Genomic DNA, 57,671 nt, shown 5'->3' with positions numbered 1-57,671 from the left:
CGCGGTATAGGGTCTATTAATGTTAGGTCTTTAGGACAATACTCTTCAGGTGACGGTCTAGAATTGAAACTATCGATAAATAGCTGTGTCCATGGATCACTACTATCCAGTTCAATTGCTGTATTGGGTAGAAATACCCGTTCCCTTAGCAGGGGGTGAAGAACATCATGTTGACCCCAAAAAGCAGTTAATGGAATCTCCGCACGATACGAACTGTCATCAAAAAAAAGGATTAGTTTGCCTTCTTGACAGGTCATCATAACTTCGTTGGGTACGTTTTCCCCGTCAAGAACTATGTGGTAAGGGTGGTCTGGCAAACGTAATTCGCCATTTTGCAGTCTCAAAATGAGGGATAAGGGTTCTACACATTCCCTTAGGCAAGGAACAACCAAGAAACGGCTGAAATGTGGTACCCATGTTTCGACCCCTACCCGATTCTTGTGACGATAGTGGACAGTCAACTTGTGCCACCAATACACAAAATATGGATGTGAGATAATCTTGGCTCGTTCGGTTATTGGGAGAGCCTGAAAAAGCATTATCTGCTGTGACAAGGAAGCATATAGCTGGGGGGCAATCTTTCCCTCTAGACTCTTCAAAACATCAGGAACACCTTGATCTAATCGACTAATATAATTGTCTTGAGCAAGATCAGAATCCACTGAAGCTAAAAGGAGATTCCTTAGGGAGGAAAGTTCATGTGTCTTACTAATCAATATAATCTCCACTCAACCCTAATTGATCCGAGATGATAGGTAGCTTTCGAATATGTATAGTAGGCGACCCAAAATCCGTCTCAAAACATAAATTTGGCTGGTAATCTGGCATGCTGCCAATACACCGCCTAGAAAATCCGATCAAGTCTCCTCTACTATGAAAGGTATGTGACCATAATAATAGCGTTGGGGGCATTTTGTCAATACAAAGTCCAGGGTTTTTCAGTAGTCGTATCAAAGGTAGATTTTCTCGAAGTTGCGGTGATTTGCCACAAGAGTGAGAAGCAAGCGCGATTCACTCAAATCCGCTCTTGCATAGCAGATCTCCGGACTACTGAAAAACCCTGCCTTACCCAAAGGCACAGCTTTGGGCTTGTGTAATGTGGTAAGTGCGCTCTTTAGTGGCTGTCCGCAATTGAATTAGCGGAAATGTGCGGACAGCTTGTCAGTAACCGCCCGTACAAAGTGTGAAGTTGTTTTTGGGCGGATACTTATTAATGGCTATTTCATCGAATCAGGCAGCGGCGTCATGCCAGCGGTAGACCACTATTTGCAGGCTGCTATCCCTGAAGAAAAAGAACGTGCCGCCAGAAGCCATCGGGCGGCGAAAGCGGTCACGTACGGTCAATATAATTCAAACGATACCACCGCGCACATCAAGCAAAGGGCCAGCCCCAAGTTGCCATCAAGCCGCCATTGTTCTACCTTTGGCTCGCCAGCACGGCGACAAGCTCTTGGCCGCCTCAGAACCAGACCAAACAAGTACAGTCGTCGATGAGGCGGAAACGAGATAGAAGTTGTTATCTGGCACAAGATCTACTTTCTGGAACGGCATTTAGGCCGTGTCGAAACACCGACACTCAAGCGAAAGTTGAGAATCATGCCCTTACAAGTTGTGGTCATTCATCATCCTGATTTCAAAGACCCTTTGGTCTTGGGCACGCCACTGCTGGCGTTGGAAGCACACGCTATGCCAGCTCCAGCAGCCTGTCGAGAAACTCTTTGGATTTACGGACCTGGCGCAGGGTGGGGGACGGTATAGGCGACAGTGAGAGGGGCAGCGGGGGCGTCAGCGCGGACAGTGACGGGAAGCAGCAGGCGCACCTGTTCGATCAGGCACAGCTGCTCCGTTGCCGCTGTGCAATAGTAGACGACAATGTCCGCGGTGAGGGTGGTTTCGCCCGGCTGGAATGTGGCCGGCAAAGAGAGGGGGAAATCGGGGTGGACGATGCGCTGATCAGACGCGGCGGCGGCGAAGGTGACGGCGGCGTCCGCGCTGCGCCAGGACATGGAAAAGGGGGCCAGATCGTTGAGTTTGTAGCCGGCGGGGAGGGTCACGTCCAACTGCACCACGCCCGCGCCTGGGGCGACGGTTTGTTCGTCCAGAGCAACGATCTTTCCGGTGGGTGCATCCGTTGTGGCGGCGCGCGTCAGCAGCCCGTCGTTATCCACCAACACCAGCGTGGAGACTGTTTTCTCCTTCAGGTTGGCGACGCGAATGACGTGGTTGTTCGTGTCGGCGATGTAGAGGAGATTGCCGGCAACGCTAATCCCCCCCGGCTCGTCAAAAAGAGGCTGCGCCCCATCCCGCCAGCCCCCACCCTCCCCGCCAAAGAGGGTGAGGCTTTCCCGCTTTTTCGGATTGATCACCTTGATTTTGCTGTTGTAGGTGTCCGCCACGTAGAGGCGATCATCCTGGAAGGCCACGCCTAAGGGATGCTGCAAGCGCACCTTGTCCCCCACGCCGTCCACGTCGCCAAAGTCGAACAGCCCCACGCCCACCACAGTTCCCAGGCGACCGTCGGCGGTGAGGCCAGCGGTGCGGATGGCGCTGGCTTCACTATCGGCGATGTACAGGTTGAGGCCGTCGGAGGCCAGGCCGCTGGGCTGGTTAAGGCCGCCCGTCAGCCGCGGACCATCTTTGAGTTCTTCGCGCCCCGTGCCGGCATAACGGAACACCTCCTCCGCCCCTGGATCATACACCCACACCTGATGCTGCCCCGCCATGGCAATGTACAGGCGGTCGCGCGCGTACAGGACATCCCAGGGCGAATTGAGCGCCGTGCCGAGAGCAGGTCCGCGCTCCATCGTCATGTAAGTCTGCTCGCCCGTGCCGGCAACCGTCCGTACCAACCCCGTCCCCAAATCCACCCGCCGGATCGCGTGATTCTCCGTATCCGCCACGTACAGCGTGTTTTCGTCCGCCAGCGCCAACCCTTGCGGGCGGAAGAAACGGGCCGTGCGATAATCCCCATCCCGCAACCCCGCCACGCCGCCGCCAATCACCGCCAGCACCGTGCCCGTCAGGTCCGTGACCACAATGCGGTTATGGTTGGAATCGGCAATAAAGAGGCGATTGCCCGCCGCGTCCGCCAGCACCTTGCCGGGAAAGCGCAGCGGCGAATCCGCCTGGTTTTCCCGCTCCAGGATCAGCGGTAGCGGCGTGCGGTCCAGCAGGCCGCGCGCGTCAAACGCCGCCACCACGCTACCGATCACTTCGTCGAACAGGTCAAAAACCCCCTCCCCCGCGTGGCTGCCGATGACTTTGCCTTCGGGGTCAATGAGGACGAGCGTAGGCCAGGCAGTGGCCCCGTACAACTGCCAGACGGCAAACTCGTCGTCGTTGACCACCGGATGCGCCAGTTCGTAACGCAGGATGACACGGCGGATGTTGTCCGTTTCCGCTTCGTTGCTAAATTTGGCGGAATGGACACCGATGACGACCAGTTCGTTGGCGTATTTGGCTTCCAGTTTTTTCAGGTCGGGGATGATGTGCATACAGTTGACGCAGCCGTAGGTCCAGAAGTCCAGCAGCACGACTTTGCCTTTCAACTGCGCCAGGGTGAGGGGGCGACCGGTGTTCAGCCAGTCGAGATTAGGGGGGAATTCGGGGGCGGGGATTTTGCCGGCATACGAGCGCGTGGGCACAGTGTCTTCCTCCTCAGGGAGCGGGCTGGACGTCGCCGCGGCAGTCGCATCGGTCGCCACCTCCGTCGGCAGCGGCGAGGGAGAGCGGGCGCAGCCAGTCAGGACAATCAGCAACAAGATGAGGCACAAAATCAATCGAGTACGCATGAGCAGCATCTCACCAAAAGCGTCGGGGAACAAAATTAACGTTGGAATCGTATCACAAACTTCTTACAAACCCGTAACGGCTAAAGAACGGAAATTTAAGACGACAACGAAGTTGTTTCCTTACCGTTCCGGCAAACTGACGATGCAATTCCGTACTTTATTTCATCGTCAGTCCTTAACTCCGCCGTTGACCATTCTCGCGGAGACAGGTACAGTGGAGATTGTGGCCGCGAATGGCGGCCATTGGCTCGTCAAGCAAAGGTGCAATGTGCCTGGCGCAACAATCCGCGCCTGGCCGGGTAAGGGTACGATGAAGACGTGGACACCATTTCTCCTTCTCCTCGGGGCGATGCTCTGGCTCGTGGGCTGCCGCGGCGATCTGCCGCTCATCCAGGATGCCTACGAGATTGTGACGTTGACGCCACTGCCGACGGCCACGGTTTTGGCCCCAACGCCGGACCCGGGCGAGGCCAGCCAGACGGGATTGACGTTTTTTAAGACGTGGGAGGCGGGAGATTATGCCGGCATGTACACCCTCCTCTCCCCCCAAAGCCAGGCCCTCGTAGACCGCCAGGCCTTCATCGACCGCTACACCAGCGCCGAACAGACCGCCGTCGTCCAGGCCGTGCGCACCCAACCCCTCGCCGCGCGCCAGGAAGGGCTGGAAGCGGAATTCCGCGTCCGCGTCACCTGGGAAAGCCCCATCCTGGGCAACATCGTGCGCGACCACGCGGCCCGCCTCGTCTACGACGACAACCGTTGGGGCATCGTCTGGGACGAAGGGCTGATCCTGCCCGAACTCGCGGGCGGCAATCGCCTGCAATTGAATCTGCGCGTGCCTTCCCGCGCCAACATCTACGACAGCGACGGCGGCGCCCTCGCCTACCAGGGCACGGCCATCACCCTCGGCGTCGTACCCGGTCAGATCAGCGACGAAGCGGGCCTGCTCAACGCCATCAGCCCGCTGCTGGGCAAAACGCCCGCCGAACTGCAAGAGATGTACGTCGCCGCCCAGCCCGACTGGTACGTGCCCCTGGGGGACATCACCGGCGAGGCGATGCAGGAACACATCCTGGAATTGCAGCCCTTCCTCAGCGCGGGGCTGACGGCCAACGACCGCCGTAGCCGCCTCTATCCCGAAAATGGCGTCGCGCCGCACCTCGTCGGTTTCACCGGCCCCATTCCGGCGGAGCAGTTGGACGACTACCTGGCGCAGGGGTATGAAGTGGATGACAAGGTGGGACTTGCCGGCATTGAAGCGTGGGGCGAACGGTATCTCAGCGGTGGGCGCGGCGGCACGCTGCGGCTGGTCGGCCCCAGCGGCGAAGATTTGGGCGTGGTGCAGGAAACGGAGCCACGGCAGGCGCGCAGCATCTACACCACCATCCGCAAAGATTTCCAACTGGGCGTGGAACAGGCCCTGGCGGACGCGGTGCAAACCTACCCCGGCGGCACGGCAGGCGCGGTGGTGGTGCTGGACGTGAACACGGGTGCGGTGCTGGCAGCGGCCAGCTACCCTACCTACAACCCGGCCATCTTCGACGCTGTGCGCCTTGATGCCGGCACTTCACTCACCCAAGTCCTCAACGACCCCGGCCAACCACTGCTCAATCGCGCCATGCAGGGGCAATATCCCCTCGGCTCCGTCTTCAAGCTGGTGACCATGTCCGCCGGGCTGCTCAGCGGCAGCTACACGTTTGAGAGCCGCTACACCAGCACCGGCACCTGGACGCGCCTGGGTGACGAGTACACCAAAGCGGACTTGAAAACGGGCGGCCACGGCAACATCAGCTACCGCACGGCCATCATCCAGTCCTGCAACTCCTGCTTCTACGACATGGGGTACGAACTGGACGGCATCGACCCCAATTTGCTGCCGAACACGGCCATGCAATTTGGCCTGGGCGCGGCCACGGGCATTGAGGGACTGACTCCCGGCGGCGAAGCGCCCGGCCTCATCCCCAGCCCGGCGTGGAAGCTGGCGACATTGGGGGATGGATGGGCCACGGGGGACGCGGTGAATATGGCGATTGGGCAGGGGTTTGTGCTGGTGACGCCGCTGCAAACGGCCACGATGATGGCGGCCATCGCTAATGGCGGCACGTTGTATCAGCCGACGCTGATCAGCCGCATTGGCGCGGGGGGCGGTGCGCCGGAAGAGACGTGGGCGGCGCGGACGCTGGGGCAACTGCCGCTGTCGCCGCAGCAGTTGGCGGGGCTGCAAGAGGCGCTGCGGGCGGTGACAACGGCCCCGGATGGAACGGCGACGCATCGATTTGCGGGGTTGGGGGTGCCGGTTGCCGGCAAAACGGGAACCGCCGAAGCCCCGCCAGGAAATGCACACGCCTGGTTTGTGGGCTACGCTCCCGCCGCCCCCTACACACTGGCGGATGGGAGCGTCATCGCCGCGCCGCAAATTGCCGTGGCCGTGATCATGGAACACGCCGGCGAAGGCTCCGTCGTCTCCGCGCCCATCTTCCGCCGCGTTATCGAACTGTATTACAACATCACGCCGCCGGCGCCCTACCCGTGGTAGACGAGTTCGGCGTTGGAAGCTGGTGGTTGATAGATGAAAGTTGGAAGCTGTTTATGCCAAAAGGGAATAATAATAGTAGCAAGGTCACCAAGTCGTGGCGCAAAATTGTCAAGTCCGCCATGCGCAGCGCCGCCCGGCAGGAGGCGCTGCGTAAGTACAAAACGGCCAATCCCCCTTTCAATTATCGTTGGGAACACGTGAAGGCTGTCGTGAAGACGGCGGTGCGGCTGGCGGAGATGACGGGGGCGGATGTGGAGGTGGTGGAAGCCGCCGCCTGGCTCCACGACATTGCCAAAATGGAAGGGGGGAAGCATCCGCGCATTGGCGCGCGCATGGCGCGGCAGATTTTACCGCGCACGGATTTCCCCGCGGAGAAGATTGAACGGGTGGCGCGGGCCATTGAAGACCACCAGGGATTGTGGCGGCACGAGCCACTCACGAACCTGGAATCCATGGTGCTGTGGGATGCGGATAAGTTGACGAAGATCGGGCTGACGAGCGTGTTTCACGTCACGGGCATGTTCATGATGTCTGGGCGCAAGAGCAACATCAAGAGCCTGATCAGGCGGGGGCGCGCGCCGGATTGGGTGCATAAGACGGTTGCCAGTATGCACACGGAACCGGCGCGGCGGGCGGCGGAACGCCGTTTTGCCGCCGCGCGACAGTTGTGGGATGAGTTGGAGCGGGAGCTGCACGGGGAGGATTTGTAGAATAAATGACAGACCTTCCCGGAAGGTCGCTTTCGGGAACATTGGCGTTTGGGCAGCTTCCGGGAAGGGGGGCGTGCATCAATAGATCTTCCCGGAAGCGCGCTTTCGGGGACATTGGCGTTTGGGCAGCTTCCGGGAAGATGGTTTACCTGTCAGGCGTTATGCCGGCACAAACTGCGCTTCTTCCGTGGAGCCGGCCAACGCCGTCGTCGAGGATTCGCCGCCGGAGATAATTTCCTGCACCTCGTCGAAGTAACCCGCGCCGACAAAGCTCTGGTGCTTGATGGCGCTATAGCCATAATCCTTTTGCATCTCGAACTCCTGCTCCTGCAAGCGGGAGTAGGCGGCCATGCCTTCGTGGCTGTATTGACGCGCCAGGTCGAACATGCCCATGTTCAGAGCGTGGAAGCCGGCCAGGGTGACGAACTGGAATTTGTACCCCATTTCGCCTAGCTGCTCCTGGAAGGTGCGGATGGTGGCGGGGTCGAGATGTCGCCGCCAGTTGAAGCTGGGGGAGCAGTTGTAGGCCAGCAATTTGCCCGGATATTCGGCGTGGATGGCCTGCGCAAATTCGCGCGCTTCGCCCAGGTCGGGGGTGGAGGTCTCGCACCAGATCATGTCTGCGTAGGGGGCGTAGGCCAGGCCGCGGGCAATGGCGATTTCCAGGCCACCGTTGATGCGATGGTATCCTTCGAAGGTACGCTCACCGACGATGAAGGGTTGGTCAATGTCGTCTATGTCGCTGCGCAGAAGTTGGGCGGAGTTGGCGTCGGTGCGGGCAACGATGATGGTGGGCACGTCCAGGACGTCGGCGGCCAGGCGCGCGGCGACGAGTTTGCGGATGAATTCAGATGCCGGCACAATCACCTTCCCCCCCATGTGCCCGCACTTCTTCATCGACGAAAGCTGGTCCTCAAAATGGACGGCAGCCGCGCCCGCCTCAATCATTCCTTTCATCAGCTCATACGTGTTTAACGGACCGCCGAAGCCCGATTCGGCATCGGCGAAAATGGGGGCCAGCCAGTAGATGCCGTTTTGATTCTGCATGTGGTGAATCTGGTCGGCGCGCAGCAGGGCGTTGTTCAGGCGTTTCACCAGGTTGGGGGCGCTGTCCACCGGGTAGAGGCTCTGGTCGGGATAGGTTTGCGCCGCGTCGTTGGCGTCGGCGGCCACCTGCCAGCCGCTAAGGTAAATGGCCTGTAGGCCGGCCTGCACCATCTGCACCGCCTGGTTCCCGGTGACGGCTCCCAGGGCGCGCACGAACGGCTCCCGCTGCATCAGCTCCCATAGTCGTTCCGCGCCGAGGCGGGCCAGTGTGTACTCAATTCTGAATGATCCGCGCAGGCGTATCACGTCTTCCGGCTGGTAGGGGCGGCGGATGCCGGCCCATCGGGGCAGTCGTGCCCAGTTCATTTTCATCTCGGCAATAGCGTATTCATAGTTCCTCATTTTAGTCTCCATCTCATTTTGCGGAATAAGTCCGGTTGATTTTCTCGTCGCGCCCGTTGTGGAGGACGCGGCGGGTAAACACAATCACGTGGGGGTTGGAAATGCCGGCATTCCGGACCAGACACCCCCATACAGACAGACGAAACGCGATTTCCATTGGCGGCCTTTGCCTGGGGTTGTGCCGGGGGTGGCGAAGGTCAGTTGAGATATTCGTAGGCGGGGAGAGTGAGAAACTCGGTGAATGTTTCTCCCAGCACGAGTTGATCAAGCAGGTGGCGGGCGTGGTCGTATTTGCCGGCATCATACGCCTCCTCCCCCATCATCTCCGCCAGCATGGCCATCGTGCGCGGAACCAGCGACCGGTAGAGGGCCGCCGTTACGGGGCGACCATCATCCAGGCAGGCCCCCTCGTTATGCACCCACTGCCACAACTGCGCCCGCGAAATCTCCGCCGTCGCCGCGTCTTCCATCAAATTGTAAATGGGCACGCAGCCATTTCCCCCCAACCAGGAAGCCAGATATTGCAAAGCCACATCAATGTTGGTCCGCACCCCCGCTTCCGTGATGCTCCCCTTTACCAGCGGCAGCAAATCCGCCGCTGTCACGCACACATCTTCCCGCAAGCGGGCGATCTGGTGCGGCGTGGGCATATTGCGGTCGAACACCTCTTTGGCAATAGGCACCAGGCCGGGATGCGCCACCCATGTGCCATCATGCCCATCAGTCGATTCCCGTTCCTTGTCCGCGCGCACTTTGTTCAGGGCGATTTCGTTGGCTCCGGGATCCCCCTTGATGGGAATTTGCGCGGCCATGCCGCCCATGGCGTGAATACCGCGACGGTGACAGGTCTTAATCAGCAGAAGCGAATAGGCGCGCATGAATGGCGTTGTCATCGTCACCTGGGCGCGGTTGGGCAGAGTAAATTGGGGATGATGGCGGAACTTGCGAATGGCGGAGAAGATGTAGTCCCAACGTCCGCAGTTTAGCCCGGCGGAGTGGTCGCGCAACTCGTAGAGAATCTCGTCCATTTCGTAGCTGACGAGGATGTTTTCGATCAGTACGGTGGCGCGGATGGTTCCCCGGGGAATGTTCAGCGTGTCCTGCGCCAGGTTGAAGACATCGTTCCACAGGCGGGCTTCCAGATGATTCTCCAGTTTGGGCAGATAGAAATAGGGACCGGTCCCTTGCGCTAGCAGGGCGTGGGCGTTGTGGAAAAAGTAGAGGCCAAAGTCAAAGAGGCCGGCGGCGATGGGTTTGTCATCCACGAGCAGGTGCTTTTCGTGCAGATGCCAGCCGCGCGGACGCACCATGAGGGTGGCTGTCTGTGGGTTGAGTTGGTAGAGCTTGCCTTCGGGGTTGGTGTAGGTGATCTCCCGCCGCACGGCGTCGCGCAGGTTGATCTGGCCCTGGAGGGTGTTGTCCCAGGTGGGGGAGTGGGCGTCTTCGAAATCGGCCATGTAGACGTTGGCGCCGGAGTTGAGGGCGTTGATCAACATCTTGCGTTCGGGCGGGCCGGTGATTTCGACGCGACGGTCTTGCAGGTCGGAGGGGATGGGGGCGACGGTCCAATCGGCGGCGCGGATGGCGGCGGTTTGGGGGAGGAAGTCGGGGAAGATGCCGGCATTCAACGCTTCTTGCCGTTCTTCCCGTTGTGCGAGTAATCCCTGGCGGCGGTTTTCAAACATACGGGCCAGCAGGGCAAGGAATTGTAATGCATCGTGAGAGAGAATGTGCCCGTAAGATGCCGGCACAGGAGCCAGCACCTCAACACCACGTGGAGTCGTCATAAGCTATTCCAATGTTCTGGCATAGTCCGGGCACTGGTTTCTGACAGCCTCGCGCAACTGCGAAGCCGCGCTTTTAGCGAAGATTCGCTGCCAAAATAATAACACAATGACGCAGTGTGTCAAGACCTGTGAGGAACTCGGGGGGGCGCGGGGTTCTTGTGCACACCGTCGTTTTCGTTGGACAAATACTGTTCCGCGCGAGGGCGTTGTGCGCCCTGTGTGGTGAGCCTTACCACGCTCCCCGGCGTCGCCAGACGCGCAGCGCCGAGGCGATGCCATCGACCCTGTCGGCAACCGCTTCCGGGAAAATGATGGTGAATGGACACAAATGTTTGACGTATACAGATTTCGCAAATCTGTACCGAGTACTGTTTGGAAATTGGCGCAACTAGACGATGAAGGAGAAGGTTACACATAAAACGAAAGGAAGAAACGGTGACTTTTACTAAAATACAATAATAAGCATGAAAATACATAGGCAAAAAGCAATTTTACCAAAATCTGCAAATTTAGCGCAAGAAATGCGAAGAATAGACAAATAATATCGTTTATTTCACGATTATTGCAGCATATTTGTCGTTTTATTGTTGACGCATAGTAGGGAACAACCTATAATTCCCCCAAATCGTGAGGGACCAAGCCATTAGTTTATGCAAATGTCTCATTCGCCTGTTCTGTCGTTCGGTTCCATAGGGCGAATTCGGACATTCGAGACAATTTGAATAAACATAGCCAGGGAGGTGGCATATTCGTATTGTTCCAGTTACTGAATCACAACTGAATCAGATAAGTAATCCTTTTGCTCAACTTTGGGTAACACACGATAGGAGGTTTGTACAATGAAACGTTCAAGTATTGTGCTGATTGTTAGCCTGGTTTTGGCCGCTGTATTTGCCAGTACGGCGTTTGCCGGCATAGACGATTTCTCCGTAGTCAGCTACGATGACACAATGGCAGACGGTTATGATGTCGTTGCCGGCGAAAGAGGCAGCCTGATCCGCAATGGCGATTTTTCCTTTTGGGTTAATAACGCGCCTGAGAACTGGAACGTATGGTCCGATCCGTATGGTGCTGGTTGGGAAAAAGCACATCTGGCCCAGGAAGACCTGGCAATACCCGGTTCGGAAAACGCGAATTATGGACTGGGCATGTTTGTCCGTAATGTTGGCGGCAGTGGCTCTTTCTACGTTGGCGCTTCCCAAGAACTGGACTTGCTTCCCGAAGCGGGAGACTATTGGGTGACTATTCACGGCACGATGTGGGGTGAGTACTGGTTCTTTGATGCATTGAATCTGCGCTTCACGGAATCCGCTTACAACTCCGTGGCCTGGTACGGGCTTGGCGACAGCAAGGACCCCGACAGCGTATCCGAATGGCGCGAACTGGTCATTACGCCCTGGTCCGGCGGCACGATTCCCTGTCACAACGAGGACCAGGCCTGCGCCTACATCGCTCGCAGCGAGACGGTCCACATCGAACCCGGCCAGTATCTGCACATCAAAGCCGGTCACAAATTCAGCCACTTCAACTATTGGACGCTCTTCACGTTTGATGATATCTCCATCGTTGCCGCCGATGGCAGCACGCTTGAAGATGGACATCTGCATGATGGGGACATCTACTGGGATCGAACCGAGTCCCGTTAAAAAACCAGACTCGAGGGCATGAGGGTGTTGGATAAGTCACATCCTTGCCTCAAGCAAATAGATCGCGGGTTAGCCGTAAACTAACCCGCGATTTTTATTATGCGCCCCGGTGCATGGAGCCTGTTTTGACAGGCCGACAACGTGAATAACATGCCACACCGATTACCTCACACCTATTTATCCGGCCCCTGGTTAATGCTTTACATCCTTGTGCTGGTTTCTTGCGGCCAGCAGCAATATGCTCCGGCAGGGGAAACCACGCCGGTGGCGCAAGTTGTCGTCCGGGTAACGGCAACGCATAGCAGCACGCCAACGGCGGTGCCTGTCACGCCCACGCCAACGATGACGCCTACCCCCAATTTACGATCTTCTCCACAACCAACGGCAGCCCCTATCACGCCGGAAGTTACGCAGCCAACGGAAACCCCAGACGGCAATAAGGCCAGACAGCCACGGATGATATACGTGCCAGGAGGCTTTTTTCCCCTGGGCGCGGCGGCCGGTGAACGGTACCAAGAGTGCCAAACATTCCGGCGTGGCTGCCAACGTGCCTGGTTTAGCAATGCGGAGCCGACACATTTGGTGTTGTTGAACGCCTTCTACATTGACCAATATGAAGTCACCTATGAGGCATTCTTGCAATTCTTAAACGATGCCGGCAGGCAAGAGGGAAATTGCCTGGGCCAGGATTGTTTCTCACTTGATAAAAGCCCGGTTTTTGTTCTTGATGGACAATATCAGGTCCCTCCTTCTCTATGGAAATATCCGATTAACAATGTCAGTTGGTATGGCGCGGCAGCTTATTGTCAATGGCGCGATGCTCGCTTGCCTGATGAGGCGGAGTGGGAAATGGCCGCCGGGTGGAATCCAGATACGGAAGAGAAGTTTCAATATCCATGGGGAAATGCGTTTGCCGGTGAAAACTTAAATTTCTGTGACAACCAGTGCCAGGAGTCGCAGGCAAACGCAAACTATGATGATGGCTATGCTACAATTGCCCCCATTGGTCGGTATGAGTCGGGCCGTAGTCCGATGGGAGCCTATGATATGGCCGGCAATGTTTGGGAGTGGGTCAATGACTGGTATGCACCGGACTACTATGCACATTCGCCCACCGCGTATCCGCGAGGACCCATCACGGGAACGCAAAAGGTCGTGCGTGGTGGATCATGGTACGATACAGGTAATTTTGCCGGCACTACCTTTCGTATCGGTGTTGATCCTGTAGTAACAGACGATAGCATCGGCTTTCGCTGTGCTCAAAACGCATCAAATGACGATTAAGAAAAGACCTCAGACGATTCTTCCACCCAAACCTCTACCCACCATGCTTTCCGGGATGGCACGTCGCGGCGGCGGATTGTTTCTCCTTCTCCTTTTCACATCTCTCTTCGTTTCAGCCTGCAATCACCTGCCTGTCTGGCAAAATGAGCCTTTGCCGTCATTGGAGGCCACGGCTTTTGTGCCCACGGAGATGCCACCTCCATCGGTTGCCCCAACGCAGCGTGTGGAAATGCCGGCATCCCCCATCACCCAAACCTACCCCAGCACCACCGTCACTTTCGCGCCAACATCATTGCCGGATACAGCACCCGTCAGCACGTCAACACCGGAAATGTTCGCCTACACCGTCTTGCCGGGAGAAAGCCCCAGTAGTATTGCATACAAGTTCGGTATTACCGTGCAAGAACTGCTGGCGGCAAACAATCTCGGGGAGGATGCCCTCATCTACCCAGATGATCGACTACTCATTCCTTCCCCTTCGCAGCCCGTCGGACCACAACCAATGCCCACGTACAAGGTAAGGCCCGGCGATACCCTCTCGTCAATTGCCGCGCAATACGACATTACCGTTCCCCTGCTGCAACACGTCAACGGACTGGAACCGGACGACATAATCGTCGTCGGTCAAGAATTGAAAATGCCTTTCGGCGCCTACGAGGTACAGCCCGGAGACAGACTCTTAGACATTGTTGCATGGTATGACAATAGAATCAGTTTGGAGGAATTGGCCCGAACAAACGCCACCCAGATCGACCTGGAAAACCTTGATCTGGTACAGGCCGGCATTATCCTGGAAATTCCTTCCCCAACTGGCGTTGTTCCAGACTGCCGGCCCACCGCCGAACGCACGGGCGTTATCACCTACACCGTGCAAAGTGGTGAGGGATTGGCCTGCCTGGCGCTCAAGTTTGAATTACAGATGTCCACCATTCGTCATGCGAATCGTCAGTTGACCCTGGAAGATGACATCGTTGCCGGAGCACAACTGCGCATCCTTCCTGCCGATGGGGTCGTGTATTCCGTCACGGAAGAAGACCTGGCATATAGCTCACTCCTATCAGATATTGCCGGATGGTATTATGTCAGCCCAGAAAACGTCTTGAATTGGCAAGGCGAACAAGTCATTAACATAACCACCCCCGGAACAGATTTGTATATCCGCGGCGCGGACCCACAGGCGGGTGACTTTGACGCCGCGGCCTGGGCTTCGTATATAGCCGCCAATCCCACGCCGGTTTCCGATGCCTCGACTGTGCTGGAGTTACCCCAACCACCGTCTCCGACAACCCCTTCCCCCGTTGGTGGCAGCAGCTACACGCCCCCCGCGGGTGCGCCCCCACCGGGAGCCGTACGTCCCAGCAACTACCTGTGGGTCGGGCAAAGAAGTGTCTTTGATACCGGTTATTGCGATTTGGTCGATGGCTATGGCTGGTCCGGGTCATTGGTGTGGCCCATCGACAGCCGCGCCATTCGTGAGGATCGTGGATTCCGCCCCGGCCATGCGGCCATTGACCTTGACGCGCCGACGGGGACGCCCGTCTTTGCCGCCGAAACGGGCGTGGTCGTCTGGGCCGGATTCAACGCCAGAGGAGGAGGAAATATCATTGTCCTGGCACACGGGAATACATGGCAAACCTATTACGTCCACTTGAGTGAGGTCTTTGTCAGTTGTGGACAGGCGGTGGCAAAGGGCAGCACGATAGGTCTGAGTGGGCAAACGGGCGGCGTTAGCTGGCCGCATCTGCATTTTGAGGTTCAGTTAGGCGGCTTTAATTACGATCCTCTGGCGTGGCTTCCTGGCTCATAAGGGTTCGCGCATAATTGACTTTGGCTTATCCGGAAAGTCCGAACCCTTTCAGCACAAGCAGAAGCCAATTCCACGACACATGAAATCTAGAGCCAATCGGTTCCTTCCCGTTTCTCGCGTCATGGGAGTTTTGCTATCACTGTCGTGTGCCGGCATTCTATCCGCCTGCCTGACCCTGAACACAGACCCCCTGCCCACTTATGCCCCACTCGTACCCACGGTCACGTCACTACCTGGGATACAAAACAGCTTTCCCCCCGCCGCGCCCGCATCCGCGCCCACACCGGTTGACACGCCTGTTCCCTTTCCGCCAACAGGTGACGCACCCACCGGCGCGGATTGCACACCGCAAACCGCGCCACGTGCGCGCGTAATCAGCTACACGGTCCGGGCAGGTGAAGACCTGGCCTGCCTTGCCGCGAAATTCCGTTTACTTCCACAGACAATTCGCGAGGCCAATGCCGGCATTTTGGCAAACAACAACACCCCATCCGCCCCAACAATCCTGCGCATCCCCCCTGGCGACGGAACCCTCTATATCCTGCAAGACGAGGATATTGAAAGCAAGGTCACCGTGGAAATGTTGGCTGACTGGTATGGCATACCGGATTCGGAGATAGTTGAGTGGACGGGAATGCCGGCATCCGAACCCCTACACCCCGGACAAAAACTATTCTTCCCGAGCGCCTCCCCCCTACAAAAGCCATTTAACATCCGTCTCCTGGACCTGAACCCACTTACAAGCTCCCTCCCCACCGCATCCGACCTCTGGCAAACACCCGGCCAATACGATACAGGCTACTGCCCCCTGGTTGACGGAGTAGGTCGCCCAGGCCCCCCGATGTGGCCCATCCACATCCAGGAAGCCAAACTGCGCCGCACCTTCAGGCCAGGCCACACAGGAATAGACATCCCCGCCCCAACCGGCACAGACGTTCACGCCGCCCAAACAGGTACCGTCGTCTGGGCAGGCTTCTCCACAACAGGAACCGGAAATCTAATCATCCTCGCCCACGGCGATGGCTGGCAAACACTCTACGCGCATCTGGCCCAGGTTCTAACCCATTGTGGGCAACAAATCGAACAAGGCGCCATTATCGGACACACTGGACAGTCTCTCTTCAACGACGAGCCACAACTTTACTTCGAAATCAGGCGCGGCCAGTTTAGCTTCGATCCCATGCTCTGGTTGCGATGAGGTCTGCTATTCCGCCCAAGACGATGCAAGCCAATGGCCAAGAGTAGCCCGTCTCCATGAAAACAACGCCCCCTGTTTCCATCCCTCCGCCCCCCCCCGATGTGTGACGTGAGCTGTCCCGGAACCTCTCATTGGCATAAAACGAAATTTCGCTAAACTTCTGGCATGAATGTGGACCTGGTAAACATCATTTTCGGCATCAAAGTACGGCAGGCGCGGGCCAGAGCCAACATCACCCAGGCGGAACTCGCCGCGCGCGTCCCCATCTCCGCCTCCTATCTCGCCGAGATCGAAAAAGGGCGCAAATACCCCAAGCCGGACAAAATCCTGCGCATCGCCCAAGTACTGGGCATCAACTACGACGAACTCGTCTCCATCAAACTGGACCGCAACCTCGCCCACCTTATGGAAGCCCTCACTTCCCCCCTCTTTCGCCAATTCCCCTTCGCCGAATTTGGCGTAGACGTCAGTGACCTGGTGGACCTCGTCACCAGCACCCCAGAAAAAGCCAGCGCCCTCCTCCACGCCATCGCCGACATGGCCCGCCAGCACAACATGGAAGAAGAACACTTCCTCCGCGCCGCCTTACGCTCCTACCAGGAGCTAAACGACAACTACTTTCCCGCCTGGGAAGATGCCGTCGCCGAATTCGCCCAGGCGCGCGGGCTGCACGAGCAAATCCCCATCCCCCTGCCCCGTCTGCAAGCTCTCCTACAGCAGGAATTCCGCTACACGCTGGATGACAAAATCCTGGAGCAAACCAAACCACTACAAAGCTATCGCTCTATCTTTGTTGACGGGAGTCGGCCACATCTACTCATCAACCGCGCCTTACACGAAGCGCAAATCAAGTTCTTGCTGGCGCGGGAAATCGGCTACCAGGTATTCGCCCTCAAAGACCGCGCCAACACCTCCTCCCCCGACCGCGTCGAATCCTACGAACAAGTCTTCAACGACTTCCAGGCTTCCTACTTCGCCGGCGCGCTCCTCATGCCCCGCCAGATGCTGGTCAACGACCTGGAAGCCTTTTTCGCCGCGCCCACGTGGCAGCCGCACACGTTGCACGAAATGCTGCGCCGCTACGACGTAACGCCGGAAATGCTGTTGTACCGTTTCAGCGAACTCATCCCCCAGTTTTTTGGCGTCGCCCTCCACTTTCTGCGCATGCACGATGTGGATGACCGCTATCGCCTGGTGAAGCAGTTGAATATGAACCGGCTTCCCTTGCCCCCCGGGATCAGCTCGCGCGAACATTTCTGCCGTCGCTGGCTCACCGTGCGGCTGCTGCAAGAGCTTGAGCCAGCAGGAAACGGTTCCGCATCTCACGCCGGCGTGCAAGTATCGCAATTTCTGGAGTCCGGAGAAAAATTCCTCTGTATTGGCTTCTCCCGCCCGCTGGCGCTCTCGCCCGGCGTCAACAGCAGCGTCATCGTCGGCTTCCGTGTTGATGACATGTTGGGCAACAAAATACGCTTCCTCGCGGACACGACCATCCCCACGCGCATCATCAACGAAACCTGCGAACGCTGCCCCCTCACCGCGACGGAATGCACGCAGCGCGGCGCACCCGCCACGCTCTGGGAGACGGAACGCACCCGTCACCAACGCCAGGAAGCCTTGAACATTCTGCTCGCCCGCTTCCACGACTGAATCCCGCTCTTTCAACCGTCGGGCCTCCCCCTTTTGCCTTCCCCATGCCTTCTCTCTCCCTTCCCCTGTACACTGAAAGATTGCTCCTGCGCGACTTCGTCCTCGCCGACTTCGATGCCATCTCTGCCTACGCCGTCGATCCGCTCGTCAACCGTTTCATGCTCTACAGTCCGCGCGATCAGATGGAGACATATGACTACTTGCTGGCGTTGTTAGAGAGCCAGCGCCAACAGCCGCGCCTCATCTGGGAAATCGGCGCCGTGCGCCAGGCGGATGGCGTTCTCATCGGTGGCTGCGATCTGACCCTGAGCGATGATGGGCGAGAAGGCGACCTGGGGTACATTCTGGCACAGGCCGCCTGGGGATATGGATACGCCACGGAAATCGCCCGCGCCCTGCTGCACGCCGGCTTCGCGCAATTGGAACTGGCGCGCATCTATGCCACTTGCGACATCGCCAATACGGCTTCCGCGCATGTGCTGGAAAAGGCCGGGCTGCGTCGCCGCACGACGTTGTATCAGTACCAGTTCGCCAAAGGGCGCTGGTGGGACGTGCATTATTATGCCATTGAACGGGCGGAATGGGATGCCGGGCCGCGCCCTCTTATTGAGCCATAAATATCGTCCGCAACCACTCCCGAATTTCCACGGGGCGCAGGAACTGGCCCAGATATTGATCCCCTAGCCAGACCTCAAAATGGAGATGGGCGTCTTCCTCTGGGCTGATGAGCGAGGCGGGCGAGCCGCTGTTGCCCACCGCGCCGATAACTTGCCCCCGCGTCACGGTCACGCCCATTTCAATGCCCGGCGCAATCTGGCTGAGGTGCGCGTACCGCGTCACCAGCCCGTTTTCGTGTTCAATCCACACCTGCTGCCCGCGATAACCGTCCAGCGCCGCCGCGGATGTGTAACCAAGCTGCAACGTTTCGGCGCGCCAGGCGGTCAATTCCGCGTAGCCCGCGGGCACGTAATCGGTCATTGCCCGGATGACGCGCCCGCTTGCCGCCGCGCGCACGAGCGTGCCCGGCTGCCAATAGAAATCGACCCCCTCGTGGATGCCCAGGCGATAATGGCGTGGCGCGCCGGGCATTTGCAGGTCGCGCGCGGGCAGATCGGAGCCGCCAATGGGGATGAGCCAACCGTTCATTTGCGCCAGGAAGCCGGCATCGTGGAGTGTCTCCGTTACCGTTGCGCCGGGCTGTATGTTTGTGGTTTCTGCCGGCATTCCATAAAACCAGAGACGATCCCGTCCCGCCACAATCAGACGCCCGCCCGCCGCATCCGCCCAGAGAGCCGTCATCGGCCGGGCATCCCGGCGCTGCCAGACAGTCTGCAATTGGCCTTGCGCGGGGTCCAGCGACAACAGCCGCCGCCCCCCTTCGTCCAGCACGTAGACTGTGGTCGCAGTCGCCGCCACCTGGCGCGGGCGCAGCAACGTCACCGCCGGGCGGAAGGCGCGGCTAAGGCTGACATCCGCACCCGCCAACTGATAGCGCAGCAGGCGACCGGCGATGTCGTCTTTTTCCTGTGACAGCAGATAAACGGCCTCCCCGGCGGCATCCAGGTCTACGTCATGGTTGTCGGGGATGAGCCAGGCGGCGTCGAACCCGTCCGCCTGATAGCGGCGAATGTATTCGTAATTGCTCTCCAACAGGAAACGGGTGTCCGCGTTCGCAGCCAAAGCCACAAAATAGTCGGACAATTCCGCTTCGTTGTGGCGGTCGCTGCGTTCCAGATGCCAGGCCACGGCGCGGCGATCATACCGGTACACATCACCGGCGCGGTCCAGCACAAGCACATCCGGGCCGGCGGCGGCCAGATCGAGTGGCTCCAGGACGCGCGTATTCTCAACCTGATCGCCAGGGGCGAGCAGGATTCGGGGCGGCGCGGGCGTGTCCAGGTCCAGGGCCAGCACGCGCCCGCTGTCCAGCAGGTAGAGGGTGTTTTCCAGCACGGCGAGGGCCAGGGGGTGGATGAGGGTGCGCGGCGCGAACTGCCATTCATTTATGCCGGCATCTTCCAACCAGACAAAGGACGCCCCCTGATTAGCCGCTTCCGCGCCCACGATGTCGTCCACCAGCGCCAGCACCCGCTGCACGCCCAGCAAATCGGACGCCCAATCATCGGGGCGGGTGGGCGGAATTTTGACGCGAACGCCGGCGATGCCCTGCGCCGACAGGTAATCCACCCAGTTGCCGCTCAGCCCGTAGTCGGGGGCGCTGGCGTAGTGGCCGGTGCCGGTGAGCAGGCTGGCGAGAGCGGCATTCGGCGCGAATTGCCGGCAGCTATCCGGCGAAACCTGCGCCACGTCACTGTAGAGGGTAACTTGCTGATAGAACAAGACAATGCCGGCATCGGCCACAAACCGGCGCAGCGCCTGGCTCTCCGGCGCGGAAAACGGGTACGCGCCGCCACTGCCCGCCGGCAGCCGGTCCGGGTCGGGCGTCCACGTATTGCCGCCGCAGTGATCGTCGCGCGTGTCCGCATTGCGGTACAGATCAACGCCGGCGGCATTCACATGTTGGCCGCTAACCGCCCCATCCGGGTTGAATTCGGGCACAATCCACAGGCTGATGGTCGGCGGGACCTGGCGGGGGTGGGCGCGGAAGTGATCGAGGAGTCGGGCGGGCAAGTCAGTGCCCTGGCCGACGATGACGACCTTCAGCGGTCCCTCGCCGACGACGTGTGCGGTTAGTGGATTGCCGGCAGGAGATAGTCCCAGCGCGATGTCAAAGGCGGGTGTCGGCGTGGGGGAGGGGCTGGGCGTGAAGGTCGGGGGTGGGGTGGCGGGGGGGGTGGGCGGCGGGGGGGTGCGCGTGGGCAGGCGGGTTAAGGCGGGCGGGAGCAGGGTGGCGGTGGGCGACGCGGCGGGGGAAAGGATGGGGGGGAATTGGGAGCGTGTGGTGGCGGGAGAATGCCGGCATCCCACCCCCCAAAACAACGCCGCCAACAGCAGCCCAAGCAAATAGCGTGACTTCATGAGGGCGTATTGTAGGCCAGTTGCCCCGCCGCGCCACCTTTGCGTATGGGAGCAACCCGCTATAATCAACGCAACCACGAAAATGTGTAAGCATCCCGTAATCAACTGCCAAGATTCGCGCAAGTGTTGTTGTCTACCATACCAAGTAACCGTCCGAAAATAACTTCGTACGCTTGCGGACGGTTACTGACAAGTTGTGCGCACCTTTCCGCGAGATTATTTGCGGACAGCCACCAACCATTAACGATCAACTGCCAACCATCAACCGAAAAGGAGTTTTCTCATGAATCGTCGTCCCATCCGTATCGCCATTGTTTCGATTGGCCTGTTGCTGGTCCTGAGCGTGGGTTGGTATCTGGCTTCGCCGCTGTTTATTAACAAAACCGTGAATGAAGCGCTGCCGCAGGAGGTGGTCGGCTTGCAGGAGTTGATAGAAGCGCCGTCGGATGAGGAACTGGCGCAGATTGCCGAAGAGGCGCGCAAGGCGATGGCGGAGGCGTCGGTGGCGGAGCTGGCCGGGGAACCGGATAAGGTAATGGAAGAAGAAATGCCGGCATCCGCCAACCAGGCCGCCGTTCTCCGTACCGGGCGGTTCGTGGACGCCGACGAATTCCACAGCGGCTCCGGCACAGCCACCATCTACCGCGCCGCCGACGGCAGCCTGCTGCTGCGCCTGGAAGATTTCCGCGTCACCAACGGCCCCGACCTGCACGTGCTGCTGGCGAACGGAGCCAAACCAACCGGCACGGAAAACATGGGGCAGTTCCTCGACCTGGGAGAGTTAAAAGGAAACGTGGGCAACCAAAACTACGAAATCCCCGCCGACACCGACCTGGGCATCTACAACAGCGTCATCATCTACTGCCAGCCCTTCGAGGTCGTCTTCTCCACCGCCACCCTCAGCCAGTAGGCAATCCCGCCACGCGACCCGGTTGCCGCCATTTGCGGACAGGGACAAGGCGGCGTGGTTGAGCGGCTGTTGGCCGAACGCCAACAAGACCAGGCGCGCCAATGAAACGTTATCTGCCTGGCACCTCGGCATTGCTCACCTTGCGTGATGATGAAACCCTTCATAGATGCAACGTTTTGGCTAGATTGGACCAATTTCACGCACTCAAAGAAAATTGGTCCAATCTGGCTCAGCAGTGACCTTCCAGGAAGATATGAATACCCCCTGGATTGCCACTGCCGCCATGCAACAGGATGCCTTTCTGGTACACAAAGACCCGGAATTGGCCGGCATACCGTGCCGGCATTTGGCCCTGCCCCATCAAGAACAATTCTGCCCTATTGCTAAAACAGCCGCATTCAGATAAAATCCGCCTATCGTTGGGGCGTCGCCAAGTGGTAAGGCAGCGGACTTTGAATCCGCCATTCGTAGGTTCGAATCCTTCCGCCCCAGCCTAAAAAAGGGCACAGGCAACTGTGCCCCTTTTTGTTTTTGCCACAAAGCGCGATTCCGTAGGACAATTCGCTGAACGGTCCTTTCGCGGTGACGACCACCCCTCTTGTGGGCTGAGCTTGTCGCAGCCCCTATTGCCTTCGACAAGCGCCGGCAACGGGCCAGGTAGTTACCTTTCGCGTCAAATAAAGGGGGTAAACAGTGACACTGGCTGTTGTGCTGCTGGCCGCCGGGCACGGCACGCGCATGAACTCCAAGAAGCAAAAAATCCTGCACCACGTCGGCGGCAAGCCGATGATCCAGCATGTCTTTGACGCCGCCTGCCAGGTCGCCGACCTGCCCCCCGTTGTCGTCATCGCGCCGGCGGAAAGGGGCGTGCCGGCATTATTCGGCAACCACGCCACCTACGTCCACCAGGCACAGCGGCTGGGCACGGGGCACGCGGCGCAAATGGCCGCGCCCCACCTGCGCGGCCAGGCCGACCAGGTCCTCGTCACCTATGGCGACATGCCCCTGCTGACGGCGGACACCATGCGCCAACTGGCCCAATTGCAAACAGAAATGCAGACGGAATCTGGCGTGGCCATCAGCATGTTAACGGTGATGGGGCCACCGACTTCCACCTTTGGCCGCATTCTGCGCCGCCCCGACGGGTCCGTGGCCGAGATCGTGGAGGTGGCGGCGGCGCGGCAACGCCCAAACGCGGCGGAACTGCTGGCCATCCCGGAGCTAAACGTGGGCGTCTACTGCTTCGCGGCGGATTGGCTATGGGATAATGTAGGCGCTCTGCCGCTGCGCCAGGCGCGCTCCGGCCCGGAGTATTACCTCACCGACCTGGTGGGCATGGCCGTAAGCCAGGGGCGGCAGGTGCGGGCCATCGTGGCCGCGGACGAGGATGAATGCCTGGGCGCGGGCACGCGGGCGGAAATGGTGGCGGTGGAAAAGGCGTTTCAGCGGCGGCACAACAACCGCTGGCTGGCGGCGGGCGTGACGCTGATGGACCCGGAGCGGACGTACATTGAGGCGGACGTGACCATTGGGCAGGATACCGTTATCTGGCCGGACTGCTATTTGCAGGGGCGCACGGTGGTGGGCGCAGACTGCGTGATTGGCCCCAATGTGACTTTGCGCCAGGCGACGGTGGGAGATGGTTGCCACATTGAGCAGGCGGTGGTGGAAGGGGCGACGCTGCCGGCAGGCGCGCGGATCGGCCCGTTTACGCATGTAAGAGGATGAGAGATGATGGAAATTAGCGCGGAACAACGGGAGGCTTTGGTGATGGCGGCACGGGAATGCCGGCATTTGGCCTACGCCCCCTACTCCCATTACCTCGTCGGCGCGGCGCTGCTGGCCGCCGACGGCCACATCTACACCGGCGTCAACGTGGAAAACGCCTCCTTCGGCCTCACCATCTGCGCCGAACGCAGCGCCATCGTCAAAATGGTCGCCAACGGCGCGCGCGAAATCAAAGCCCTGGCCGTCAGCACCAGTAGCGGCGGCTCACCCTGCGGCGCATGCCGGCAAGTCATGAACGAATTCGCCCGCACCGACATCCCCATCTTCCTCTGCGACGAAAACAGCCTCGTGCGCCAGACCACCCTCCACGCCCTCCTCCCCGACCGCTTCGGCCCCGAACACCTACCCTAACGCCCACCTTCCATCTTCTCATTTCTCCCTTTGCCACCATGAGCCGCGAAAAAACCTACCGTACCGAAGCCATCGTCCTGCGTCGTGGCGACTTCGCCGAAGCCGACCGGCTCCTCACCCTCTACAGCCGCGACTACGGCAAAATCCGGGCGATCGCCAAAGGCGCGCGCAAGCCACAAAGCCGCAAAACAGGCCACGTGGAGCTGTTCATGCGCACCAACTTCTTCATCGCCAAAGGGCGCGACCTGGACATCATCACCCAGGCGGAAGTCGTGGAAACGTATGAGCCGCTACGCCAAAACTTGATGCGTACCACCTACGCCGCCTACGCCGTGGAACTCCTGGACCGCTTCACGCCCGAGGAGGACAAGCACATCTCGCTGTACGACCTGCTGCGGGATACGCTGGGCCGGCTATGCGACGCCGACGATTTGCGCCTGGCGGCCCGTTATTACGAACTGCGGCTGTTGTCACAGGTGGGCTACCAGCCACAGTTGTTCCAGTGCGTCGTCTCCGGCGCGCCCATCCAGGAGCAAGACCAATACCTCAGCCCAGAACTGGGCGGCCTGATCGCCCCCGGTCAGGGGCAGGCGGACCGTCGCGCCCGCCCCGTCAGCGCCGTGGCCGTGAAGGTGCTGCGCTACCTGCAAACGCGCCCCTGGGACACGGTGCGCGTGCTGAAGTTGAAGGATACGCTGCACCTGGAACTGGAAGGGGCGATGCACTTCTACCTCATCTACCTGCTGGAACGAAATCTGAAATCGGTTGATTTTTTGCTGCGCCTGCGGCACGAGGAGTGAGGGAGGGGCGAGGGGCGGGTGGCAAGTGGCGTGGGGCGAGTATAATAGGGAGGGTAAACCGTCAACGGAAAACTACCAACCGTCAACCACCAACTATCCACTGACCACTATCCACTTCCCACTATTCACTACTTCCCAAGGAGTCTACATCATGAGCACGCATGAAAATGGAAACGGGGCGCGTGACGCGGTTATTCTGAGCGCGACGCGCACGCCAATTGGTAAGTTTATGGGGGCGCTGGGAGAAATGCCGGCAACCACCCTCGGAGCCATCGCCATCAAAGCAGCCGTCGCCCAATCAGGCATTGACCCGGCCACCGTCTACGAAGTCATCCTGGGCAACGTCATCTCCGCCGGACTAGGCCAGGCCCCCGCGCGCCAGGCCGCCCTCGGTGGCGGGCTGCCCGACACCGTCGGCGCGGCCAGCGTAAACAAAGTCTGCGGCTCCGGCCTGAAAGCCGTCATGCTGGCGGCCAACGCCATCGCCGCCGCGGAAGCGGACGTCTTCGTTGCCGGTGGCATGGAAAGCATGTCCCAGGCCCCCTACCTGCTGCCCAAAGCCCGCCAGGGGCTGCGCTACGGCCACGCCGAAGTCGTGGACACCGTGCTGGGCGACGGGCTGTGGTGCGCCTTCCAGGATTGGGCCATGGGCAACGCCGCCGAATTCATCGCTCGTCAGTTTGAAGTCACGCGCGAGGAAATGGACCAGTTCGCCGTCAACAGTCACGAAAAAGCCGCCGCCGCCACCGCCGCCGGCCACTTCCGCGCCGAAATCACGCCCGTGGAAATCAAGGGGCGCAAAGGCGTGACCATCGTGGATGTGGACGAACCCATTCGCGCCACCTTCAGCAACAGCGGCTACACCATGACGACTGATCTGGCCTCGCTGGGCAGACTGCGCCCCGCATTTGAGGCGGACGGCCAGGTGACGGCGGGCAACGCGCCCGGTCTGAACGATGGCGCGGCGGCGCTGGTCGTCACCAGTCGGGTGGAGGCGGAACGGCAAGGGCTGGCTCCGCTGGCGCGCATCGTCGGCTACACCCACGCCGCCGTGCCGCCGCAATGGATTTTTGCCGCGCCCGCGCGCGCCATTCCCCGGTTGCTGGACAAAATTGGCTGGCAAATGGCAGACGTAGACCTGTTCGAGGTCAATGAGGCGTTTGCGGCGCAGGCGTTGGCAAACGGAGTGGAACTGGGGCAAAAAGGGTACAACTGGGATTGGGCGAAGGTGAACGTACACGGCGGCGCGGTGGCGCTGGGGCATCCCATTGGGGCCAGCGGCGGGCGCATCCTGGTGACGCTGCTGCACGCCCTGCGCCAGCGTGGCCTGAAGCGCGGCGTGGCTTCCCTCTGCCTCGGCGGCGGCGAAGCGGTCGCCCTCGCCGTCGAACTGGAAAATAATTAACGGTTGATTGGGTGCATGGCTAATGTTGCGTGATGACCGGCCTCGTTAGCCATTCACCCATTCACTGAATTCTCGCATTAACAACTTATTCGGAGTATCCCAACCCATGAAGAGTGATGAGCGCATTTTGGTTCTGGGCGGGGCGGGCCTGGTGGGGTCGCAGATTGTGCGCACGATTGCGCGCGAGCTGGAGCCGGCCACTATCATTGTCGCCAGCCTATTTCGCGGTGAGGTGCGGGAGTTTTTGCACGACGCGCGCCGGGAGTTCCCGCATATTAATTTTGTCGGCGCGTGGGGCGACCTGTTCCTGCGCGAATCGTTTAAGCTGGAGCGTCGCCGCCGCCTGCTGCAATCACAGTCGCGGGTGGAAATGATTTATGAGGATTTGTTCGGCGGCATCGAAGGTGCATACGAGCGGTCGGCGCTGGCGCGGCTGGTGCGGCAATATCGCCCGCATGTGCTGGTAGACTGCATCAACACGGCAACGGCGATCAGCTACCAGGACGTGGAGAGCCTGTGCAAGCAGACGCACGACCTCCTCAGTGACCTGAGGCAGGCGGTTGATCATCAAGACCTGGGAGGGTTGAAGGAGGTCGGTAAGCAGCTTGAGCGGAACGTGAGCCAACTGCTTATTTCCCAATCCACCAGCCAGCTCATCCGTCATGTGCAACTTCTGCATCGGGCTATGTGCGAAGTGGAAACACGCCTCTATCTGAAGGTGGGCACGACGGGTACGGGTGGCATGGGGCTGAACATCCCTTATACGCACAGTGAAGACAAGCCCAGCTTCCAGTTGATGAATAAGAACGCGCTGGCCTTCGCCCACACGGGCCTGATGTTTCTGATGGCGCGCACGCCAAACGGGCCACTGGTGAAGGAGATTAAGCCAGGAGCCATGATTGGCTACCGCCGTGTTACCTACAACACGGTCAAACGGCGCGGGCTGCCGCAGTTCCGCTACCAGAGTGTCGCCGCGCCGCTGAATGGCACGCTGGTGCTGCGCGGCGATGAGAACCAGTACGAGCGGCTGGATAAGTTGCGCATGGCGGTGGTGGATACAGGGGAGAATGGGCGGTTTGCGCGGGGCGAGTTTGAGACGATCACGCATATTAACCAGATGGAGTTTGTCACGCCGGAGGAGATTGCGCAGCAGGCGGTCTTGGAGATTAAGGGAAGCAACACGGGGTATGATGTCATTGCCGGCATTGACGGCAGCATCATGAACCCCAGTTACCGCGCGGGCGTGCTGCGGCAAGCCGCCCTGGACAAACTCGCCCGCCTGGAAGAAGAAACGGAAAGCCACAGCGTTGCCCTGGGGCAACTCGGCCCGCCCGAACTCTCCAAACTACTCTATGAAGCCTATCTGCTCAAATGCAACTACGGCACATTGCGCGAAGTCATCCAAACACCCGTTAGCGATATTTCCGAATGCATCTACCAGTATCTGCTGGACCAGGAAACCCTGCGCACCACCATCACCTCCATTGGCGTGCCCATCCTGTCCCCAGATGGCAAACTGCTGCTACGCGGTCCCCGTCTAAACATCCCGGAAAGCATCTACTTTGAACTGCCCATCGATGAAAATGACGTGAACCTATGGGCGCGCAAGGGCTGGGTTGACTTGCGTCCCAGCAATTTTGCCGCCTGGCAAAACCGCTTCCAACTCATGCGCCGCAGCCAGCATATGCTACACACCCGTGGCACATCCTCCATCACCACGAAAACATACCTGACGGACACTATTGAAATTGGAGCCGTGGTGGCCTGGATATTCAACAACGAAGACGGGGGCTACCGCATCAAGTAACCCTGCTGTCTTTTTCCGATAGGCACGGTTGCTGTCCCGCCGTGCCTATCGGCACAACGGTTAACACCCACATCCTCTTTTCCGTCCACGACCTGCCGGTTACCATTTTCCGCGCCTGACACGGCGAGGAAACGTCAATTCTGCTCGCATCCCGGTCGAACACTTTACGTATTCCACATAACGGGATAATATAGGGAGCAATGCTGGTTGCGTTTCCTCAAATATACCAGGGCAACTATTTGGGTGGGCCTGCCGGACTTACCAGAGAAGCGACCATTAGCGCGGGTAAGACCTGACAGGTTCTCAAGCACGTGTCCTGGCAGCGAGGACGCTTCCTTTCCATTCTTACAGGCTGCTTGCAACCATCCCCTAAAGCAACCTGACCACCCGTTGTCATCAACCACTGTGCCATCACAGCGGACGTTACCAGCAGCGCTTCCGCGCGCCGCTCTCGGGCGCAAACGCCAGCGCGACAGAACAGGTCCCGACTTCTTCAAAATAGGCGTGCCTCGTGGCTCGCCCGAATCGGATCGCCCAGCCGGGCGGGCAGCACGAGCCATTACGATCACGAGGTTTATTAACTATGGTACCGCAACAAACGACTTTCAACGGCCTGACTATGCCTGTTTTCAGCGCCTTTGGCTGGGCAGGTGAAGAACAGGCCCTCCAATTTGCCATGTCGCAGTTGGATTTATTCATTCATCGCCTCCACGCCCATTTGCCGCACGAAATCCGCACCCTCTTTCCCTTCGCGGGCGTGGATCGCGCCGCCAAGACCGTCTACCTGGCAGCTAGAGAGGACATTGAGTCTGATTTGTACATCACCTTCTACGCACGTCCCCTTAGCCTCCAGATCGTCCTCAATCTCACGAACAAGAAATTGCTGGCAAAAGCCTTCAAGAAGGCGGAAGCGACACCGCGCACATGGTATCAGACGCTGGCCCGCATGGATCCTACCTGGGAGATGAATCTGCGCCAGATGCAGATAACGGACGAGGACACGGGGGAGCGTTCTTTCTATCAGGATTTGTTCAAAGATAACGTGGGCGCATTCTCCATGGAAGTGGCGGAAACCGTGCTGGAGCGTGCTGCCTATCTAAATAACGAACCGCAATGGGTGACGCCGCTGACGGTGGGGTTACGTATGCCTTCGGAACAGGTCGCCATCATGGGAACGAAAGTCATCCGCGTGGTGACACAGAAGCTGGATGCGCTCATGCCACTGGCAAAACTTCTCGCGGGGCAGACACAGAAGGCGGCTTCTCCGAGCGGACCGGCTCCCGCGCCCAAGCCGCCGGTGGAGGCGTTGACCGTGGCGGAGACGCCCACGGAAGCATTAACCGCCGTGCAGTCTCTGGACGAGTTCGTTTATGTGAGCGAATTGAAACCGCTGCATATCCGTCGTGGGTTCATCAACCTGACGCCAGAACATTGGCCCTTCTTTGCCCTTAATGCACGCACAGAAACGCGACCTGTACAGGTGAAATACGGGGACAAGTTGGATACGAAGAGCGCCGTGTGGCGCCTGGTCCCCAGTAACCAGGCGCGTATTGTGCTGGGCAGCAGCGCCCAACTGTGGGTGGAAAAGCACTTCCGCGCCAACGAACGGATCACGGTGGTGGCGCAGAAGGATGCGCAGGATGAAATTCTGATCACGATAACGGCGGCGCCGCCAGATAACAACCACACGCATGTGGCCAGGAGCTGAACCCTTCTGCCGCTTGCGGCATGACGGCGGCCATCAGCACCCGAAGGAATAAGAAAACGCAATGGGGTCGGACCGGTCCTTATGGCGCATCTGTTTTCAAGACAAGATTGGAAACAACGGATGCGCCGGAAGGGTCCTTGCTTGTCGGATAGTTCAAAGTTGACTTTGCACGAACCCCTAGGACTGGCGATGAAATAAGATGTGCATTGCATCGCCAGTTTGAAGGAGCGGTAAGGAAATGACTTCGTCATCTTATTTGATTTCCGCTCCTTGAGGATACGCGGCCGTTTGCTGAAGGGTGCAACTTTTGCCGCCGGAGGGGTTTTAATTAAAAGTGCTGGAGACTGGCGTTTTTGGAGTGGCGACTCAGCCGGACCATATATGGCGGTTTGAGCCGGCTAAAGCCGCGACTGCGGCCACCATATGTAGATTTCGCCAGACGCCAGTTAAAGGTACATGCCCTGCTCATGATTCCAGTTGAAATTGAGCAGCCGTTGGTGAATCGCCAACGCATGGTTTTTGGAATTCGTGTGTTTTTGCCCGGCGGGTTACTTACTGAACGTCCGCCGTTGAGAGACGTATGTCACGGACGAAGATTGTTGCCACGATAGGGCCGGCCTCTAATAGCGTGGACGTGATGCGGAAGATGTTACATGCCGGCATGAACGTTGCCCGCGTGAATTTCTCCCATGGAAGTCATGAATCCCACGCCCAGACCATCCAGCGCCTGCGCCAGGTAGCCGCGGAAGAAGGCAAAGTCCTGGCCATCCTCGGCGACCTGCAAGGCCCCAAACTACGTCTGGGCAACGTGCGTACCGGTGGTATTCCCCTGTCCCTGGGGGACGAGATCATCTTTACTCCCTTGCGCGGTCAGCCAAACATGATTTATTTGCCCCACCCGGAGCTGATCGCCGCCGTCAGGCCAGGCGCACGCATGGTCATTGGCGACGGGGAAGTGGAGTTCGTCGTTACGGAAAAGCGAAGTGATGTACTCGTCACCTCCGTTGCCGTAGCCGGGCTGCTGGAATCGCGCAAAGGCGTGAACGTCCCGGGGACCTTCCTCCCTGTTCCCAGCATCACGGACAAGGATAAGGAAGACCTCGACTTTATCTGTGACATGGACCTGGATTTCGTGGCCCTCTCCTTCGTGCGCAGCGCCGATGACGTGCTGGAATTGCGCGAACGGATGAGGCAGCGAGATAAGAATATCCCCATCATCGCCAAAATTGAGAAGAGCGAAGCTATCGAGAACCTGGAGACGATTCGGGATGTGGCGAACGGCATGATGGTGGCTCGCGGCGACCTGGGCATTGATATGCCGCCGCAGGAAATCCCCATGCTGCAAAAACGGATCATCAACTGCTGCAATTATGCCGGCATTCCCGTGATCACGGCCACCCAAATGCTACAATCCATGGTCGAACACCCCCGCCCTACACGCGCCGAAGCCAGCGACGTCGCCAACGCCATCCTCGACGGCACGGACGCCGTCATGTTGTCCGGCGAAACGGCCAGCGGCAGCTTTCCCGTGGAAGCAGTGCGCATGATGCGGCAAATCGGGGACATCACAGAGCAGGCTTTCCCGTATGAACTGTGGCGACAGCGCCGTCGCCAAAGCATCACCAAAGACGCCAGCGTCACGGAAGCGATCAGCGCCGCAAGCTGCGCCATCGCCGAGGAAATCGACGTGCAGGCCATTGTCACCTCCACCCTATCCGGGTATACGGCGCGACAAATCGCCCGCCACCGCCCGGTACGCAGGGTGATAGCCGTGACACCGCTGCCGGCAACGCAACGACGACTGGCGCTGGTTTGGGGAGTAGAGTGCCGGCTGATTGGCGACTATTACCAGGACACGGACGCCATGCTCACGGCAACCGTGGCCGCTGTGCGCACCATGGGCTTCAACGAGGGGGACAAAATCGTCATTACGGCGGGGATTCCCTTTGGGCAAACGGGACAAACAAACCTGATCAAAGTGCATGAGATCGGGCAAAACGGGAAGGGCTAAACCTTCCCGGAAACCACCTTCAGGTTATGGCGTGTGGTGGATCACGTTTCCGGGAAGGTAGGGAAGGTGGGGGAGGTCGGGTGGAAGCGGATAGTTACTTCTTTCCCACGTATTTTTGCCATCCTCTGTGTTAGAATCATCTTGCTGACTCGGTGCCAGTGTTGTGTACGTGCCGGCATTTTCGCTTACCCCACGGAGAAAAACAACAAACATGACCACCCGAACCGTCAACGGTGACTTCCCCAGCGTCTGGCAACCACCCCCCATTCGCGGCATCGAAGACACCGGCCTCACTCTCATCTTCATCGCCGACATGGCCTTGAAGATCATGTACCTCAAGGGACAGGTCACCGGCTACGCCGTCGCCGAGCAGATCAGGCTCCCCTTCGTCACCGTCGTCGGCCCCGTCATGGACTACCTCAAACGCGAACAACTATGCGAAGTGAAAGGCTCCGGCGGCCTGGGCGCGGGGGCCTACCAATATGTGATCACCTCCAAAGGCGCGGCGCGCGCACGCGAACAAATGGAGCGCACCAGCTACGTCGGAGCCGCCCCCGTTCCCTGGGATGACTACATCACCGCCATCCGGCATCAAGGCACGGGCCGCCTGCGCGTCAATTTGCGCATGATGCGCCAGGCGCTCTCCCACCTCGTGCTGGATGAGCGCATCTTCGCCAAAATCGGCCCCGCCGTCAACTCCGGCAAATCTATCTTCCTCTACGGACCACCCGGCAACGGCAAAACCACCATCGCCGAAAGCGTGGGGCGCATGGTTCTGGGCAGCGAAATGTACATCCCCTACGCCGTGGAAGTGGACGGCCAAATCGTCAAGGTCTACGACGAAATCAACCACATCATCGCCGATGAACCGGAAAGCGACAGCAGTCTCTCCGGCTTCCGCGCCGACGCCCGCTGGCTGCGCATCAAGCGCCCCGTGATCATGGTCGGCGGCGAACTAACCCTGGCCGGGCTGGAGCTTTCCTACGACGCCACCAACAAGTATTATGAGGCCCCATTCCAGATGAAGGCAAACGGGGGCATGTTCCTCATTGACGACTTCGGACGGCAGCAGATTCGCCCCCGCGACCTGCTAAACCGGTGGATTGTGCCCATGGAGAAGAATGTGGACTTTCTCTCTCTGGCGACCGGGCGCAAAATTGAGGTTCCGTTTGAGCTACTGATTGTTTTCTCCACCAATCTGCCGCCGCGTGATCTGGTGGATGAGGCGTTTTTGCGCCGCATCCGCCACAAAATTGAGATTTCGTCCCCTTCTTTCGACAATTTCCGCGAGATTTTCCGCCGTGTCTGCACGCATCGCAACATTGCTTACGACGAGCAGGCGGTGCGGTATTTGCTGCAAGAGTATTACATCAAGAAGAATCGCAAGCTGCGGGCCAATCATCCGCGCGATTTGTTGGACCAGATTCTGGACATTGCCAGTTATGTGGGAACGGAGCCGCAGTTGACGAAGGATCTGCTGGATCGGGCGGCGGATTCCTATTTCGTTGACTTATAGGGGGGGGCGTGGGAAAATGCCGGCATGACTGATTGGCTCCATCTCCCTTCCCCCCTGATCATCGGGCATCGCGGCGCCAGCGCCGACGCCCCGGAAAACAGCCTCGCCGCCTTTGCCCTGGCCCAGGAGCAAGGCGCGCACGGCATCGAACTCGACGTAATGCTCTCCGCCGATGGCATCCCCGTCGTCATCCATGACGACACCCTCGACCGCACCACCGCCGCCACCGGCCCCGTCGCCGCCCGCACCGCCGCCGAACTGGAAGCCCTGGACGTGCCCACCCTGGACGACGTTTTCCTCACATTTGGCCCCAGCCTGCTCTACAACGTGGAATTGAAACTGTACTCGCTGCGCGACCGCGGGCTGGAAGCCGCCGTCGCCGACCGCATCGCCGCCTACCATCTGGAAAGCCGCGTCCTCATCTCCTCCTTCCATCCCGCCTGCGTCCGCCGCGCCCGTCGGCACCTCACCCGCACCACGCCTATCGCCCTGCTGCATCACACCCGCTGGCTGCGCGCCGCCCACCACTGGCTCGCGCTCGAAGCCATCCACCCCGATTACAAGCTGGTGGACGACGCTTACATGGCCTGGGCGCGGGCGCACGGCTATCAAGTCAATGTCTGGACCGTAGACGACCCTGTCGCCGCGCAACGAATGGTGGACCTGGGTGTTCATGCTATTATCACCAACCGCCCGCGCTATCTACGCGAACAACTGAAGTTGGACGAACGGTAGCGGACGAAAATCGATTTCCATATCCCTTGAAGAGGCGTTCTGTGAAAGTTCAAGTCATTCTCAACCCATATGCCAACCGTTGGGGGGCCAAAAGTAAGGCAACGCAGGTGGAGCAGGCGCTGCAAGCCGCGGGCGTGCAAGCGGAGATGGTCTATATTCCCGCACCGGGCGAGGGTATCCGGCTGGCGCGGGAGGCGGCGAATGCCGGTTATGATGCTGTGGTAGCGGCGGGAGGGGATGGCACGGTGAACGAGGTCGTCAACGGCCTGATTCAGGCGGCGGGAGATGGACCAACCGTGCCGCTGGGCATCATGGGTATTGGCACGGGGAATGATTTCCACGATATGGCCGGGCTGCCGCGGGATTTGATGGCTGCGGCGCGGGTGATTGCGGGGGGGAAGGTGAGGCAGATAGATGCCGGCAAAGTCAATGACCGCTACTTCGACAACAACTGCGCCGTCGCCATGGAACCCCTCGTAACCATCGAAAATGAGAAAATGACGCGGCTCTCCGGCAACATCCGCTATATCGCCTCCCTCATCAAAGCCCTCATGAAGCTGCAAGCGTGGGACATGCGCATCACGCTGGACAACGAAGTGCTGGAAGGCCCGGCTATCCTCCTCTCCGTCTGCAACAGCCCCCGCACCGGCGGCCTCTTCTACATGGCCCCCAATGCAAAGCTAGATGATGGTCTGTTCGACGTGGTGTACGCGCCCGACATCCCCAAGCGCACCATCATGGCGATTTTGCCGCGCCTGTTCAAGGGCAGCCACATCCACCACCCGGCCATCACCTACACGCGCAGCGCCCGCCTCGTCATTGAGAGCCAACCAGGCACGCCCATCCACGCAGATGGTGAGGTACTTTCCGAAGGTGAGTCCCATATCGAATACCAGGTCTTGCCCGGCAAAATCACGCTATTGTCCCCCGCCTGACACCCACCGTCTTTTTAGACGCAGGCGCAACAGGTCGCCGACGCGGCCCCTCCGTCAATCACGTCTTCTCATGCACTTGTTCTTGCCCGCTGCCACGGCCAGACGCCAACCGTGATGTTCCGCCGCTGGAAAAAGAACAAGGCCAGGGCAAATGCGCCTAGAGCAACCCCGAGCAAAATCAACACATCACTCGCCCGCGGTCCATCAATAAAGACACTGTCGGTCGCATCAAGATATGTGAACAAAAAGATGGGGCGCAGCGGCTCCAGAGACGATACCATTCCGGCCAAATTGCTGCCGAAATAGCTGACAATGATCACGGCTGTGGCAATCAGAGCGGCCGTGCGCCGGTTGGGGCAAAACGCGCCCAGGAATAGACTGATCATGCCTATCGCCAGCGCCAAGGGCCAACCACTCAGCACCGCCCACACGATGTCCGCGGCGACGACAGACGTGGCAACTTGATCCTGGATAGCCAGGAACACGCCGACCGTGGCCAGGGCGACAATAAGGTGCAGGATCAGGAGCACGACCCCCAGCGCCACGGCCTTGACAACCACGATCTGCCAGCGGGGAATAGGCAAGGCAACAATCATCTCCAGGCGGCCATCTTCCTCTTCGCCGGCCAACGTGGCCGTGCCATTAATAACGGCGTAAATAGATGCCAACAGGGGGACGAAAAGAATCACGGTTGATGCCATCCAATCCTCAAAATTGCCCAAGCTGATCCCCATCATCTTGTAGATTTGCAGGTCGAGAATTGCTTGCATTCCCTGGATCTCTTTGGCGATTTGCGGATAGATTCCCACGTAGACGAACGGGAAGAAGGTGAGTCCCAAGCCCCAACCAATAATGCTATTGCGCCGCAGCACGAGTTCCTGCCATAGCAATCTAAACATGGTTTTCTCCATTTCCCCGACCGTAGTAGGTCAGGAAGATTTCTTCAAGACTGACGTTGTGGGTTTCAATATCGGCAATACCAAATTGAGCGGCGGTAGACATCACCTGCGCCAGGTTGTCCCGCACTTCTAGTAGTATTTCCTGATCCGTGCGCTCCATTTCGGTCACATCGGCGGGGTCAAACGTCCCCACCGGGGGCATTTTGACGAATTGCAATCGCAGTCGCTTCAATCGCTGCGCGATCATGTCGCCGACGCTCTGGGTGATAACGAGTCGCCCATCCCGAATGATGCCTACGCGGTCACAGACGGCCTGAACCTCCGACAGGATGTGGGAGGAGAAGAAAACGGTTGTGCCTTCCGCCCTGGCCTCGCGTACCAATTCCAGCACCGTTTGCTGCACCAGTGGATCCAACCCGCTTGTGGGTTCGTCCAGGATGAGCAGATCGGGTCGGTTCATAAAGGCGGCGACAACCCCCACTTTCTGCTTGTTGCCACGGGAGAACTCGCGGATTTTGCGGCTGGTATCCAGGTCCAACCGGGCGGCCAGTTCGCGCCAATGCCCCTTGTCACCGTTTGCGCCACGCAAATACTCGTACATTTCGAAGAATTTGTCGGCTTGCATGTTGGTGTACAACGCCAGTTCTCCGGGCAGGTAGCCCACGCGCCGACGCAGTTCGACTCCCTGGCGCTGGCAGTCCAGGCCAAAAATGCTGGCGTGGCCGCTGGTTGGCCTGATGATGTCCAGGAGGATGCGTTGGGTCGTGGTTTTGCCGGCACCATTCGGCCCCAAGAAGCCAAACACCTCCCCCGCACGCACCTGCAAATCCACGTCCACAATCCCCCGATGCGCGCCATAATAAAGCGTCAATCCCCTCGTTTCAATAACCAGGTCATTCATACATCCAATCCTTTATGTCACAGCAAAATCATTTTTTAGGTATACCTAAATCTTGCACGGTATTTTACGTCAGCCTGCACCCATTTGTCAACAGCAATTCCCATTCTGACGCATCATGGCTTTGTCAAGAAGTTCGCCGCGCGTGGCGTACACCGTTTACCTGAATGCACGCCGCGGCCACAATGGGAGAAAATCAACAGAGCAGGCGGCTGCCTGCTCTGCGAAAATCAATCCATGATGGGGGGAGAGAGGGGCTACCGCTTGGCGACCACGAATGTGGGCACGGTGGAGCCGCCGCCGGCGGTGACGTTGAGCAAATCTTGGGTCGCCAGCCTCGTCAGGCAGCCATCTACGAACGAGCCATAGAAAACGTAGGGGGCCGTATCCAACATGCGGTCGGTGATTTGCAGCCGGCCATCCACCATGCTCGGATAGGGTTCGGTGGGCAGCAAGATGCGCTCCTGCACCACGTAGGGCAGTTCTTTGGCTTTCTGCACTGCGGCAGCCCACTCCGTTTCAGTCACCTGCCAGCCGAGGACGATGCCGCGCCCGCCGTAGTCGTCATTGGGTTTGAGCACCAGCCGGTCTTTGTACTTGATGATGAAGGGAATCAGGTCAATGGGCTGCCCATGAAACGTGCTGTATCGTTCCGTGACCCAGCGCGTCCAGGGAATGTGCGCGGCAATGGCTTCGCGCTCCTGCTTGCTGAAGAGATGCTCGTTGCGCTCGTCGCTGAGGACGGCCAGGCTGGCTTTTTTGTAGAGGATTTTGCAACGGAATGGGTTGACCATGCACACGGCGCCGTCTCGCACGGCGCGGACGACGGGGTTGTCCATGCCCATTTTGCGTACGAGTTCGTCGATGAGTACGCGCTTGTAGATGAGGGTGATGTGATAGTCGCCGGCCATAAGACGCCCATCACGATATTCGACTTCGCGGGGATCGACGATCTGGCACTCGATGCCCTGCCGCCGAAAGTAATCCTGGAAAAGGAGGAATTCGCTGTAGGTGGGCACTTCGCGCCAGTCCATGATCGCCAGCCGCGGCTCTTCCCGGCGGCCCGCCCAATGATAGTACACTTCCCACAGGGTATGCAGCACGTTATGGCGCACGGGCAGGGGACGCAGTTCGTATTGGCGCGCGAATTTGCGCATGATGGGCAGGACGTAGAAGAGTTCGCTCAAAACGTCGTTGTAAGCGGGGGCGGCGGGGACTTCGGCGTTGTATTCGGTGAAGCGGAGTTCTTCGGTGTCGGTGAGGAAGAAGGCGTCCAGGCGGGAGAGGGGCGCGGCGTAACGGAAGCCGGGATCGACCTGGATCAGTTCTTCTTCCCAGTCGAGCAAGCCGAATTGCTCACGAAACGGTTTATCGACGATGGCGCGGCGATAGGCGCGTTCGAAGGCGCGCATGAGGATTTTGATACGGACCTGGAGGAAGCGGTATTGTGCCGGCATTAAAAACCGCGGCCGCAGCACCGTACACAAAGGTCGCTCGCCAAAATACAACCCCCGCTGCCGCAACTGCTCCTCCAGCAGCTCATGAGACACTTCCGCCAGACTATCCGTCAACAAATCATGATACGTGCGAATGGCATCATAGAGAGGCATCGCAAACTCCTGCTACGCAACAGCGCAGCGTTCAGTAGAGACTCATGGCGCGGACGCACATGAGCCAGGTTACGCGGCATGATTGGCCGCAAAAAACTGCCGCCAGTGCAGTTCGTCTAACTGCGGGCGAGGATTCAGCGCCAGATCAATCACCATGTCCGCCATATGCTTCACCACCCAATCGAAGTAGTGCGGCGTCAGAGAGTAAACGTCCATGTCCGGCGCGGGATTCATAAAATCAATTGCATAGGGCACGCCATCCCGAATCGCCCACTCCACCGTGTTCATATCGTAGCCCAAAGCCTGCACCAGTTTCAACGAATCCGAGACAACCCGCTCGCCCAGTTCTGGCGTGAGGTGGGCGTGTTCGACAATGTAACGCCGCTGTTTGGGGTCATACTTCATGGGTAGCACATCTTTTTGCCCGATGCACATACAACGCACGTAATGGTCCCACTCAATGAACTCCTGCAAGATCATGGTCAGCAGGCCAGATTGATTGTAATTGTAAATCAATTCTTCCACGCTGTGGCAGACGTACACATCGCGCCAGCCACCCCCGTGCGCGTCTTTGAGGACGCAGGGCAGCCCCACGTAGTCGATGATCCAATCCCAATTGAGGGGGAAGAGCAGATTGCGCAGGCTTTCGTTATGGACAATGCCGGGGACATAATCTTTGTTGGGCAGCACCAATGTTTTGGGACTGACGACGCCCAGTTTTGTGGCCAGGCTGGCCTCGAAAAACTTGTCGTCCGCCGTCCACATGAAGGGATTGTTGACGACGGTGGTTCCCTGCAAGACCGCATGTTTCAGGTAGGTGCGGTAGTAGGGAACTTCGTGGGAAATGCGGTCCACGATGACGGCGTAGTTACCCGGTTCGTCCATAGGCGTGCCGCCTAACTTGATGAACTCGGCCACAATGCCGGCATTGCGACCATTCACTTCCTTAATAAACGCGGGCGGGAACGACCATTCCCGCCCCACCATTAAGCCTACTTTCAGTGTCATGGGTCTCCTCTTAGGACTGACGATGAAATAAAGTACGGAATCGCATCGTCAGTTTGAAGGAACGGCAAGGAAACAACTTCGTTGTCATATTTATTTCCGTTCCTTAGTGGATGGTGGATAGCAGATAGCAATCACAAACGCTAACGACAAACAGTTTCTGGTTGGCGGTGAACCAATCCCAACACGCGGAAGGCCATCCTCAATCCGATCCGCCGATGTAGAGACGAATCATTTCCTGCCACCAGGGCCAATCGTGATACCAGCCGTTCCAGACGCGCAAGGCATGCCAGATGCCTTTTTGCCACAAAACATGCGAAAAATGCTCGTTGTTGCCATAGAGCGAGTCTTCTCGCCCAATAGCCAGAATAATGTCCACGCGGCGCATGGCATCCAGGCGGTTGGTGTCGTGTTCGTTGGCGATATAGGCTACGGGATTGTGGGAATAGACTTCGCCGCCGCCAAAACCATCCGCCCAGCGGGTGATATCGTAGTAGCCGCTAAGACCGATGGCGCGCCCCACCAGTTCCGGGTGGCGTAGGGCGAAGTTGATGGCGTGGTAGGCCCCAAAGCTGGCTCCCAGAGTGATCAAGAATGGGTTGCGGTTAATCTGCCAGGACAGGGGCAGTACCTCGTGCAAGATGTACGCTTCGTATTGGCTCTGCCGGATGGCGCGATCATTGGGGGACTTCCAACGAGCGTACCAGCTTTCTTTGTCTACGCTGTCAATGCAGATCATTTGCAGCCAGCCATTTTCGATCTGGTCGCCCAGCGCGTGGGGCATGTGGCGGTCTTCCCACTCGAAGAAACGCCCCATTGAGGTGGGAAAAACGAGGACGCGCGCGCCCGCATGACCAAAAACCAGTAATTCCATATCCCGCCCCAGAGAGGGGCTGTACCAGCGGTGATAGTCTCGTTTCATAGTTTGCCTGGATAGAGTGAGTTCGTGCGCGTATTCTACCAGCGGAAGGTAGAGTGACAAGGGGAGGATGAAAGGTATGAGGGATGAGGTATGAGGTATGAGGGATGAGGGATGAAGGGTGCGTCGGGGGAGGGTTGTAAGATGGGATACGCGTAGCCCTACGCACTCACATACGCCCAAACGCAAAACGCCAGGGGAGTGCCTGGCGTTTTGGCGAGATTATGTTGTAGATGTGGGCAGGGGGTTGTCAGTCGCGGCGGCGGGGGGCGGCGCGCATGGGGGCGGGCAAGCGGGATGCGCTGCCACCGGGCAGGGATGGACGCGAGGGACGACGGTTGCCGCGATTGTTGATGAAGGGGGGGGCGGGTTGGCGAGTTTCGGTGGGGTCGGGTTGTGGGTTTTGGAGGAATGCCGGCATTTCATCACTCTCCGGCACCTCTACAACAGGCCAACGCCGCGCCGACTGTGGCTGTGGCTGCTGCGGTTGGGGTTGTGGCCGCGGCTGCGCCACAGGCTGCACCGTGGCTTCCTTCGCCACCGCCTTACCCGCGCCGCGGAAAATATGGTCCCCCGCCACCGAGAACGCGCCAATAAACAAGATGCGCGTCAGCCACACCAACACAGCCACAAACACCGGAACCGTGTTCAAAAGCTGTTCTCGTGTCAACACCTCATTACCAAACTGGTGGTTAAGCAGCGTCAGGTTAATCGCCCACCACGTCATCAGGGCGTTCATCGTTGCCCCCAGAAGCCACGCCCCCATCAAATACCACGTCTCTTTCGGCTCATCCCGCCCCCGTTCTGGCGTAAACAAATGGGACAACCCGGCAAAGTCGATAGCGCAAAACGCAAACGCCAGAATCGTCGCCCACGGGATACGCAGAAAAGCCACATCCCCCAGCAAGTTTGCCAGCGCGTACTGCGTCGTGTCAAAATTGAACGCCTCAAACGCCAGCAGCGCCACGACCAGAATAATACCGATCACGGCTTGCCGCGAAAACAACCACTCCGTTAATTGACTGACTCCCTGACCGCCCAATTGATTATTTCGGAAAAGTGTGCCCTGGTGCTGCATGACCTATACCTCCGCGTCTCACCCATTCACATACCTTTTTGTTGATGATTCGTAACTGCTTAGCCAGATTGGACCAATTTTCTACAGCTTCTTAAACCCGACCCTCCCCGCAAAAGGAGGGCACATTCTGGAAAGATGGACCACCAGACCGGGCAATCCGCGCCAATCTGTCCTCTGCCTCAACTTTTTGTTACAACTTGATTGGGAATGTGGCCGGGAAACGGGCTTGGTGACCGTCTAAAACAACTTGCCGTCTTGTTAGTTAGAAGGTCACTTCCAGCGCATCCAACGATTTCGCAATGTATTCTGGATGCACCTTTTTTCTCGTATCACCTGCCGCCCAGCCCCGTTGTTCCTTTCACCCCCAGAGAGAGAGGGGGAGCGGGCACTGGTGGATATGCCCGCTCCCGTGGTGGGGGGAAGAGGATTAGAACGTTTGTTCTGATGGGGAGAATAGCACAATCGTTCTAATCTGTCAATACTTGCGCGAAAAATGGGGGGGATGTTTTACGGCAAATTTGTTAACCCGCACTCTTGGTCACAAACTCTGTATGTGCCATAATGCCTGATGCCATAATCCAGCCATTTTGCCGGCTCCATTTATTCCTCGGTTATCTTGGCTCCAGACAAATAAGCTACTCAACCCGGCAATGAGTCTCGGCGGGGGTGGGTTGGTCAATGTTGGTTCTAAATTGAAAATCCCAACAATCCTGACCGGCAGTAGATGGCTGGTAAACAACGGCATTTAGCTGGCCCTGATCCGTTTCAAATAGTAAAGTTCTGACACCATCATTAATTGTAAGACTGACAATTTTGGTGGCATTGCGGCCAAACTGGCCCAATTCACGCATTTGGCGTGGTTCAATTTGTAAGGCCCAATCAACCTCTTCGTGATAGCAACCGATGGTGTAGGGCGGTTCGTGGGTAGTGTAATACACATAAGAACCATCGGGCAATTGCAGGCCATTACATTCATCCAGCGGCTCGGTGGGCAAATTATTGATGTGGTTGTACTGGCCCTCACCAAAATAATCATCTGCGCCGGTTCCATAAAATATCTCCCCTCCGCCCAGCGTGTAACCAATTGGATGCGCAAGGTTGTGATGATCCAGCAAACAAACCGGGGCGGTATGATAATGATAATCCTCGCCCTGTCCGGCGTGGCCGCCACAATGGTCCAACTCGCCCTGCTGGGCCGTATCGTATTTGGGGTCGTACACATAGCTATCATCAAGGGCCACATCAGGCCGTTTATCAAAGTGATAAATGGGTACGCCGTTAACCGCCATCGCAATCGGTCCTCTGGCATGAGCGGCGGTGTGTTCCTCTAGCCAATGCGGGTCTCGTGGGATTTTCCAGGCGCGTTCATCCGTGTAACGAAAAGGGATAGGTACGCGCAAAATCCAGGCGGTGATGCCCCGCATCATCTCGTGCTCCGGCTGGCCGGTTTCGGTTTCAACGTACAAATAGGACTCATCGCACGAAACATGGACTTGGTCGGCATAGGGGGCAAACACGCCTTGTGGATCACAATTGGTCTCATTGTTGTCTGTTTGTTCGCTATTCTCCGCGACAGGCCCGGGTGCAGCAGCCCCTTCCTGGCCGCGCTCAAAAGTCACATTCAGGCTGGCCTCAGCCAGAGTAATATTGGCAATGGCCGCTAATAGCGTATCGCGGTCAACCACCGCTGGGTTGGGCAAGTTGGGAGATGCCGAGAGCGCATAAACGGTGATGGTATACAGCTTTTCGCCAGGACCTTTCGAACAGGGTGGGGCGTATACCTGCTGCTCATTTACGCTGTTCGTGCCAAACGTACCGAAATTGGTCGCACCGGCTTCCACAGAAAGTGTGGTGGGCGGGATGTTGTACACCACCCAGTACCAGTGAGTGTCGCCAGGACCGGGAATGTGGTGCATTGCCAGGGCATAGCTCACCGTTCCTTCAGGAGCGCCTTGCCAGGCCAGGGGCGGCGACAGGCTCTCCCCATCGCAGGTGAACATAGAAGGTAGTTTGCCGCCGTTTTCCATAGCCGGGCTGGTCAGGGTAAAATCGCCGGAAGGGGCGGATGGCGCGGTCGTCGCTGGCGATTGTTCCGGTTGGGCGTTCCCTTCAGCATTCTCCGGCGGTGGCTGGTTTGCATCATCCGGTGGGGTAATTGGTGAAGGTAATAGACCACAACCAACAACGAATAAAATGAGAAAGCAGGCAATGATTTGTTTCTTCATGAAAGGTTCTCCTGAAATAGGGTGATCTCCAGTCCAGAGGGTGAAGTTAATCAAAGATATCAGACGAGTTCTTTTACCTCAAGCGGACGTTGGTGCGAAGCGGGCTAACGGCCAGCTTAAGGGGCGCGCGGCTTTTTGCGCGTCCCTCTCAGAACTGTGGTTGGGCGTCTTCCCCTGCCTATCACATCTAATGGACTTCATCATCACCTTTTGAGTTCACTAAAAAAACCGGGTTTTTCGATTGTCCGGCAAAAATTACCAGAGTGGTTCATGTGTAAAAACCCGGTTTTTGACCTTTTTTCAGTAGAGTCACCTTTTGGTGCTGTGCCCTTACGATAAAACATAAAACGACATGGTTCTCCATCCTTTGCGAGCGTGACAGGACGTCTAAATTCCATCTCAGCTTTTTCTTCAATAAAGGAACTGGACTCTGTTTTTGGCGTGGAGGCTTCAGCCGGTCCACATATGGGGGTTGACCCGGCTAAAGCCTCCACTCCGATCACCATATGGCTAAAGCCTCCACTCCGATCACCATATGGCTAAAGCCTCCACTCCGATCACCATATGCCGGGTTGATGACCACCCACAGAAAAAACCAGAACCAGAAGCAGCTTGCGGGAAGATGAGGCTGCGTAGCCGCAAATTGAATTGGGGAAGGCGGCACGCCGTTTTATCAGGGATTGGTAGGGGTTTCTTCGGATGGGGGTGGGGTTGGGGTTGGTGGCGGCGGGGGGGAGGGTGGCTCTATGCCCGGACCGTACTGGTAAATGTTCTGCCAGGGCACATAATGGCTGATGATGTCCTCATCAATGATCACCTGTCCATCCCGATTGTAAACAGTACGATGCACGGATACATCGGACCCTTCGGCGGCCCAGTCTACTTGCTCGATTTCCCCTTCTGGCAGTTCCTCGTTGTACTCCCAGATGTCCGGTTTCGCCGGTTGGATATTGCGGACGACGGGATCGCTTTTGGTGACGGTGCGCCCCATGCTGGTGCTGTAGAACTTGAACCAGAGGGACTCATACGTCTCGTTGTAGTAGTTTTCAATGAGCAGGTAGTACGGCGTATTGTTCACAAAACGGAGGTCCACCAGCGGCGAAAAGACGGTGGCGTCCATCCCTGGTCCCTCACCGGCTTCGTAGTAGCCGACGCGATAGCCGTGCGCCCAGCGTTCCAGAATGGGAAATCCGGCCCAGAAGGCGCTCTGGAAGAGGGTGGTGCTCACCTGGCAGACGCCGCCGCCCACGCCTTCGATGGTGCGTCCGCCAAAGATGATCAGGCCCGTTTCGTACCCTTCTTCCTCGCTGATGTCGCCCAGAAAATGGTTAAAGGAGAAGGTTTCGCCAGGGGCGATGATGATGCCGTAGAAGTTGGCGGCGGCGCGGGCGATATTGTGTTTGCGCTCCGGGGAGGAACCGGCAAACCAGGTGGTGCTCTCGCTGACCAGTTCGGTGATGCCCAGTTCGGCGGCGGTTGCGCCCGCGTGCGCTGCCGGCACAATCGGCGTCACGACAAACGGCAGCGAGCGATTCGGCGTGTATACCTGCCGCATAAACTCCGCCACCGTCGCGTCCACGTCCAACTGCCGCCCACTTACATGCGGTTCCACCACCACCAACTCTTGCGTATTGTCGTCAAAATAGAAACGAGCGTTCACCGGCGCGCGGTACAACCTGTCGCTTATTTGCATGAGCCAGTTGCGCACGCCGTTTTCATCCACGGTCACGTTCTGCGTTAGCGTGCCATCCGGCTGCGTCACCGCTTCCACGTGCAGCCAGGACTTCAGTTCTTCGGGCGGAATTTCCATGCGCGTCAGGTCATCATCGGCCAATGGCTCTTGCAAATAGAACGTCATCGGGCTGCCGATGATGTTCTGAATGCGCTGCGCGGACTCGCCAGCATCGGCCACACGGGGCTGAAGCGCAATGACCGGAAGCGGCAGTTGCGCATGGCGCAGATCACCCAACGCCGCCAGCAGTTCGGTGCGCAACTGCGCCTTATCCAGCGCCCGCCCCGCCTGCGCCGGCGTGTAGCCAACCTGATTGCCATCAAAAGAGAGAATGGCATCAACAGGCGGGCGGTCCACATCGGCGGCAATCTGGGCGATGAGCGGGTCCAATCGCGCTTCGTCAATGATGATTACGGGGGCAACCTGGCGACCATAGTACCAGGTCTCAAATTGTGCACGCACATCTTCGGCGGCGCTGGGGCCACGCCCAATCTGGTAAGCGACGTTGGCGGTGGCCGCGGCATCCAGCGACATGCCCAGGTCCGCCAAAGATAGGGACCAGGACTGCCCCGTTGCCGCGTCGGTGAGGGTGACGGCTTGCTGCTGCGCGTAGGGGAAAGCGGCGGCCAGGGCTTGTTCCGCTTCGGGCGGCGTCATCCGGCTCAAATCCCTACCCCAGACGGACACGCCGGTGTAGATGCGGTCGGCGTGGCGGGCCTGATACCCGGTGACGGTGACGGCCAGCGTGAGGGTGACCAGCACGAGGAAAAAGAGGGGAACGGCGAGGAACCAGCCGGCATTGCGCAGCAGATGGTGGCCGGGGGAATAGGAAGGAGCGCTGGGGGTCGCTTGCATGGACGAACCTGTCTTGGGAGTCGGAAGGGCGGCGCGGCAGACAATCGCTGTCAGCCGATGATGCAGGTCATTATAGCATTGTTGGGCGAAATAGAACGGATGGTTAAGCTACGGCTAAGGACCGGCAATGATCTCGGGTTTGGTTTCCGCTCCGAAGGCGGCGACATGCGCGTTTGGGGGTGAACAAAGTGCGTCAGGGAGTGGCTTCGGACCAGACGGCGTCGAATTCTTGCAAGAAGTAACCGGCGAAGGTGGGGTCGTGGACGATGATGACGTTTTCGTCGTTTTGGCGATTGGCGCTGTCGGTGAAGTTGAAGGAGCCAAAGATGACGGTCTGGTTGTCGAGAATGATGACTTTGTGGTGCATGATGCGCGAGTTGCCGTCGAGACGGACGTTGATGTTGGAGATGCCGGCATCTCGCAGCACGGGATAGTAGCCATAATCCGTATCCGCGCCCACGGTCTCGAACACGCCACGCACGGAAATGCCGGCATCCGCTCGTTCCAGCATCGCCTCGCCAATTTCATCGTTCGTAAAAGAAAAGGCCATGAAGCGAATATCGCGGCGCGCGCCGGCGATTTCGGCGGCGATAATGGGAGCCAGCTTTTTCTCCGGGGCAAAATAGTTTTCCAGCAAAACCCCCTGGACCGTGAACTGCTCATAGGGCGTGTTTTCGGACGAGGTCGGGCCAAATTCGCGGTCAATGTACATCTCGTCCATCTCCACCGTGTAGTTGGCGGCCAGTTGCGGGACATCGAATTTGACGAAGTTGTTGTTGTTGCAGTAGACGCCGTTGGTGGTCAGGTTCATGGAACCCATCCAGACGTAGCGGTTGTCGATGACGATGAATTTATTGTGCATGAGGGCGCTGCGCTTGTCTTCGACCACGCTAATGCCGTTGCGACGCAGCCGATTGATGGCGGAGAGATCGGCGTTGTCGGTGTCCGTGACGATGCGCACGGGGATGCCGCGTTTTTCCAGGTCGATGAGGGCATTCACGATGGGCGGGGCGTCCAGGTCAAAGGCGGCCACATCCACACTGACGGCGGCGTCGCTGATGCTGTCGGCAACGATCTCATCCAGGCCGCCCGTTCTTTCCTCTTCTGGGGGGCAGGTGGGGTTGGTGAAGTAGATTTCATACCAATCCGCCGGCGCGCTCACGACCCGCGTCACGCCACCATTCGCGCTTATGAGGCCAGGCTCGTCGGTAATAGGGGTGACTTCAGGGACGTCGGTGGTGAGCATGCCAAAGGGATCGGTGCCGAAGATGACGGCAAAAGACAGGAGCAGGATGGCGATAATGCCGGCAGATCGTTTCTTCATAAACGGATACTTCCTTATCGAGTGTGTCAGGCTACGTCGAGGCGGAGGAGCAGCCGCAGCAGTTGAGCATAAGCCAATTCCGGGGAATCGGGCGGGTCTGCCTGCCAGAAGGCCAGCAGCGCCGCCTGGGTGTCCTCATCCAACCCGTTTGGCGACAGCACCGCCAGACTATTGCGCAGCGTCTCTATCCAGGGCGGCCCCTCGCCGGCTTCGCTGGTTTCCGGCGCGCGCAGGGCGGCCATGTATCGATTGACGAGGCGCATGACGCCACCGATCTGCTCTACGCGCTGCTCCAGGAAGGTGTAGGCGTCGTCGTCGGGGAGGGGGGCGGTGCGTTGGGCGGCGGCGGTGACGGCGGCAAGCGCCCAGCGGATGAGCGGTTCCGCCTGGGTGTCGTCGAGTTCGCGGCGCAGGCTGCTGTTTTCCAAGATCATGCCCGCAGCGTATTTTTCGCGCTTGCGGATGCGGCGGTCGGGGATGGGGGTTGGAGGGACCATGCCGGCATTATACCTCACCCGGCTCAATGCAAAAACCACGGCCGCGAACTTTGCCGCTTCCCGCCCACTCGCAGCCACGGCACAGCTGATTTGCCGGCATCCACGGCCTTCACTATACTTCCGCCGGGTGTCAAGACCATCAACCGCGTATCACGCTATCCACAGAAACGCGCATAGTTATCCCCAGCAAACGATACAGGTCTGGTATTTTCTGACCGAGTGTTTTCGCCAATCCAACAAAGGAGTCTTCAGATGGCGCAAAAATGTAACGTTCCCCCCATTCCACAAAGCCTTACCGTCACTTCCACCATGAAAGAATTGCCGGATGGAACAACCTTTCCCAAATATCTACAGTTTGTCAAAATGCTTGGCGTGGACGAATTTAACGGTGAAAACTGGCAAAGTTATATTGGCAAGAAGGCGGGACCGCGCGGCTCCAAGTATATTGATGTTGGCTATTACACCGTCGGTCTGTCAACCTGCGTCGGCATTGGCATGGTGTTTACTGCAAATGACGCGGCAGGCGATGCGCAGTGCCAGGTGAGTCTGGCGCACCTTTCCAACCAGGTGGCCGGCGATAAAACGATGCTGACGGAAATCACCCGCTATATGATAGAAACCAATTTCCAAGACTTCGCCGCACGTTTCGTGGTTGCTTACGAGGAAGGCAATCCCCATATGCCCCAAATCTGGCAAGTCATTACGACGGTTTTCGCCCAATGTGGGATTCCCATAGAAAGTGATTCCGTGGTTTTACTTCAGGAAATATACCCCATGATGCCGGCACGCATGGCCGTAAACTTCAATCCACAAATAGGCACGTGGTAAGCCAAGATTGGTTCATTCTTGGAGAATGAACCAATCTCAAGCGGCAAATCATCACACTTGATTACAGATCGCGGCGGGAGAAGCTCCACAAAGCCGCCAGCAGCAGCACCAGCACGTACAAGACCGCATAAACAATCATGGCATTGCTGGGCTGCGAAACGACGGAAAACGGCCCGGCCATTTCAAAACCGCCGGTAACGCTCGGTTGGAACATCGCGGAAGCCTTCTTCCACATCACTTCGCTGGGCAAAATCAAGCTGGACAGAATCCCCAGGTCCACGGCCGTCTCATTCCGCAAAAGTGCCCCCACCTGCTCCACCCATCCCCCCACAAAAGCAACCCCATACAGCATGAAGGCCAGCGCCCCATTCGCCAGCGTGGAGAGGCGCGTGCCCCCCGCGATACTCACGGTCATAATGATCAGCCCCTCCAGGTACATGAAGGCCAATCCGGCAGGCACGTTGAGCATGGTAAAACCGGAGCGCAGGTAGACCGTGAGCAGGATACCGCCGGGCAGCAACAACACGCCGAAGAAGATCATGAGGGCGAAGCCCAACCATTTGCCCAGCACCACTTCCCAGCGGCGGATGGGCTTGGTGATCAGGGTGTCTATGGTGTGGGTGTCGATCTCGCCGGAGATGGTGGAAACGGAGATGAGGACGGAGAGCATAATGATGAGGAAGTTGCTTACGTACAGGCCGGCCAGGGTGAGGAAGGTGAAGGCGAAGGTGGCGTCTTGCATACTTCCTTCCGCTTCAAACTCTTTGTAAATAAAGTGAAAGCCGGTGCCGAAGATGACAAGGAAGGCCAGCCCCATGATCAGGCCGATCCAGAGGATGCGGCGGCGTTGCGTTTCTTTGAGGGTGAGCCGGGCAATGGTTAGTGTGGTCATGGCGTCAGGTTTGCGTTAGGCGACGGCTTCGCCGCCCATCAGTTGGATGAAGCGTTCTTCAAGGGAAAGGTGCAGGGGGGTGAGTTCGTAGAGGCTGTATTGGTGTTCGTGCAGCCATTGGGCGAGGGCGGGTATCCGGCTTTCGTGGGAGATGGCCAGGCGGATGCGTCCGGTGAGTTTGTCCGCGGGAAGTGCCGGCATTACCGTCCCCCACGCCGCCAACCCTTCGCGCAAAGCCTCGTCCGGCTGCCCCACCCGCAGCGCCAACTGCACATTCTCCTGATGCCAATCCTCAATCGTTGTCGTCTGCACCACCACCCCCTTGCGAATAAACGCCACCCGGTCGCAGGTCAGCTCCACTTCGCTCAACAGGTGGGAATTGAGGAACACCGTCACGCCTTCCTCGCGCAACCGATTGATAATGTCGCGCACCAGCTTCCGCCCCAGTGGGTCCAGCCCAGATGTCGGTTCATCCAGAAAAACGATACGCGGATTGTTCAACAGCGCCTGTGCCAGACCAATGCGCTGCTGCATCCCTTTGGAGAACGTGCCCACCTTCACTTGCGCCTGGTCCGACAGCCCCACCAGTTCCAACAGGTCCGGGATGACGGCGGCGCGCTCCCCCGCGCTCATGCCATACAGCTTCCCATGCAAATCCAAAAACTCGGCGGCGCGTAGCCAGTCGTGAAAACGGAAATGCTCCGGCAAATACCCCACCCGCGCCCGCGCGCCCAGGTCGCCCAACGGCCGGCCCAGAATACGCGCCGCGCCGCTGGTGGGCGAGATCAGGCTGAGCAGCATCTTCACGGAGGTGGTTTTGCCGGCACCATTTGGCCCCAAAAAGCCAAACACCTCCCCCTCCTGCACTTGCAACGTCAGGTCAGATACAGCAACTTTGGCCCCATACTCTTTGCGTAAATGTTCGGTATCAATTGCCAGCGACATAGTTCTTCCATTACGGCATTACGAAAACGACAGCTCAGACTATCCGATGAAAGACTACAAAAGTCTTGGCCGGACGTACCGATGTCCAAACCGTTTTCAGACTTTTGTAGTCTGTTTTCACCTTTGTGCGTTTTAGCGCAGCGAGTTAGCGATACGTACCAGATTACGCACCGTTTCCGGCCCTTCCAGGATAAAGACACGGCCATCTTTTTGCCACATCAGGGCATTATCCTGCCCATCCAGACTGGTGAGTGCCATGCCGCTGCCGCCCTGCACCGTCACCTCGCTAAAGGTCGCCAGATTCTCCGGCACAGGGAAGAGCAAGGTGTTCGTCCAGTCAATGCTGGCCGCGAGGCGGGCCGCTTCCGCGTCAGACATGCCCAGGAGTTGCAGCAACGCTTCACCCAACACGGCGGGATCAACATCATCAGGATAATCCACCAGAGGGCTATCCGTCTGCACCAGGGAAATGCCGCTTGCCTGCCAGTTCATGCTCACCGCCGGATAGATGGTGACATCCACGACAGCCCCATCGAGGCTGTCCGGCAATAGGGCGGCGTCAACGCCCGCGGCCGCCAGGATAGCGCGACTTTGCGCCAGGTTGACGGTGAGTCGCCCTTGCGCCTGCGCGGACACGTAGAGCCGGTCCGGTTCGCTCAACACCTGCGGGGCCAGCACGGGCGCGCCGGCAACGGCGGCGGCTTCGGCCACGTTGCTGACGGCTTTATCAGCGGCTGGCCCGGAAACGATTTCGAGTTCTCCGGGGGTCAAACCCTGGTCGGCCAGCGATTCCAACATGCGCAACTGGCGCGGCGAAACCGAGATGGGGGCGAATTTCTGCACGCGGAAGAGGCCGAGGAATTCGCTGGCGGCGGCGCGGACGGAGGGGATGGCAAAGGCGCCGCCGATGACGAGAACAACGAAAAGAGTGGCTATCGCATACTTACGTTTGAACATGGTCGTTAACTCCTTGAGGATTATATCCCACAAACGGGGAGGGGTGTGATCGGCGCGTTGTTTGATGTGGGTGAGGGCTTGAGATGCCGGCATTGGCGCATCCCCCACCCCCGGCTCCAACACCGTCAACGACACCATCACCGCATCCAACTCCGCCGCATCAAAATGATCGTCCATTTTCTTCATCTGCTTCTACCTCCTGGCCAGGCACAACCTGCCGCGCCTCGTCATACGCCCGCCGGAACGCCGTGGCCGCGCGCGCCAGCAGCGTCCCCACCGATGTCGGCGACACCTGGCAAACCTGCGCCAGTTCCGCGTAACTCAAACCCATTTGCCGCAGCAAAAGCAACTGCACCTGGCGCCGGGGCAGGGTCGCCAGCGCCCGGCGCACCAACCCCGCCGTTTCTCGCCGCTCCACTTGCTGCGCCGGATCACTATCCCATGCCGTCGCCTGGCTGGGATCCACCCCCGGAACCAGCAGCACATTTCGCTGCCAGCGCCGCTGGCGGCTGCGAATGTAGTTGTAACCCATATTCGTCGCCACCCGGTACAGCCACGCCCCGACGTTATGCTCCTCCTGCGCGCGCCCGCGCGGCGGCTTCTGGTACAACGTCAAGAAAACCTCCTGCGTCATATCCTCCGCCTCCACTCGATTGCCCAACAGACGAAACAACACACCATAGACGCGATCATAATAACGATAAAAGAGGGTATCGAACGAAACGCCGTCCCCCGCCGCCATGCGCTGCAGCAGCAAGGTATCGGTCAACAATGGGTCAGCCACATGCATTTCTGCTCCTTCATTCTTCTTTGCCACGGCAAATTCACCCTTCTAAACACCACCAACACCAAAAACGTGACAGGGAGTGGCGAGGGGCAAGTGGCAAGTGGCGAGGGGCAAGTGGCAAGTGGTAAGTAGCGAGTGGCAAGTGGCGAGTAGCAGGCGGCAAATAACACCCTCCCTCATACCTCATACCTCATACCTCATACCTCTTCCTTCTTCCCTCCGCCTTCGCTATAATGGACGGGTCGTGCAATGGTCTATCCGCCCCGCAAATTGAGGTAAACACACATGGCAAAACGAAAAAGCCGTCCGGCCAGGCGTGGTACGCAGATTGGATTGGTATCGGTGAGTGCCGGCATTCTCCTCATCACCGCCATCCTCCTCCTCTTCACCGAATACGAATCCTACACCTCCCTCTACGACGCCGACTACATCGGCAGCGCCGCCTGCGGCGACTGCCATCCCTTCATCTACGCCAACTGGCAAGAATCCCCCCACGCCAACATGACGCGCCGCCCCACGCCCGAATCCGTCGTCGGCGACTTCGACAACGGCAGTTGGACCCTGCCCGTCAGCGCCCAGGTCCTGCCCACCGACAGCGAACCCGCCGTGCGCACCTACACCGAAGGCGGCGACTACTACATGGCCTTGCGCGATCCGCAAACCAACGAGTTCGTCCCCTTCAAAATCGCCTACGTCATCGGCTACCAATATCGCCAGACCTACCTCACGCAAGAAACGGGCGGCGTCCTGCGTCGGCTGCCACTGCAATGGTCCACGGAAACACAAGACTTCTTCCCCTATTGGAATGTGCAAGAAGGTAGCACCCCATCCGTCGCCGACCTCTGGGCGCAAATGACCTCCCTCAACTCCGCCTGGAATCTGTTCTGCGCCCGCTGCCATACGACCGACCTGCACATCGTCAACAAAAACACCAGCCACACTTTAGCGGAAACACATTGGGTAGACAACGGCATTGGCTGTGAAGCGTGCCACGGACCGGGCAGCCATCACGCCAATTACTTTGAAAATAACTACGTCAACCGCCTCGTCGCTTACCTGAACAGCCGCGTGCGCCAGGAACCCGTGGCCTACATCGTCAATCCACAAAAAGTGGACAAGGGAGAAGCAATGAGCGTCTGCGCCCGCTGCCACGGGCCAGACATCGCCATGTCCCTCACCGACCTCTACCGCATCTACGAACCCGGCTACAGCCGCGAAGGGCGCATCAACGACCTTTCCGCCTACTTCAAATCGCAGCCGCTGGAGCCGGGACGCACCGCGCCGACCGTGGAAGTGTGGGCGGATGGCCGCCCCAAAGGAGTCGGCATGATCTTCCGCTCCTTTATTGAGTCGGTTTGCTACGATGAAGCTACCACCCGCTGCTTCCACTGCCATGACCCGCATAACAATAAGCAGCCGCGCGTACCGAATATTCTGGAGCCGTCGGAGGCCAGCAACCGCTACTGCCTCAACTGCCACGGCGACCTGGTTGATCAGGTGGCGCAACACACGCACCATACGCCTGGCGAATCCGGCTCCTTCTGCTACGACTGCCATATGCCCAACGACATCTTCAAACTGGTCACGGGCGTGCCCCAGTTCGCGCGCAGCCACACGATGAGCCACATCCCCAATCCGCAAAACACCATTCTCTACGGGCCGGATGGCGCGCCCAATGCCTGCAACGAGTGCCACAACGACCAGACACCGGTTTGGGCGCAGGAGTGGATGGATGCGTGGTGGGGGGCGGCAACGACGGAAGGGTGAGGGCCGAGTGGCGGGTATTAGTGGTTGACGGGGGTGTAACCGTCCACTCCCCCGTAGGTTGAGCCTGTCGAAACCGGTTCCCTTCGGCAGGCTCAGGGAGCGGGGGTGATATAGTTACACGAGGGTCTGGCAGTAGGGGAGAAGGGTGTTTTGCCACCAGGTAGGGGCGGCCTGTAGCTGCCACAGGTGTGTTTCGCCGGGGAGGTCGCGCGCGCCGATGCCGGCAGCAATGACCCGCATATCCGCCCGCCCCGTTAACCAATGGGCCAGGTCGCTCTCCCGGCGCTGATTGTCGCCAAAAGCGATGATGTGTGTGAGGGAGGATGCCGGCATTTCCAACAAATAATCCACGTGCCAATGGAGCCGCTTCGGCTGCCGCGGCGGCTGCGCCATGTGCGCCAATCCCATGGCGGCAAACGCCCGTGTCAGTTCCCCGCGGATTGGGTGTGGCGGCCCCACGCCGCGGCTGGCGTGCCGCAACAACCGTCGGGGCAGCGTCGTCGCGCCTCGCTGCCCCAAAGCCGAACCCACGTAGACGTAAATGCCGGCAGCCAGCACAAAAACACGCCCCTGCTGAAAGCGACCAAAAGCCACATTGACGGCCTGACTCAATTCAATAGACAACAAGTAGGTTCCTGACGGCCTAAATGCCCCCGCCTGTGCCGGCAACAAACAAACGCCCATCTCCCCCCCTGAGCAGCTAACGCTGGTCCAGATATTGTAGCGCCGCCTGCACCCGTGCATCCATCTCCCGCACCTCGCGCGGGATATTTTGCAGCGCCGTCTGCGCCTCCACAATGCTGAACCCCAGACTCGTAAGCACGTCAATCACATCCGCATCCACATCACTCACAAACGGCATCGCCGCCTTCTCCGCCGTCAGGTCCAGCTTATCACGCAGTTGGAACAGCAGCCGCTCCGCCGTCTTCTTGCCAATCCCCGGCACACGCTGCAACACCGCCGGCTCCTCGCGCATAATGGCGCTTTTTAGCAGTTCCGGGCTGAGGGTGGAAAGAATAGCCAGGGCCACCTTGGGGCCAACGCCGCTGACACCGAGGAGAATCTCAAAAAGAGACAGGTCTTCTTCGTCTTGGAAGCCAAAAAGCGTGAGCGCATCTTCGCGCACCAGAAGATGGGTATGCAGCATCAAGGAGCGCCCCGCTCCCCCCACGTCCTCCAGCACATTGCGCGGCACGAAAACGCGCAGCCCCACACCACCAACGCGCAAAACGAGGTGGTCCTTGCTGATTTTCTGCACGGTCCCGCTAATGCTGGCGATCATAGGGATTCATAACGATGATAGTGGTAGTGCGTCATGGCCACGGCCAGGCCATCGGCGGCGTCATCCGGTTGGGGCGTTTTGTCCAGGTGGAGCAGATGACGCACCATCAATTGCATTTGCGCCTTGTCCGCGTTGCCGTAGCCGACAATCGTTTCCTTAATTTTGGGCGGGGAGTATTCGGCAATGGGGATGTTCGCATTCTCCAGGGCCAGCAGCAGCACCCCGCGCGCCTGCCCTACCGTGATTGCCGTGGTCACATTGCGCCCGAAAAACACCTGCTCCACCGCTGCCGCATCTGGCCGATACGTTGTGATGAGGTCGTTTAGGGCCAGGAAAATTTGGCGCAGACGAAAAGCGTCGCGGTCTCTGGCATGGGTACGGATAACCCCATAAGTGACGCTAACCAGTTCCCCATCCAGGGCATCAATGATGCCATAGCCGGTGATGGCAGTGCCCGGGTCCAGGCCAAGAATTCGCATCGTTCCGCCAGAGCCGCATCGCCGACCGCTTACGACCCTTTCTAGGCCCCTTCCAGGGCCGCCATGGCCTCATCCGTGATGTCCAGGGTGGAGTAGACGTTTTGTACGTCGTCCACATCTTCCAACTTCTCGATCAGGTTCAGCACTTGCAGCGCCTGATCCTGGGGAAGCTCCAGCGGGTTGGCGGGGTCATAAATCATGTTGGCTTCGCTGATGCTGTACCCCATTCCTTCCAGCGCGCGCTGCACAGCCTGAAACACCTCCAGTTCGCAGTAAACTTCGGAAACTTCGTCGCCAAACTGTACATCTTCCGCGCCCGCGTCCGCCGCCACCAGGAACAGTTCATCTTGATCGTCTACGTCTTCTATAGCGATGTAGCCCTTGCGCGCAAATTGCCAGGCGACCGAGCCGGCTTCGCCCATGCTGCCGCCATATTTGTTGAGCGTATGGCGCACGTCGGCCACGGCGCGATTGCGATTATCCGTGACTACTTCGATGAGCAAGCCGACGCCGTGCGGCCCGTATCCTTCGTAGATGGCTTCCACCAGTTCGCCACCTTCCAACTCGCCCGTACCCCGCTTGATGGCCCGGTCAATATTGTCTTTGGGCATACTGTTGGCTTTGGCCTTGGCCACGGCCAGGCGCAGGCGGGGATTGGTGCTTTCGTCACCACCACTTTCGCGGGCGGCAATGGTGATTTCTTTGGCCAGGCGGGTAAACAGTTTGCCTCGTTTGGCATCGACTGCGGCTTTTTTATGTTTAATGGTAGACCATTTGGAATGTCCGGACATACAGTAACTCCTCGCGCTTCAGCAAAGTTGTGATTGCTCCCCCGCCGATGCTTCTGGTGATGAAAAAGACCTGGTGCGCCTCAAGTTAAACGACGACGACCGTGAGGCAAATGCCGGCAGAATTATATCACAGATCAAGCGCCGCCTGGAAACATCGTTGCCAGCAGCTCCGGCGCGTACTGCGCGGCCATGTCGCTGCTAATGCCATTGGCGTGACAAATCTCCGTGTACAGCCTACCGCCAGGACGAATACGCCGCGCTTGTGTGTCCGGGTCCATTTCGTAGAGGCCAAACCGCTGCGTCCAACCCCGATCCCATTCAAAATTGTCCACCAGGCTCCAATGATAGTAGCCCATGACGGGAAAATTGAAAGAGACGGCGCGCCATATCTCACGTAGATGGGTGAGCAGAAACGCGGGGCGCAAATCATCGTCGGCATCCGGCAGGCCATTTTCCGTGATGTAAATGGGCTTGCCATACCGCATCGCCGCTTTGATGACCTGGAACAGCCCCGCCGGATACACTTCGCCATAGTTCCCGTCGCCAACCTGGGCATCGGGACCCCAGTCTTTGTAGTAGAACTCGCCGCCCGTGGGCGGGAAGCGCACATAGAAACGAGTGTAGTAGTTGATGCCCACGAAGTCGAAGCTGTCGGCCAGGTGGGGCACGATGCCGCGCCCGGCGGGCCAACGCAGCCGCCCGGAAACCATGCCATCCATCCAGAATTCGTTGAACAGCCAGTTGAGCCGCCCAGCCCACCAGCGCGTGGGCAGGCTGCCGGACCGGCTGGCAAAAACGGGCATGTTTTTGGCGACGCCGACAATGGCCTGGGGATTGGCTTCTTTGAGGGTGTGGTAGGCGATGGCGTGGCAGGAAAAGAGGTGGCGCAGGGCTTGCATGCCGGCATTCCACCCCATCTTGCGCGCCGGCGGAAACGTGCCATCGAAATAGCGGGCAAAGAGATAAACCATCGGCTCGTTAATCGTCACCCACTTGCCCACCACGTCCCCCAAACTGGCCGCCACCTTCGCCGTATAGCGGCGGAAATATTCGGTGACAATGTCCGCGCTGAAGTCACCTTTTTCCACCAGCCACAGC

46 protein-coding genes and 1 tRNA gene (2 of these 47 cut by a window edge) are annotated in these 57,671 nt (G+C 58.6%); 22 read left to right on the top strand and 25 right to left on the bottom strand.

Annotation, left to right across the window (positions count from 1 at the left end; translation table 11 throughout):
• Nucleotides 1-716, bottom strand: the 5' portion of a protein-coding gene (locus H6650_14540) for a hypothetical protein (GenBank protein ID MCB8953220.1). 550 nt of this gene lie to the left of the window's left edge; 716 of the gene's 1,266 nt are visible here — the first part of the coding sequence; the start codon lies at nucleotides 714-716; the stop codon falls past the left edge of the window.
• A 1,008-nt stretch (nucleotides 717-1,724) separates the two neighbouring features.
• Complete coding sequence (locus H6650_14535) at nucleotides 1,725-3,791, bottom strand: redoxin domain-containing protein (protein ID MCB8953219.1); 2,067 nt, start codon at nucleotides 3,789-3,791, stop codon at nucleotides 1,725-1,727.
• Nucleotides 3,792-4,101: 310 nt separating this feature from the next.
• Here H6650_14535 and H6650_14530 point away from each other — a divergent pair, with 310 nt between their 5' ends.
• Together H6650_14530 and H6650_14525 are read left to right on the top strand one after the other, a co-directional pair.
• On the top strand, nucleotides 4,102-6,327 hold the full coding sequence (locus H6650_14530) for a hypothetical protein (GenBank protein MCB8953218.1): 2,226 nt from the start codon (nucleotides 4,102-4,104) through the stop codon (nucleotides 6,325-6,327).
• Nucleotides 6,328-6,380: 53 nt separating this feature from the next.
• Nucleotides 6,381-7,037, top strand: a complete 657-nt coding sequence (locus H6650_14525) for an HD domain-containing protein (protein MCB8953217.1) — start codon at nucleotides 6,381-6,383, stop codon at nucleotides 7,035-7,037.
• Nucleotides 7,038-7,196: 159 nt separating this feature from the next.
• Here H6650_14525 and aceA read toward each other — a convergent pair whose 3' ends face one another.
• The gene (aceA, locus tag H6650_14520) at nucleotides 7,197-8,486 is read right to left on the bottom strand and encodes an isocitrate lyase (GenBank protein ID MCB8953216.1); all 1,290 of its coding nucleotides are present in this window, start codon (nucleotides 8,484-8,486) and stop codon (nucleotides 7,197-7,199) included.
• 197 nt (nucleotides 8,487-8,683) lie between these two features.
• Nucleotides 8,684-10,273 carry a malate synthase A gene (aceB, locus tag H6650_14515; GenBank protein ID MCB8953215.1) on the bottom strand — a complete coding sequence of 530 codons (1,590 nt, stop codon included), beginning with the start codon at nucleotides 10,271-10,273 and terminating at the stop codon, nucleotides 8,684-8,686.
• Nucleotides 10,274-11,112: 839 nt separating this feature from the next.
• Between aceB and H6650_14510 the strand changes: the two genes are divergently transcribed.
• The 6 genes from H6650_14510 (at nucleotide 11,113) to H6650_14485 (ending at nucleotide 18,475) form a co-directional block, all read left to right on the top strand.
• Nucleotides 11,113-11,919: a hypothetical protein gene (locus tag H6650_14510; protein ID MCB8953214.1), complete on the top strand. Its 807-nt coding sequence runs from the start codon at nucleotides 11,113-11,115 to the stop codon at nucleotides 11,917-11,919.
• 150 nt (nucleotides 11,920-12,069) lie between these two features.
• Nucleotides 12,070-13,203 (top strand): SUMF1/EgtB/PvdO family nonheme iron enzyme, encoded by a 1,134-nt coding sequence (locus tag H6650_14505; protein ID MCB8953213.1) that lies wholly within the window; start codon nucleotides 12,070-12,072, stop codon nucleotides 13,201-13,203.
• 151 nt (nucleotides 13,204-13,354) lie between these two features.
• Complete coding sequence (locus H6650_14500; protein MCB8953212.1) at nucleotides 13,355-15,010, top strand: LysM peptidoglycan-binding domain-containing protein; 1,656 nt, start codon at nucleotides 13,355-13,357, stop codon at nucleotides 15,008-15,010.
• Between the two features lie 79 nt (nucleotides 15,011-15,089).
• Complete coding sequence (locus tag H6650_14495) at nucleotides 15,090-16,208, top strand: M23 family metallopeptidase (GenBank protein MCB8953211.1); 1,119 nt, start codon at nucleotides 15,090-15,092, stop codon at nucleotides 16,206-16,208.
• A gap of 165 nt (nucleotides 16,209-16,373) precedes the next feature.
• A complete protein-coding gene (locus H6650_14490; protein MCB8953210.1) occupies nucleotides 16,374-17,858 on the top strand; it encodes an ImmA/IrrE family metallo-endopeptidase in 1,485 nt (494 codons plus the stop codon).
• Nucleotides 17,859-17,902: 44 nt separating this feature from the next.
• On the top strand, nucleotides 17,903-18,475 hold the full coding sequence (locus H6650_14485; GenBank protein ID MCB8953209.1) for a GNAT family N-acetyltransferase: 573 nt from the start codon (nucleotides 17,903-17,905) through the stop codon (nucleotides 18,473-18,475).
• On the opposite strand, the gene H6650_14480 is transcribed toward H6650_14485, so the two are convergent.
• Complete coding sequence (locus tag H6650_14480; GenBank protein ID MCB8953208.1) at nucleotides 18,462-20,837, bottom strand: peptidoglycan DD-metalloendopeptidase family protein; 2,376 nt, start codon at nucleotides 20,835-20,837, stop codon at nucleotides 18,462-18,464. The two genes, H6650_14485 and H6650_14480, sit on opposite strands and share 14 nt — an antisense overlap.
• 487 nt (nucleotides 20,838-21,324) lie before the next feature.
• On the opposite strand from H6650_14480, the gene H6650_14475 reads away from it, so the two are divergent.
• From H6650_14475 to H6650_14420, 12 genes are all read left to right on the top strand, one after another.
• The gene (locus H6650_14475; protein MCB8953207.1) at nucleotides 21,325-21,747 is read left to right on the top strand and encodes a DM13 domain-containing protein; all 423 of its coding nucleotides are present in this window, start codon (nucleotides 21,325-21,327) and stop codon (nucleotides 21,745-21,747) included.
• 420 nt (nucleotides 21,748-22,167) lie between these two features.
• Nucleotides 22,168-22,239 (top strand) — tRNA-Gln (locus H6650_14470).
• Between the two features lie 201 nt (nucleotides 22,240-22,440).
• Nucleotides 22,441-23,475 (top strand): NTP transferase domain-containing protein, encoded by a 1,035-nt coding sequence (locus H6650_14465; protein MCB8953206.1) that lies wholly within the window; start codon nucleotides 22,441-22,443, stop codon nucleotides 23,473-23,475.
• Between the two features lie 6 nt (nucleotides 23,476-23,481).
• On the top strand, nucleotides 23,482-23,886 hold the full coding sequence (gene cdd / locus H6650_14460; GenBank protein MCB8953205.1) for a cytidine deaminase: 405 nt from the start codon (nucleotides 23,482-23,484) through the stop codon (nucleotides 23,884-23,886).
• 38 nt (nucleotides 23,887-23,924) lie between these two features.
• Nucleotides 23,925-24,686 (top strand): DNA repair protein RecO, encoded by a 762-nt coding sequence (gene recO, locus H6650_14455; GenBank protein MCB8953204.1) that lies wholly within the window; start codon nucleotides 23,925-23,927, stop codon nucleotides 24,684-24,686.
• Nucleotides 24,687-24,837: 151 nt separating this feature from the next.
• Nucleotides 24,838-26,091, top strand: coding sequence for an acetyl-CoA C-acyltransferase (locus tag H6650_14450; GenBank protein MCB8953203.1), 1,254 nt, complete (start codon nucleotides 24,838-24,840; stop codon nucleotides 26,089-26,091).
• A gap of 106 nt (nucleotides 26,092-26,197) precedes the next feature.
• Nucleotides 26,198-27,898: a hypothetical protein gene (locus tag H6650_14445; protein ID MCB8953202.1), complete on the top strand. Its 1,701-nt coding sequence runs from the start codon at nucleotides 26,198-26,200 to the stop codon at nucleotides 27,896-27,898.
• A 583-nt stretch (nucleotides 27,899-28,481) separates the two neighbouring features.
• Nucleotides 28,482-29,606 carry a hypothetical protein gene (locus tag H6650_14440; GenBank protein ID MCB8953201.1) on the top strand — a complete coding sequence of 375 codons (1,125 nt, stop codon included), beginning with the start codon at nucleotides 28,482-28,484 and terminating at the stop codon, nucleotides 29,604-29,606.
• Nucleotides 29,607-30,186: 580 nt separating this feature from the next.
• Nucleotides 30,187-31,617 carry a pyruvate kinase gene (gene pyk / locus H6650_14435; protein MCB8953200.1) on the top strand — a complete coding sequence of 477 codons (1,431 nt, stop codon included), beginning with the start codon at nucleotides 30,187-30,189 and terminating at the stop codon, nucleotides 31,615-31,617.
• A 211-nt stretch (nucleotides 31,618-31,828) separates the two neighbouring features.
• Complete coding sequence (locus H6650_14430) at nucleotides 31,829-33,133, top strand: ATP-binding protein (GenBank protein ID MCB8953199.1); 1,305 nt, start codon at nucleotides 31,829-31,831, stop codon at nucleotides 33,131-33,133.
• Between the two features lie 24 nt (nucleotides 33,134-33,157).
• Nucleotides 33,158-33,868 carry a glycerophosphodiester phosphodiesterase gene (locus tag H6650_14425; GenBank protein MCB8953198.1) on the top strand — a complete coding sequence of 237 codons (711 nt, stop codon included), beginning with the start codon at nucleotides 33,158-33,160 and terminating at the stop codon, nucleotides 33,866-33,868.
• Nucleotides 33,869-33,909: 41 nt separating this feature from the next.
• Nucleotides 33,910-34,803, top strand: a complete 894-nt coding sequence (locus H6650_14420; GenBank protein MCB8953197.1) for a diacylglycerol kinase family lipid kinase — start codon at nucleotides 33,910-33,912, stop codon at nucleotides 34,801-34,803.
• A gap of 68 nt (nucleotides 34,804-34,871) precedes the next feature.
• Here the strand turns inward: H6650_14420 and H6650_14415 are convergent, their stop codons facing one another.
• The 11 genes from H6650_14415 to H6650_14365 form a co-directional block, all read right to left on the bottom strand.
• Nucleotides 34,872-35,702: an ABC transporter permease subunit gene (locus H6650_14415; GenBank protein MCB8953196.1), complete on the bottom strand. Its 831-nt coding sequence runs from the start codon at nucleotides 35,700-35,702 to the stop codon at nucleotides 34,872-34,874.
• Nucleotides 35,695-36,603: an ABC transporter ATP-binding protein gene (locus tag H6650_14410; protein MCB8953195.1), complete on the bottom strand. Its 909-nt coding sequence runs from the start codon at nucleotides 36,601-36,603 to the stop codon at nucleotides 35,695-35,697. Before H6650_14410 ends, H6650_14415 begins: the two co-directional genes overlap by 8 nt.
• A gap of 254 nt (nucleotides 36,604-36,857) precedes the next feature.
• Complete coding sequence (locus H6650_14405) at nucleotides 36,858-38,210, bottom strand: hypothetical protein (GenBank protein ID MCB8953194.1); 1,353 nt, start codon at nucleotides 38,208-38,210, stop codon at nucleotides 36,858-36,860.
• A gap of 69 nt (nucleotides 38,211-38,279) precedes the next feature.
• Entirely contained in the window at nucleotides 38,280-39,218 is a 939-nt protein-coding gene (locus H6650_14400; GenBank protein MCB8953193.1) for a hypothetical protein, read from the bottom strand.
• Between the two features lie 199 nt (nucleotides 39,219-39,417).
• On the bottom strand, nucleotides 39,418-40,137 hold the full coding sequence (locus tag H6650_14395; GenBank protein ID MCB8953192.1) for an esterase family protein: 720 nt from the start codon (nucleotides 40,135-40,137) through the stop codon (nucleotides 39,418-39,420).
• Between the two features lie 247 nt (nucleotides 40,138-40,384).
• The gene (locus tag H6650_14390; GenBank protein MCB8953191.1) at nucleotides 40,385-41,122 is read right to left on the bottom strand and encodes a hypothetical protein; all 738 of its coding nucleotides are present in this window, start codon (nucleotides 41,120-41,122) and stop codon (nucleotides 40,385-40,387) included.
• Between the two features lie 725 nt (nucleotides 41,123-41,847).
• Entirely contained in the window at nucleotides 41,848-43,437 is a 1,590-nt protein-coding gene (locus tag H6650_14385) for a YHYH protein (GenBank protein ID MCB8953190.1), read from the bottom strand.
• A gap of 203 nt (nucleotides 43,438-43,640) precedes the next feature.
• Nucleotides 43,641-43,943 (bottom strand): hypothetical protein, encoded by a 303-nt coding sequence (locus H6650_14380; GenBank protein ID MCB8953189.1) that lies wholly within the window; start codon nucleotides 43,941-43,943, stop codon nucleotides 43,641-43,643.
• Between the two features lie 167 nt (nucleotides 43,944-44,110).
• Nucleotides 44,111-46,024: a VanW family protein gene (locus H6650_14375; protein MCB8953188.1), complete on the bottom strand. Its 1,914-nt coding sequence runs from the start codon at nucleotides 46,022-46,024 to the stop codon at nucleotides 44,111-44,113.
• A 193-nt stretch (nucleotides 46,025-46,217) separates the two neighbouring features.
• The gene (locus H6650_14370; GenBank protein MCB8953187.1) at nucleotides 46,218-47,348 is read right to left on the bottom strand and encodes a hypothetical protein; all 1,131 of its coding nucleotides are present in this window, start codon (nucleotides 47,346-47,348) and stop codon (nucleotides 46,218-46,220) included.
• Between the two features lie 26 nt (nucleotides 47,349-47,374).
• Entirely contained in the window at nucleotides 47,375-47,845 is a 471-nt protein-coding gene (locus H6650_14365; protein MCB8953186.1) for a hypothetical protein, read from the bottom strand.
• Between the two features lie 309 nt (nucleotides 47,846-48,154).
• On the opposite strand from H6650_14365, the gene H6650_14360 reads away from it, so the two are divergent.
• Nucleotides 48,155-48,673, top strand: coding sequence for a hypothetical protein (locus H6650_14360; GenBank protein MCB8953185.1), 519 nt, complete (start codon nucleotides 48,155-48,157; stop codon nucleotides 48,671-48,673).
• Between the two features lie 61 nt (nucleotides 48,674-48,734).
• On the opposite strand, the gene H6650_14355 is transcribed toward H6650_14360, so the two are convergent.
• The 4 genes from H6650_14355 to H6650_14340 form a co-directional block, all read right to left on the bottom strand.
• Nucleotides 48,735-49,565: an ABC transporter permease gene (locus H6650_14355; GenBank protein ID MCB8953184.1), complete on the bottom strand. Its 831-nt coding sequence runs from the start codon at nucleotides 49,563-49,565 to the stop codon at nucleotides 48,735-48,737.
• A 15-nt stretch (nucleotides 49,566-49,580) separates the two neighbouring features.
• The gene (locus H6650_14350) at nucleotides 49,581-50,510 is read right to left on the bottom strand and encodes an ABC transporter ATP-binding protein (protein MCB8953183.1); all 930 of its coding nucleotides are present in this window, start codon (nucleotides 50,508-50,510) and stop codon (nucleotides 49,581-49,583) included.
• A gap of 132 nt (nucleotides 50,511-50,642) precedes the next feature.
• Nucleotides 50,643-51,653, bottom strand: a complete 1,011-nt coding sequence (locus tag H6650_14345) for a hypothetical protein (protein MCB8953182.1) — start codon at nucleotides 51,651-51,653, stop codon at nucleotides 50,643-50,645.
• Nucleotides 51,628-52,257, bottom strand: coding sequence for a sigma-70 family RNA polymerase sigma factor (locus H6650_14340; protein MCB8953181.1), 630 nt, complete (start codon nucleotides 52,255-52,257; stop codon nucleotides 51,628-51,630). The genes H6650_14345 and H6650_14340 overlap by 26 nt, the downstream gene beginning before the upstream one ends.
• Nucleotides 52,258-52,539: 282 nt before the next feature.
• Here H6650_14340 and H6650_14335 point away from each other — a divergent pair, with 282 nt between their 5' ends.
• Nucleotides 52,540-54,021, top strand: coding sequence for a hypothetical protein (locus tag H6650_14335; protein MCB8953180.1), 1,482 nt, complete (start codon nucleotides 52,540-52,542; stop codon nucleotides 54,019-54,021).
• A 114-nt stretch (nucleotides 54,022-54,135) separates the two neighbouring features.
• Here H6650_14335 and H6650_14330 read toward each other — a convergent pair whose 3' ends face one another.
• The 5 genes from H6650_14330 to H6650_14310 form a co-directional block, all read right to left on the bottom strand.
• A complete protein-coding gene (locus tag H6650_14330; GenBank protein MCB8953179.1) occupies nucleotides 54,136-54,705 on the bottom strand; it encodes a GIY-YIG nuclease family protein in 570 nt (189 codons plus the stop codon).
• A gap of 16 nt (nucleotides 54,706-54,721) precedes the next feature.
• Complete coding sequence (ruvA, locus tag H6650_14325) at nucleotides 54,722-55,303, bottom strand: Holliday junction branch migration protein RuvA (GenBank protein MCB8953178.1); 582 nt, start codon at nucleotides 55,301-55,303, stop codon at nucleotides 54,722-54,724.
• Nucleotides 55,300-55,782 (bottom strand): crossover junction endodeoxyribonuclease RuvC, encoded by a 483-nt coding sequence (gene ruvC, locus H6650_14320; GenBank protein ID MCB8953177.1) that lies wholly within the window; start codon nucleotides 55,780-55,782, stop codon nucleotides 55,300-55,302. The genes ruvA and ruvC overlap by 4 nt, the downstream gene beginning before the upstream one ends.
• Before the next feature lie 41 nt (nucleotides 55,783-55,823).
• Complete coding sequence (locus H6650_14315; protein MCB8953176.1) at nucleotides 55,824-56,573, bottom strand: YebC/PmpR family DNA-binding transcriptional regulator; 750 nt, start codon at nucleotides 56,571-56,573, stop codon at nucleotides 55,824-55,826.
• A 134-nt stretch (nucleotides 56,574-56,707) separates the two neighbouring features.
• On the bottom strand, nucleotides 56,708-57,671 hold the 3' portion of the coding sequence (locus H6650_14310) for a glycoside hydrolase family 1 protein (protein MCB8953175.1). The gene runs 362 nt beyond the window's last position; 964 of the gene's 1,326 nt are visible here — the last part of the coding sequence; its start codon lies off the right edge, out of view — the gene reads right to left on this strand; the stop codon is at nucleotides 56,708-56,710.

Source organism: Ardenticatenales bacterium (assembly GCA_020634515.1).
In the GTDB taxonomy this organism is placed as follows: domain Bacteria; phylum Chloroflexota; class Anaerolineae; order Promineifilales; family Promineifilaceae; genus JAGVTM01.
The sequence above is the reverse complement of the archived record's forward strand: the minus strand, read 5'-3'. Positions and strand labels throughout refer to the sequence as shown.

What these genes read in the sequence shown, in the direction of transcription:
- H6650_14535 (MCB8953219.1), bottom strand. Translation starts at nt 3,791, where the DNA reads ATGCGTACTCGATTGATTTTGTGCCTCATCTTGTTGCTGATTGTCCTG.
- H6650_14530 (MCB8953218.1), top strand. Translation starts at nt 4,102, where the DNA reads ATGAAGACGTGGACACCATTTCTCCTTCTCCTCGGGGCGATGCTCTGG.
- H6650_14525 (MCB8953217.1), top strand. Translation starts at nt 6,381, where the DNA reads ATGCCAAAAGGGAATAATAATAGTAGCAAGGTCACCAAGTCGTGGCGC.
- aceA (MCB8953216.1), bottom strand. Translation starts at nt 8,486, where the DNA reads ATGAGGAACTATGAATACGCTATTGCCGAGATGAAAATGAACTGGGCA.
- aceB (MCB8953215.1), bottom strand. Translation starts at nt 10,273, where the DNA reads ATGACGACTCCACGTGGTGTTGAGGTGCTGGCTCCTGTGCCGGCATCT.
- H6650_14510 (MCB8953214.1), top strand. Translation starts at nt 11,113, where the DNA reads ATGAAACGTTCAAGTATTGTGCTGATTGTTAGCCTGGTTTTGGCCGCT.
- H6650_14505 (MCB8953213.1), top strand. Translation starts at nt 12,070, where the DNA reads ATGCCACACCGATTACCTCACACCTATTTATCCGGCCCCTGGTTAATG.
- H6650_14495 (MCB8953211.1), top strand. Translation starts at nt 15,090, where the DNA reads ATGAAATCTAGAGCCAATCGGTTCCTTCCCGTTTCTCGCGTCATGGGA.
- H6650_14490 (MCB8953210.1), top strand. Translation starts at nt 16,374, where the DNA reads ATGAATGTGGACCTGGTAAACATCATTTTCGGCATCAAAGTACGGCAG.
- H6650_14485 (MCB8953209.1), top strand. Translation starts at nt 17,903, where the DNA reads ATGCCTTCTCTCTCCCTTCCCCTGTACACTGAAAGATTGCTCCTGCGC.
- H6650_14480 (MCB8953208.1), bottom strand. Translation starts at nt 20,837, where the DNA reads ATGAAGTCACGCTATTTGCTTGGGCTGCTGTTGGCGGCGTTGTTTTGG.
- H6650_14475 (MCB8953207.1), top strand. Translation starts at nt 21,325, where the DNA reads ATGGCGGAGGCGTCGGTGGCGGAGCTGGCCGGGGAACCGGATAAGGTA.
- cdd (MCB8953205.1), top strand. Translation starts at nt 23,482, where the DNA reads ATGGAAATTAGCGCGGAACAACGGGAGGCTTTGGTGATGGCGGCACGG.
- recO (MCB8953204.1), top strand. Translation starts at nt 23,925, where the DNA reads ATGAGCCGCGAAAAAACCTACCGTACCGAAGCCATCGTCCTGCGTCGT.
- H6650_14450 (MCB8953203.1), top strand. Translation starts at nt 24,838, where the DNA reads ATGAGCACGCATGAAAATGGAAACGGGGCGCGTGACGCGGTTATTCTG.
- H6650_14445 (MCB8953202.1), top strand. Translation starts at nt 26,198, where the DNA reads ATGAAGAGTGATGAGCGCATTTTGGTTCTGGGCGGGGCGGGCCTGGTG.
- H6650_14440 (MCB8953201.1), top strand. Translation starts at nt 28,482, where the DNA reads ATGGTACCGCAACAAACGACTTTCAACGGCCTGACTATGCCTGTTTTC.
- pyk (MCB8953200.1), top strand. Translation starts at nt 30,187, where the DNA reads ATGTCACGGACGAAGATTGTTGCCACGATAGGGCCGGCCTCTAATAGC.
- H6650_14430 (MCB8953199.1), top strand. Translation starts at nt 31,829, where the DNA reads ATGACCACCCGAACCGTCAACGGTGACTTCCCCAGCGTCTGGCAACCA.
- H6650_14425 (MCB8953198.1), top strand. Translation starts at nt 33,158, where the DNA reads ATGACTGATTGGCTCCATCTCCCTTCCCCCCTGATCATCGGGCATCGC.
- H6650_14415 (MCB8953196.1), bottom strand. Translation starts at nt 35,702, where the DNA reads ATGTTTAGATTGCTATGGCAGGAACTCGTGCTGCGGCGCAATAGCATT.
- H6650_14410 (MCB8953195.1), bottom strand. Translation starts at nt 36,603, where the DNA reads ATGAATGACCTGGTTATTGAAACGAGGGGATTGACGCTTTATTATGGC.
- H6650_14405 (MCB8953194.1), bottom strand. Translation starts at nt 38,210, where the DNA reads ATGCCTCTCTATGATGCCATTCGCACGTATCATGATTTGTTGACGGAT.
- H6650_14400 (MCB8953193.1), bottom strand. Translation starts at nt 39,218, where the DNA reads ATGACACTGAAAGTAGGCTTAATGGTGGGGCGGGAATGGTCGTTCCCG.
- H6650_14395 (MCB8953192.1), bottom strand. Translation starts at nt 40,137, where the DNA reads ATGAAACGAGACTATCACCGCTGGTACAGCCCCTCTCTGGGGCGGGAT.
- H6650_14385 (MCB8953190.1), bottom strand. Translation starts at nt 43,437, where the DNA reads ATGAAGAAACAAATCATTGCCTGCTTTCTCATTTTATTCGTTGTTGGT.
- H6650_14380 (MCB8953189.1), bottom strand. Translation starts at nt 43,943, where the DNA reads ATGGTGATCGGAGTGGAGGCTTTAGCCGGGTCAACCCCCATATGTGGA.
- H6650_14375 (MCB8953188.1), bottom strand. Translation starts at nt 46,024, where the DNA reads ATGCAAGCGACCCCCAGCGCTCCTTCCTATTCCCCCGGCCACCATCTG.
- H6650_14370 (MCB8953187.1), bottom strand. Translation starts at nt 47,348, where the DNA reads ATGAAGAAACGATCTGCCGGCATTATCGCCATCCTGCTCCTGTCTTTT.
- H6650_14365 (MCB8953186.1), bottom strand. Translation starts at nt 47,845, where the DNA reads ATGGTCCCTCCAACCCCCATCCCCGACCGCCGCATCCGCAAGCGCGAA.
- H6650_14360 (MCB8953185.1), top strand. Translation starts at nt 48,155, where the DNA reads ATGAAAGAATTGCCGGATGGAACAACCTTTCCCAAATATCTACAGTTT.
- H6650_14355 (MCB8953184.1), bottom strand. Translation starts at nt 49,565, where the DNA reads ATGACCACACTAACCATTGCCCGGCTCACCCTCAAAGAAACGCAACGC.
- H6650_14350 (MCB8953183.1), bottom strand. Translation starts at nt 50,510, where the DNA reads ATGTCGCTGGCAATTGATACCGAACATTTACGCAAAGAGTATGGGGCC.
- H6650_14345 (MCB8953182.1), bottom strand. Translation starts at nt 51,653, where the DNA reads ATGAAGAAAATGGACGATCATTTTGATGCGGCGGAGTTGGATGCGGTG.
- H6650_14340 (MCB8953181.1), bottom strand. Translation starts at nt 52,257, where the DNA reads ATGCATGTGGCTGACCCATTGTTGACCGATACCTTGCTGCTGCAGCGC.
- H6650_14335 (MCB8953180.1), top strand. Translation starts at nt 52,540, where the DNA reads ATGGCAAAACGAAAAAGCCGTCCGGCCAGGCGTGGTACGCAGATTGGA.
- H6650_14330 (MCB8953179.1), bottom strand. Translation starts at nt 54,705, where the DNA reads ATGGGCGTTTGTTTGTTGCCGGCACAGGCGGGGGCATTTAGGCCGTCA.
- ruvA (MCB8953178.1), bottom strand. Translation starts at nt 55,303, where the DNA reads ATGATCGCCAGCATTAGCGGGACCGTGCAGAAAATCAGCAAGGACCAC.
- ruvC (MCB8953177.1), bottom strand. Translation starts at nt 55,782, where the DNA reads ATGCGAATTCTTGGCCTGGACCCGGGCACTGCCATCACCGGCTATGGC.
- H6650_14315 (MCB8953176.1), bottom strand. Translation starts at nt 56,573, where the DNA reads ATGTCCGGACATTCCAAATGGTCTACCATTAAACATAAAAAAGCCGCA.